Here is a 57,671-nt window from a genome sequence, read left to right as displayed (position 1 = left end):
CAAAGTGATGAATTAATGTCATTGGAATCAATTGTAAAAAAAGTATTTTTCAAATGTTCACTTTAGCAATTAGCAGGTTAATTCCTGAGGAAAATGGGAAAGCGCTTTCGTTGTGGGGTGCTTAATTCTATTGAGGGGGTAGATAGAGGATTAGGCGGCGCTTGTTGTGTTGTTTTTTTTGTTATGCAATTTTATAAGGGAGGTAATCGCCTTAATGTTAAAAAGGATAGGTAAGTACAAGAAATGGTACAGCCTTATGATGGTTGTGATGATGCTGGCCACGATGATTTTGCCTAATGGATTGGTTCAGAAGGCATATGCAGGCGTACCCGAGACTGTAGCAGGGTGGACCTTTTCGTCGACGAACGTGGATACTGCAACTGCCGGTAATGCCAATAATAAAGGCATCGCCAAGCTGACATTAAGCAATAGTAGAACAGCTACTTACTCAGCTACAGGCAACACTATATATAAAGATGGCTGGGCTACTCCTGCAGGAGGGTATTGGCAAGCGCAATTCAGCACGGCTGGATACTCTGGATTAACACTTTCTTCAAAGCAATATGGTACAAATGGCGGTCCGAAGGATTTTCAGCTTCAGTACAGCCTAGATGGTACTAATTTTGTTCCATTTTCAGATGTCTATTCACTTACGACAACGATTGCACAAAAAGATGTAAATCTGCCTAGCGAATTGGACAATCAACCAACTGTTTATATTAGATGGGTCAATACGTCTAATTCTTCGATTAATTCATCAAATGCCGGTACCAATGGAACAGGGACGATCTCTCAAAGTAATGGCAACAGCAGAATCGCTGATATCGTCATCAATGGGACCTCGTTGTCGGGCACCGTTAGTGTAACTGGCGTAACGCTCAATTCGAATACTGTCAATATGACGGTCGGGGATGCTGTGTATGGTCTGGTCGCAACGGTAAGCCCGGCGAATGCGACAAATAATGCAGTGAATTGGAGCACAGATAATGCTGCTGTAGCTACGGTGAACACCAGTGGCGGAGTGACGGCCGTGTCCGCAGGAATGGCGAAGATTACAGCGACCACGGTAGATGGCGGTTTTACGGCAAGCAGCACAGTGACGGTTGCGCCTGCGCCTGTCTCCGGTAAGACGAAAACCCCGGATTCTTCAAAAATCACGTTTTCGGGTTTGAACGCAGTTAGTGGTTTGGCGGGAGCTGTTGGAGCCAGTGTACAAGTAGCCGTATACTGGGACGCTGCATTGACTACGTTAGGTGGAACTGGAATTGCGGCAGCGGATGGGTCGTTTGCAATTTCAAACCTCAATAACGCTCTATCCAAGACGACGGCTTACATTACAGCGCAGGGAACTGGGCAAACGCAGAGCGATCCGATTTCGGTCAATCTTACCGTTACTCAGAGTATCAAACCCGGCGATGTCGTTTTCAGCCAATTGTATGTAAATGGCGGTAACAGCGGAGCCTTTTATAATACGAAGTTTTTCGAGCTGTACAATACAACAAATCAGGATATCAATTTTAATAATCAGTGGGCAATCATTTATGTGTCATCATCAGGTACAAGCTTTGGAGCAGGCACCAAGCTGACCGGCACCATTAAAGCTCATGGATATTATCTTGTATCAGGTAATGTTGGAGCAACGGGTGCAAGTCTTCCCGTAACACCGGACCAAACAAGCACCCTTAATCCCAGCGGGTCTGCAGGGGGGATTCTTGCCATTGCTAATTCAACAACCGGATTAAGCAGTCAAGATGATCCCAAAGCGATTGATATTGTTACTTTCGGCAACGGAACCAACTCCAGTTTTACCACGAAAACCGATCATTGGGGATCGCCCTTCTTTAACACCGGTGTCGGAGGCGGGACTATACTGCGTAAAACAGATGCAGGCTCCGATCCAAGGGTAGCACTTGGCTTGGGCAATGGTTTTTTCTCGAAGGATCCGTCCAAGGATTTTGTTTTGAATGCACCAAGCAGCCCAAGTAATCCTGTAGAAGTTAACATCCGCAACTCGAAGTTCATGGGTTCTCCCAACGCCGCGAAAATCAGCTTCACGAATTCAGGCGGCAATGCAACCGCAACAGGAATCGCAGGTTCTGTTCCTGTTTCGTCGACAGTCAAAGCCTATGTGGTAAATGCCGGCATCGTTTCTTCAGCGGGACAAACCACGGCAGCGGCAGATGGGTCATTTTCACTGAATTTCTCAGATTCGAATAATAATCAAACGGTTTACCTTACTTATACGGATACAACGCAGCCTGTGCCAAAAGAAAGCATCTATGTGCGTGTTGACGCAGCGGGAAACCCGAACGCGATAGTTCCTATTAATCAATTGCGTTACAATGACACCAACGGGCTGCCGCTTCATATCGGATTCTCTACGACCATCGAGGGCGTAGTGACATCGGATAATAACGCGCTTGGAACTGAAAAAGCAAATTTCTACGTACAAGACGCTACAGGTGGAATCGAGGTTATTTCCGGCCAAGCACAATCAGTCACGATCGGACATAAAGTTAAAGTTGCCGGAAAATTCGTATCTACTTCGGGTATGGCACAATTTGTTCCGACCATGATTACGGATGAAGGGTTGGATACGGCGCCTGTTGCGAGCGTGATTACGTTACCTGCTTTAAGCGCTTATGCAACAGCGGAACCGTTGGAAGGGAAATTGGTCTCTGTTAGAGGAAAGGTATCCAATATTCCATCCACTGGTCCGGACTATAACGTGACGATTATTGACGATTCAGGCAATACAGCTATCGTCAAAATATTGGGGTCTACCGGGATTGATATTAACAGTGCAATTGCGCTGGGCGATACGTTAACTTTTACAGGGATCGTGGGTCAATCCAAGTTAGCTTCTCCTTATACGAGCGGATACTATGTTCTGCCAAGGAAAGCTTCTGATATTAAAGGGGATCTGCAGTTCAATCATGTTCCTCTGACGAAATATTATATCGGTTTGGATGTACCTATCAAAGCAACGGCGAAATATGCGGATTCCATTACCCTTTACTATAAGTATTCGGGGGATTCCTCTTTTGCTTTAATCCCATTGCTTACGGCCGCTAATGACAATGTGAATTACAATGCCAAAATACCGGCGGCAACGGCGCCTGGAAAGTTGTCCTACTATATTGTAGCTCAAGGCAACGGACAGACGCTGACTTCCGGAGACTCTAATACTCCAAACAGCGTGGATATCGTAGAAGATACGGACGGCCCGGCGTATTCCAACGAGCTTCCGGCTAATAATGACAATATTGAATCATCCCATCCGGTCGTTTCCGTCAATTTGGACGATCCAAGCGGCGTGGATGTGAATTCTCTGAAGATTTCCATTGACGGCAAAGATTTCACTGCGCAAGCTGAAAAATCGATTAGTCAAATCAAGTTAACTTTAACTTCGAACGATGATATGGCTGTCGGGACTCATACTGTCCAAGTTTCGGCCAAAGATTTGTCTTTACGAGGCAATCTTTCGACATATTCCTGGTCATTCCAGATTGTTCCGAGGTTTACCGGAGGCAACCATTATCGGGGAACAATGCATAATCATACCAGTATCTCACACGATACTGTGAAAGATGCAACAGGCACCCCTGAAATGGCTTTAAAAGCGGCTCTGGCTCATGGTTACGACTACTTTGCTTTCTCCGATCACTCGCATGATATCGATTCTTCGCTTGTTGGTACAGATAGTGTCGATCATAAAGGGATGCCTGAGCGAACAGGCGGATCTGATTGGCAGCTAACGAAAGACCTTGCGAAAGAATATACGAAAAACGGAAGCTTTGTCGTATTCCCGGGATTTGAAATGACTTCAACCACTTGGGGTCACTCTAACGTCTTTGGAACCGAAAACTTCATCGATCGTGTCCAAGATGGAGGGAAATATCAAAATCTTCAAAATTATTACAATTGGACGTTGACTTATGATAATATTGTAGCGCAGTTCAATCACCCGGCGATGTCGGCGAATGCGTTCGACAATTTCATTCCTTATGATAAAAATGTCGACAAGCTCTTCACAATGCTTGAGGTAGGCAATGGGTCAGGACAGTATGCATATGTCAACGCGGAAAACAAATTTTTCAGCGCCCTCGACCTGGGATGGCATGTAGCGCCGACGTACGGTGAAGATAACCATAACGCGACTTGGGGACAAACGAAGAAACGTACGATTATTGTCGCTAATGATCTTTCTACGGATTCTTTGTTTGATGCAATGCGCAAAATGCACGTTTATTTCAGTGAAGATCCGAACTACCAACTGGATGTATTGGCAAACGGATACTACATGGGTGCTACGGTCGACTCCAAGACGCTGAACTTTAATGTTACAGGCAGCGATAAAAGCCCCTCCGATCCGAAATATATTTCTGTACCGGCAAGCGATAATACCAACATTGCTAAAGTCGAGTTGGTTACCAATGGCGGCAGAGTTTACGACAGTTACACGCCAGACGGAAATACGTCGTCGTTTAACTGGAAGCCGTCAGTCAATGTCATAGGAGGACAGCAATGGTTCGTTATTCGTGTCACGCAAAAGGATGGCGATAGAATCTACTCTTCGCCGATCTGGTCGCCGGAAGATCCGTTGTCCGTGAAAGTAAACGATTTAACAGTTGTAGAAGGAGCTGCCATAGCCGGCATGCCTGTCACTTTGAAAGCTGGCGTCGCCAATCTTGGAACGATCAATGTGACAAATCTTACCGCACATTTCTATTATGACAGCATTGATTCGGCTCATTTAATCGGAGATGCTACGATCGCTTCACTTGCTGCTAATAAAAATGCAGATGCCAGCGTCATTTGGTCGAATCCGCCTGCAGGGAGTCACAAGTTGATTGTCGTGCTTGCGGCCGGGGACGGGAATGACCTGGGAGATAATAAATATGAACAAACGATCACTGTGAAACCGCCGCTCGGCATCAAAGTTATGATTGATGCTACGCATAATAATGAAAATACGACGAGCGATACCGGTACGTACGGCGATAACCTTAAAAACTTCACACTCAATTTGAAGCAACAGGGATATACGGTTATTGAAAATAAAACTGCGCTTACCGATCAACTCTTAAGCGACGTCAATGTATTGATGGTAACTCATCCAAGCAGTGCGTATTCTGCAAGTGAAATCACTGTATTAAAAAGTTTCATTGATCGCGGCGGATCGTTATTATTGACCGAAAAGAGCAATTACAACGGAACTCCCCAAAATCTAAACAGTTTATTATCGGGTATTGGTTCAAGTATTTTAATTAACAACGATGGAGTCTTTGACGAAACAACAAGCGGTAATTTCTGGGGGACTCCGTTAACTTCTAATTTTTCAGTGCGGCTCCATTTGAAGCCTGTAAGTAACCGTTTGACTGATTTCGTATCCTTATTGGACTTTTACAGTGGAGCGAGTCTTGCCCAAAACGATGGGGCAGGAAACAAAGTTCCGCTTACGGACAGCAGTTCAGTTACTGTTCTTGCAACGGGGAACGAAACAACGTTTCAAGACTCTCCTCAAGTAAAAACTGATACGGTGAAATATAATGTCCGAACAGCTAATGGCAAAAATGGTCCAGCTTTGACCGATGTAACCGGCGGGTCGGCTATACCGTTAGTAGCTTCGGAGCAGCTTGGAACTGGCAGGATTGTTGTGGCGGGAATGAATATTTTCAACGACAAGCAAATGACACAAAACGACGGCCCGACTAACAATGTTCCATTCGCGTTAAACGTAGTCAATTGGTTAGCGAAGAATGAACAGAAAGTGATTCCGATCGCCGATGCCCGCAAACTGTCGGATGGTACAAATGTGGTTGTCCAAGGGAAGGTAACTGCTCAGGCAGGGATATTCTACGACGCTGCTTACATTCAGGACGATAGCGGCGGAATTATGGCATTTAACGAGGTGCCAAAAGATTCGTTACAACTTGGAGATACGATACGAATATACGGTTATATCGGCACTTTCGACAATGACAAGGAAGTCATGTTTAATGGGTTTGATAAAAGTATCGTTAAAGTAAGCTCAGGACCGCCTGTTCCACCTAAGCTAGTCACAACGGGAGAATCGATTTCCGATCAGTATCAGGGTCAGTTGGTTCAGGTAAAAGGGAAGGTAACTTCCATTCCCGACAGTTTTTCATATGTAATTAACGATGGCAGTGGAGATGTCCTCGTATTCGTAGACGGATATGTTCTCGAAGAAACCGGAGTGGCGATTCCTAAGCTATCCATTGGGGATACGTTATTAGCGACAGGCATGAGCAGCAAATACGCTAACGGCGACCGGATTCGCGTCCGCGATACAAGGGAATTGATGAATGCGACTGAAATAGTCTCAGTTACCGGAGTAGGGCTGAACACGAGCGCAATCAACCTGACGGTGCAGGGGGCTGTATATGGACTGACAGCAACGATCGCACCCGCGAATGCGACGAATCAAGCGGTCACTTGGAAATCAAGCGATACATCGGTTGCGACGGTAGATGCGACAGGAAAAGTTACGGCAATTCGTACAGGAACGGCGACGATAACCGTAACGACTGTTGACGGAAATTATACAGCTTCCGCAGCAGTAAATGTAGCGATTCCAACAACCGGAGGAGAAACCGGGGGCGGAAGCGGAAGTGGAAGTGGAAGTGGAAGTGGAACCGGAAGCGGAAGCGGAACCGGGACAGGCAGTACCCCCCATAATACAAGCGATGGAGATCATTCTTTCATGATTACGGCGGATATGCTCACCGGGAACGGCAAAACAACCGTCGAAGTTCCGGCAAGTACTTGGGAAGTTAAGATTCCATCGAATACGGTCGATCTGATTAAACAAGACAACTTAATGATCAAATCGGATAAAATCGTTATGAACGTACCTTCCGATCTGTTCAAGCAGTTAATAAACAAGCTTTCTACAGCTGAGTCGAAAGACAGTACAATTTCGTTGAAGCTAAATCCTTTGAACGATGCCGAGGCGAAAAATATCGTAGACAAAGGCAGAAACATAAGCAAAACGGACATTAAGCTTTCCGGAGAAGTTTATGAATTACACCTGTCCATTACTACTGCGGATGGCAAAACTGTTGATCTTTCGAAGTTCGACAAACCGATAACGATTAAGTTAAAGGTCGATTCTACCGTGAATCCGAAATTGGCCGGTATTTATTATATTCCTGATGATGGAAAGCTAGAGTACATTGGAGGAAAATATATAGATGGCTACATGGTAGCTCAGATTAGTCACTTCAGTAAATATGCGGTTTTTGAAGTGACAAAATCATTCACTGATATCCCGGAAAAATATTGGGCAGCGAATGTAATCAAAGAGCTGGCGGCGAAGCAAATTGTGAGCGGGACGAGCGCAACAATGTTTGAACCGGAACGCAACGTAACGCGCGCCGAATTTACAGCCATGCTGGTCAGAGCGCTGAATCTGACAGCGAAAGGCGATGTAGCTTTTACTGATGTGAAGGCCGGTGACTGGTATGCCGAAGCTATCTCCATTGCAGTGAAAGCAGGCATCGTACAAGGAAAGAGTACTGAACTTTTCGATGCAAATGCGCAAATTACTCGTGAGGAAATGGTCACGATGCTAATGCGGGCGTACGAAAATCAAAGCGGCAAAGCGTCTGTGAAAGCCAGTACGACGACATTTGTAGACGAATCTCTAGTTTCACCTTGGGCAGCACAATTTGTAAAAACGGCAGCGTCGCTGAACTTGATTCAAGGACGCGCGGCGGGCAAGTTCGATCCGAAGGGGATCACAACCCGTGCTGAAGCCGCTCAAGTCATTTATAACTTATTAAGTAAATAAGCATCTAAGCATTACTTCAATGATAGCAGGATGCCATTCGCAAGAATGGCATCCCTTATCTTTAACAAGGAGGAGAATTATGTTCCGTCTTAATGGTACATTGAGACTTTTCATTTGGCTGATGTCAGTTTTGTTATGCATTCTCCTACCGTTCGATCGGTCAGTATATGCACATGCTTACAGTGCCAGTTATACGACGCTAAATTTAACAAAATCTAACATTGAAATGACCTATTCGCTTGACGAATTATCCGTTATTGAATTAGTCGGCGGAGATGTAAACAATAATTCTATGCTCGAACAGGATGAATTCGATGCAGTGAAAGATAAGCTTAAATCGCTGCTGCAAACAAAAATTTCTTTGAAAATTAACGGTGAGTCGCAGGACTGGAAACAAGTGGACAGTTTTATTCTCGATCGACAGGGGGATGCAACGAAGGTTGTATTGAAGCTCACTTTCCCGCCAGTCACCGCATCGCAGCCGATTTCTTTGGTGGACAATCTATACTTAAATGACGCAATGACCAACTACGTTGATTTGCTTACTATTAATTACGGCAAGCAAAAAAGTACGTCGGCTCTATCCGGGAAAAACCGGGTATGGGCGATGCAAATGACTGAAAATGATTATGCCGGTTTGCAACAGGATGCTCAGCTTCAGCAAAATATCCCCAATAATCAAACAGAAGAACCTCAGAGTGATGGTTCAAGCCAACCGACATCAAGTACAGGCTGGTTCTCTTTCTTTACACTCGGAATGAATCACATTTTAACCGGCTATGACCATCTGTTGTTCTTGTTTTCATTGTTAATCGCAAGGCAAAAATTTAAGCAATATGCGACCATGATCACAGCATTTACGATCGCTCACAGCATTACTTTAACATTGACGGTGCTGGGGATAATTAATGTATCTTCGAGAATTGTTGAGCCTGCGATTGCGCTAAGCATTTGTTTTGTCGCAGTAGAAAATATCGTTCGTAACCGTGTCAGCCACCGCTCGGTACTTACATTTTTATTCGGCTTAATACACGGAATGGGCTTTGCAGATATTTTGAAAGAGATGGATATCCCGAAAAGCGAACTGGCTGCTGATTTGATCAGCTTTAATATTGGGATTGAAACCGTCCAGGTGACGTTAGTCGCAATGCTGCTGCCGCTGCTCATACTATTACACCGTTGGAAATATTCAAGGCGGGCAGTAATTGCAGGTTCCAGCGTAGCGCTTGTGCTGGGCGGAATCTGGCTAACGCAGAGGGTATTCTTCAATTAAACAAAATCAAGAGGGGATATTCATGCAAAATACGGCAGTATCAAAAAAGTCAAACAGGTGGAATAGCAATTTACTCGCTGTCTTTTCTTTGGTGGCCATAGTGATCTTATATTTTTTCTCTACCAAAGCACCCGAGACGATTTTGAATGACCCCAAGCTGCAAATATTTAAAATGATGTTTGTCAGCATCATTATTGAAGCAATGCCCTTTATACTGGTTGGAGTTTTAATTTCAGCGTTGTTGGAAGTTTTCGTTTCAGCGCAGACCATCAGAAGAATGATTCCGAAAAATCCCATTTTGGGTATTGTTGCCGCGAGCGTGATTGGCATTATTTTTCCTATATGTGAATGTGGGATGATTCCGGCTATTCGCAGACTGATTCAAAAAGGAATGCCCCTGCATGTTGCCACGACATTTATTTTGGTCGGGCCGATCATAAATCCGATTGTATTCTGGTCTACGTATACGGCTTTTCGCAACAAACCCGATATTGTTTTTTCGCGTATGGGATTGGCTTTTCTTGTGGCGCTCGTTATTGGGCTTATCGTCTATTACTTCGTAAAAACGGATCAACTAAAGATAGGTCCGCCCATTCAGCAGCATACGACTAAGCACCACGAGCACCATGAGCATAGTAGCAAGAACAAACTGCTGGAAGTAATGGAACATGCAATTAGCGAATTTTTTGAGATGGGTAAATATTTGATCTTTGGTGCATTACTAGTTGGATTGCTTCAAACGTTCGTATCCAAGAGCACTTTGGTGGAACTTGGACACACTCAAGGAAGCGCAAACTTGCTGATGATGGGCCTCGGATTTCTACTTTCGCTTTGTTCAACCTCGGATGCATTTGTCGCGCAATCGTTTGTCACGACATTTTCGAAAAGCTCGCTTGTCGCATTTATGGTTTTCGGTCCCATGCTTAACTTGAAAGGGATTTTGATGATGTCGGCAGTTTTTAAAACCAGATATGTAGTATTATACAGTTCACTAGTTATCGTTTGCGTCTATACAAGCACTTTGATTCTCGAAAGGTTCATATTGAAATGAGCAGGGAGAACAATTTAATGAAAAACTCGTATGTTGTGCATCATTTTTTGAGATTGACGATTTTACTGGGCTTCTCAGTACTCTTAGCATATTTAACGTTGTCGGGGGAAATTCTTCTTTTTATTGCACCGCAGCTTGTGAAATATGTAGATATTGCTGCAGGAGGATTATTTATCTTTGCAGTTTTCCAACTCTACATCTCAATTCGTTCGTTCAAACAGCCGGCAGCTTTTTGTGCTTGCGGCGGGCACGATCACAGTCATGAACCTTCACGGTCTTTATGGAAAAACGCGATCATTTATGGATTGTTTATATTACCGCTGTTATTTGGAATATTCCTTCCTAACCAGTCCTTTGCGAGTTCGCTAGCCAAAAATAAAGGGGTGAATTTGGGAGGAACGTCTGCCTATAACAATGGTGTTCCTGCCGATTTGGCTCAGTTGGCAGGAAATGAAGACCCAGCGGCGAAAGAAATGTTTAAAACAGACAAATACAACCGAGACTATGCAAAGTTAGGGATGTTATTATATAAGCAAGATCTGATAGAAATGAAAGATGAATGGTTTATCGAAAAGCTGCAGGCTCTCAATACATTCGCCTCTAATTTTGAAGGCAAGCAAATTAAGGTTAAAGGATTCATTTATAGAGAAAATGACTTGGCCGGAAATCAATTTATTATCGGCAGAATGGCGATGACCCATTGTATAGCAGATATATCTCCTTATGGAATGATTGCCGAGGCTCAAAATGCAAGCAGTTATGCGAACGACTCATGGGTAACTATTACGGGTACCATTGCAACAACAACCTATCTTAACCAGACAGTAATTAAAATCGTTGTTCAAAATGTAGAACCTGCTGCCGCTCCAACCATTCCTTACGTTTATCCGGATTGGGACTTTGCTAAAAAACTGTAATGAGACTGCAATATTTAAACGAGCAAAGATGGAGTGATGGTTGTTATGCTGCTTAACATAGGAAGTTTCATACTAATTGTTCTGATCACAGGCTATCATATTTTTTATATGGTTCAAAGAAAAGCCATGTTGACTAGAACTGCCGGACTGACCGCAAGTTCTGCTTTTGCCTTGTTATCAAGTTTTGCATTTGGTGTTGTCGCGGCACAGACGTTGGATTTTAAATTGAGCTTAATTGTGACGATTACGATATTGTTTGCTATCATCACCGGTTTTCCCGGCGGTATACCATTCGGCGTTCAATCAGCCATAAATGGAGTATTGGCCGGTTCGATGGGGGCGATGCTTGGAGCTATCATAGGCAGTCTGTTTTTCAGATCGAATCTGGTTGTCATGGTTGCAGATATTGTGTTCGTTTCGGCTGTATTTTTCGTTCAGAAAACTATGGATTGGCGCCTAAATAAAAACGTTAAAAAAAAGAAATCCAAGAAGCCTTCGCTTCGGAAGCCTGTATACACCAGTACAATTGTACTAATTGTATGCATGACGGTTTCTACAGGGTATTTTTTACTGCAAAAAGATCAAATCCGCATCGGAACCATTGGCCAGCCGCAATCGCAAAAAGCGACGGTCGATGAAGAAAACGATATGCAAATCGCGACAATCGACGTCTCCGCTTCCGGGATTACCCCTAAAAATACGGAATTTAAAGCCGGTTCCATGATTAAAGCCATATTTGATGTGAAAGCGAACGCAGGAACCGATCTAAAGCTTGTTTCAAAGGATTTGAATTTTAGCGCTGATTTAAAACCAGGGAAAAACATGTTTTTATTGAATAATCCGCAGCCGGGAACCTACGAAATTATGATACAATCAAAACCGTATAAGGGCACATTTACAGTCAAAGCGGCAAAATAATTGAATTGGCTGCTGTTAGCGCGCTTAAGACTTCTTACCCTTAGGAGAGACGACTCTTACGAGAGCGGCTCTCTTTTTATTGATATACAGTTGTTGACGATTTTGCTTGTGGGCAAGCCAAAACGATGGATCGAGTGAACAAAATTTCATGTTAAGGCATTGTGTTTTTGACAAAATCTTCGTATAATTAAATATGAAATTATGCTAATCAATACTGAACATAATTTCAATTGAGAGCGTAAGGGCGGAAACGTATGAGCGGAGACAAGCTGGAGAAAATCATTGATGCAGCCAGAATGTACTATCAATTGGACTATAGTCAGCAGGATATTGCCAAAAAGCTGGGGGTATCCCGCCCGACGGTATCGCGGTTTTTGCAGCAGGCCAAAGCGGAAGGCATCGTTCAAATAAAAATTATGGACCCTACTGAAAATAACGGCAATCTGGCTTCCCAACTGGAAGAGAAGTTCCAGCTGCAAAAGGCGATTGTCGTCTCGGTTCCCCAGTACGAAGATCCCGTCGTCAAAAAATATTTGGGCGAAGCGGCCGCGGCATATTTGTATGAAATCGTCAAAGACGGCGATACGATCGCGGTTACGTGGGGCACGACTTTATATGAGGTAGCCGTTCAATTGCAGAACAAGCATGTGAGGGACGTATCGGTCGTCCAGCTTAACGGCGGTGTCAGCTACTCGGAGACGAATACGTACGCCTCGGAAATCGTTCATCTTTTTGGCGGGGCGTTCAATACGAATCCGCATTTTTTGCCGCTGCCCGCGATCGTCGATCACGCTGTCGTCAAGCAGGCGATTGAAGCCGACCGGCATATACGCAAAATATTGGATATGGGCAAGAAAGCCAATTTGGCGGTATTTACGGTTGGCGTGCCGACCGAGGATTCCGTTTTGATCAGAGCGAACTATTTTTCCCCGTCCGATTTGGAGATCATTCACGCCAAGGGCGCCGGAGATATTTGCTCCCGGTTCATCGATCTGGAAGGCAATATTTGCAGCGAAGAGCTCGACCGGCGGACGATCGGGATCGATTTGGCGGAGCTGAGAAACAAGGAAAAGTCGATTTTGGTAGCCGGCGGCGTCAAAAAAGTGGATGCCATCCACGGCGCTATCTGCGGGAAGTATACGAATACGTTAATTACGGATCAATTCACGGCAAAATATTTGCTTGAATACCAGTCTTGATCATACAATTCATAGAGCAGTTGAAAAATAGGAGGAGAACAAAATTGGAAGTAAAGGAATGGATCGAACAAACTGTGCAAAAAGTGTTGGCTGAAGCCGGGAGCCAGCCTGCGAATACGGGAACGGCCGGTTCGCAAGGAAACGAAACAGGGCCGGAGATTGCTGCGCTTATCGATCATACGTTGTTGAAGCCCGATGCCTCCAGGGATGAAATTGTAAAGCTGTGCGGCGAAGCCAAGCAATACGAGTTCGCGACGGTTTGCGTGAATCCGCATTGGGTGCCTTTGGCTGCGGCGGAGCTGGCGGGCTCGAAAGTCGGCATTACGACGGTCATCGGATTTCCTCTGGGCGCGACTACGACTTTTGCCAAAATGGCCGAAGCGCGGGACGCTATCGCAAACGGCGCTACCGAAATAGACATGGTCATGAATATCGGCGCGCTCAAATCCGGCGATCTGGACGCCGTGAAAGCGGATATTGAAGGCGTCGTGCTTGCGGGCCGCGGGCAGGCTGTAGTCAAGGTCATTTTGGAAACGGGCCTGCTGACTGACGAGGAAAAAGTGAAAGCGAGCCTGCTCAGCAAACTGGCCGGGGCCGATTTTGTCAAAACGTCGACCGGCTTCGGACATGGCGGCGCTACGGCGGCAGACATCGCTTTGATGAGAAGGACCGTAGGCCCGGAAATGGGCGTGAAAGCGTCCGGCGGGGTCAGAGATATCGATACGGCCCGGAAAATTATCGCTGCCGGTGCCACCCGCATCGGAGCCAGCTCCAGCATCGCCATCGTTACCGGAGGCAAAGGCGAAGGATATTAAAAAGAAACAGGCCGATTGCTGCAATCGAGCCTGTTTTTTATTTAAGCAGCGCTGCCGAAAGCGGGCGTCAGCCGATCGTAATTTTGCCTTCCGGGTAGCGGTACAGCTCTTTTTTCGTTTTGGGGGTCAACGTGTAGGCCAGCGTGACGGGTCCGAGACGGCCGATAAACATCAGCGCCATGATCAGTATTTTGCCGAAAGTGGTGAGTTTGGGCGTTAAGCCCAGCGACATGCCTGCCGTGCCGTAGGCGGACGTCACCTCGAACAAAATGCCGAGGAAAGGAAAGCTTTCGGTCGTTGACAGCACCATGGAAGCGACGACGATCACGATAAACGAAAGCAGGGCGAACGTAATGGCTTTATAGATGCGGTCTTTGGCCATGCGGTGCCGGAACAGGACGATATCCTCTTTGCCGCGGATCATAGCGATCAGTGCGCCTATAAGAATGGCGAAAGTGGTTACTTTAATGCCTCCGCCTGAAGATCCGGGAGCTGCGCCGATGAACATCATAATGATGACAAAAAATTGCGTCGCCTGCCTGAACATGCTAATGTCGACGGTACTCATCCCGGCGGAGCGGGCGGTCACCGACTGGAACAGCGCGCCGAATATTTTGCCTGTTGCCGATAACGGATTCAGCGTCAGCGGGTTCGTATATTCGAATACGAAAATGACAACCGTTCCGATGGCGATCAATCCGCCCGAGACGGACAGCACGACTTTGCTGTGCAGGGTGAGTTTCTTTGTGCTGCGGTAGCTCAAAAGATCGCCGATAACGATAAATCCGACCCCGCCGAGCACAATCAGGACGATTGACACGATATTTATATAAGGATCGTCTACATAATACATCAAACTGCCGGGTCTGTCCGGCATGCCGCTGAACAAGTCGAACCCCGCATTGTTGAAAATGGAAATGCTGTGAAAAACGCCGTAATATACGGCCTGGCCCGGCGGCATTTCAAAGAGCCAGCGGATCGACAGCAGGACGGCACCCGACAATTCGATGACCAGAGCGTATACAATCACTTTGCGTATGAGCCGGACGATTCCTTCCGTGGAACCGTGGTTCATCGCTTCCTGCAAAATGAGGCGCTCCTGAAAGGAAATCCGCCTGCGGAAGACGAGGGCGATCAAAGTGGCTACCGTCATAAATCCGATCCCGCCGATTTGCACAAGAACGATGATCACCGCTTGACCGAAAATGGAGTAGTGTTCCCCGATATTGACAAGGGAAAGTCCTGTCACGCAAGTGGCCGATGTCGCCAAAAACAATGCGTCGATATAAGCGGTGCTTGTCCCGTCCGCGGAGGCGATGGGCAAAGACAAAAGCAGGGAGCCGATACAAATAATAGTTAAAAAACCGATGGCTAATACTTGCGGCGGATTCAGCCGGATTCGAAACATGAAGTCTACCTCGCTTGAATGAATTGCGTATTTTAAACATCCAACATGCGATCTATTCTAGTATCCCGGGATTGGATTGTAAAGAAAAAAAGCGGTTTTCACAACATCTTCAAACGAGCGTCCTGCGAAAAAGTTCATAAAAGTTAAAAATGTGCACAAGGCAAATCTTCGAAAATAGCATAAACATGTCCCGAAATTCAGTTTCCTTGGCCGTACGCGCTCTGAAATAATCGGAATTGTACGTGAATATGAAGGAAATGGGGGTAACACATGCAAAAAAGAAAGAACAGATTCTTGTCTATGCTCGTCATCATTGCGCTGGTCGCGGGCTTGTTTCCGTTTGTACCGGCCGTGAACGTATCGGCTGCGGCTGCGGCTGCGGATCCTAATTTGAAGCTGTGGTACAAATTCGACGAGACGAGCGGGACGACGGCCGCGGATTCGTCCGGCAACGGCAACGACGGCACGCTCAGCGCAGGCGCGGCATTTACAGGAACGGGCGCCGTGCAATTGAACGGCTCGACCGGCAGCGTGCAGATGCCTAACAATCTGCTCGCCGGAGTAACGGACGTAACGGTTGCGACGAACGTCTGGGTCGATTCCGCCAATGCCAGACCTTCGTGGATTTTCAGCTTCGGCAGTGCGGCGGATGCCGGTTCCGCAAGCGGCACGAAGTATTTGGGCCTCCTGCCCGCCGACAACGGCAGCGGCAACGGAAGCTTCCGCTTCGCCATTACGACGAACCGCTGGACAGCCGAGCAGGGCGCGGGCCGGAGCGGCAATCCTTTGGCCAAGGGCGTATGGAAAAACATCGCCGTCACGATGGCCAAAAACAGTTCGGACGCTTATTATACGGGGATTTTGTATGAGGACGGCGTCGAAATTGCCAGGAACGCGATGATGACGACTACGCCCAAGGATTTGGGCAATACGGCGTACAATTTTATCGGCAAGCCGGCTTACTCCGGAGACAAATGGTTCAAAGGACAAATCGGCGATTTTCGCCTCTATACCCGCGCTTTGAGCGCGACGGAAATCCGGGGCGTCATGATTGAAAATGTAAGCGACAGCCAGGGCGTGCAGATGGCCAAACAGGTTTTGGATTTGGGCGATCTGTCGGCCGTTAAGGCCAATATCGCGCTTCCGGTTGCGATCGATGGCGGGGTTGCCGTTTCTTGGAGCTCCGACCGGCCGGATATCATCGGGAACGACGGTACTGTGCACAGATCTCCGGACGGGGACACTACCGTGCATTTGACGGCCACGATCAGCAAGGGAAGCGCGAGCGACACCAAGACTTTTACGGCAACCGTCCTGCAATTGAAAACGATCGTTTCACTGGATTCCATTTCGTATGCGCTTCCATTCGTCAATGAGACGCACACTACGGTGCTTACGGCTTCCTATCCGGACGGCACGACGGAAGACGTTACTGCCAAAGCGGCGATCGTCTCTTCCGATCCGACAGTCGCGACAGTCGATGCAGCGGGGGTCGTCAAAGGAATCCAACCGGGGACGGCCACGATTACGCTGACGTATCTTGGAAGCGATTACCAGGTTAGCGTGAAAGTGGTACAGGAACCTAATTTGAAGCTTTGGTACAAAATGGATGAGACAAGCGGCACGACAGCTGCGGATTCGTCCGGCAACGGCAACAACGGCACGCTCAGTGCAGGCGCGTCTTGGACGGCCGGCAAAGGAACCTTGGGCGCCGTTTCTTTGAACGGGTCGTCGGGGTCCGTGCAAATGCCGAACAACCTGCTCGCTGGAGTTACCAATGTAACCGTCTCAACGAACGTATTCGTAGACCCGGCCAATGCCCGGCCTTCGTGGATATTCAGCTTTGCAAACGTTGCCGACGCCGGTTCTGCAAGCGGTACCAAGTATTTGGGACTTATTCCCGCGGATAACGGCAGCGGCAACGGAAGCTTCCGTTTCAGCATCACGACAGACCGCTGGTCCGCGGAACAAAGCGCATCGCGCAGCGGGGTGCCGCTGGGCACAGGCGTCTGGAAACATATTGCGCTCACAATGTCCAAAAATAGCTTGGACGCGTTTTACACGGGAATTTTGTACGAAGATGGGACGGAAATCGCCAGAAACACGACGATGACGACCACCTCCAAAGATTTGGGCAATACGCTTTATAACTTTATCGGCCGACCCGCTTATTCCGGAGACAAATGGTTTAAAGGAAAAGTTTCCGATTTCCGTCTGTACGACAGGGCGCTCAGTCCGGCGGAAATTAAAGGGATTGCCGCAGAACTGGCGTATCAGGACGTTCTGACGGATCAAGCCCAACTGACGCTGGGCGATACCGGCGCGGTCAAGGCGAAGCTTACGCTGCCTGAGTCGGGCGCGAACGGCACGGCGATTACGTGGAAATCGGACGACGAGTCTACGGTTAACAGCCAAAGCGGAGCCGTCGTTCGCCCGGTACATGGCGCCGGAGACCGCACGGTTACGTTGACGGCCGCCTTGGAGAAAGCAGGCTTGAAAGAAACGAAAGCGTTCTCAGTCAAAGTGCTGGAGCAGGCCAGCGATGCCGATTCGGTCGCATGGGACGCGGCTGCCCTGACGCTGGGCGGCGATATCGCTGCGCTCAAGCACGATCTAGCGCTGCCGACGGTCGGGGTGGAGGTTTCCGCAATCTCTTGGGCTGCGAGCGATAGCTCGGTCATCAATCCCGCCACAGGCAAGGTGCGCCGCCCGGCCAAAGGATCGCCGAGCGCGATCGTCACGCTGACGGCAACGCTGACCAAAGGCAGCGAGCATGCGCAGAAGACGTTTACCGTGACTGTGCCGGCGCAAGAAGCTTATGCGGGCTTCCTGCTTTCGTATTTTAAAGCGGCCGACGAGTCGCTGTATCAGGCGTACAGCCGCGACGGCCTGCATTGGACGGCTCTGAACAAGGGCAAAAGCGTGCTCAAAGCCGATGTCGGCAACAAGTCCGTCCGCGATCCGGACATTATTCGCGGCCAGGACGGCGTATACCATTTCCTGTCCACGGATTCATGGACGAGCACGAATTTGCTGATCTACGATTCGACGGATCTTGTTCATTGGACGAACGGCCGGACGGTGCCTTTTGCGCCGGGCAACAGCACGGATGCATGGGCGCCGGAAGCGTATTACGACCCTGCCCACAACAACTACGTGGTGATCTGGTCGTCCAAAGTCCCGGGGAATCCGGTATCCGGCGAGCACAGAGTTTATTACAGAACGACGACTGATTTTGTCAATTTTTCAGCTCCCAAGTTGTTTGCCGATCCGGGCCACGATCAAATCGATTCGACGGTAATCGAAGATAACGGCATTTACTACACGTATTACAAGGATGAAAGAGCGAACGATCCCGCGGCGGCGCCAAGCGGCAAAGGGATCAAGATGGCCGTATCGACGACCGGGCTGACCGGAGCTTATGATACGGCAAGCTATCCGAACGCGGTTATTCCTCCGCAGGTGGAGGGTCCTTCCGTCATCAAATCGCCGACATCCGGCAAATGGTATATGTACGTGGACGGATTCAACAACGGAACATATACCGGATACAGCGCCACCGATTTGGCATCGGGGAACTGGACGCTTATGAATGACGCCGATTATCAGCTTCCGACAGGCGTGCGTCACGGCAATATAATGGAAATCACGGAAGAGGAGATTCAAAAGCTTCTCGCCGGTTATGCGACCTTGACGGACATTCCGGCCATCGATCTGACCATCGACGTCGGAGATTCCTTGAATTTGCCGGCGGCCGTGGACGCCACGTTCAGCGACGGAACGGTCAGCCGCGTCAATGTGACCTGGGACGCCGTCGATCCGAGCATGTACCAGACGGCCGGAAGCTTTGAAGCAGCGGGCAAAGTGGCGGATTCGGCCCTCAAGGCGAAAGCCAGAGTGACGGTAGGCGCTCCTGTCATCAAGCGTCCGGCCGGAGTCAGCGTTGCCGCGAACGCGTCGGACTCGATGAGCCTTGTGTGGAATGCCGTTCCGGGAGCAACCGGCTATAACATCTACCGGTCGTCCCAGCTTTACGGGACGTATACACGCGTGAATGCGTCGCCGGTAGCGGCAAACGCTTTTACGGACACAGGCTTGAGCGCAAGCACCACGTATTATTATGCGGTGTCCGCGGTAAGCGCGGCAGGCGAGTCGGCCAAGTCCGACAGCGCCGTCGCCAGAACAGGGCCTGCATCGATCGACAGCGGCACATTCTGGTACGACAACAACGGCAATAAAATCCAGGCCCATGGCGGCGGCATCATCAAAGTGGGCGACACGTATTACTGGTTCGGCGAAGATAAGTCTACGGACCAAGCGCATTTTTACAACATCAAGGTTTACGCGTCCAAAGATTTGAAGAGCTGGACGTTCAGGAACAACGTACTTACGGCGACGTCCAAAGACCGGAACGGCAATCCGGCTGCGGATCTCGCGAACAGCAACATCGAGCGGCCCAAAGTGATTTATAACGAGGCTGCTCGTAAATACGTGCTGTGGATGCACTATGAAAATGCGACGGATTACGGCTTGGCCCGGGTGGCCGTAGCTACCTCCGACACGGTCGACGGGGATTACACGTACATCGCCAGCTTCAGGCCGAATCCCGCCGATCCGGATCATACGGCGCCGTCGGTCGGCAACGATTCGCGGGATATGACCGTATTCAAGGACGATGACGGTTCGGCATACCTGATCTCATCGTCGAGCGTGAATGCCGATATGATTTTGTACCAGCTTACGGACGATTATTTAGGCATTAAAAAGCAGATCGGCAAAATATATACGGGCCCTTACCGGGAAGCCCCGGCCATCGTGAAAAAAGACGGCATCTATTACCTGATCACGTCCGGAGCAAGCGGCTGGTATCCGAATCAGGCGATGTATTCGACCACGACGAACATTCAGGATATCGCTTCCTGGACGCCGCTCGCGAACTTGGGCAATTCCTCCGCTTTTTATTCGCAATCGTCGTATATTGTGACGGTCGAAGGAAGCGAGAAAACGTCGTACATTTTGTACTCGGACAGGTGGGTCCCTTCCAAATTGGGCGATTCCACGTATATTTGGCTGCCTCTGACCTTGAACGGCACCAGTGCGTCCATGGATTATTATGACAGCTTCCTGCTGGACGCGGCGGCGGGCACGATCACGATTCCGCCGTCGAATCCGCTCATTTCGCAAGGGAAGCCGGCAACGGCAAAATCGGCAGCCTCAGGCTATCCGGCGACGAATGCGAATGACGGCAGCTACGGCACAAGCTGGGTATCTTCCGGCAACTATAACTGGCCGCAATGGTGGCGGGTTGACCTTGGCGCCAATTACGACCTGAGCAATATTCAAATATCGTGGTTCATGGTGAAGGGCTCGGAAGCTTATTACAAGTACAAAATCGAAACGAGCACCGACGATGTCAACTACACGGTCGCGCTCGACAGAACGAACAATACGACATACGGATTTACGTCCGACAAGCTTACGGGCAAAGCCAGGTACGTCAGAGTCAATATGGTCGATGCCGTGCTGTGGAACAATCCGAACAACAACTGGTACACGCCGCAATTGGCGGAAGTCAAAGTATTCGGCACCTTGAGCGGCAAGCCGTCCGGACTTGCGGCGGGAACAGTAACTTCGTCATCGGCACAGCTTGGCTGGGATGCGCTTCCTGAAGCGTCGGGCTACAACGTATACCGATCCGCGACTGCGGACGGAACGTACGTGTTGACGAACGCTTCGCCGGTGCAGGGGAACTCCTACACGGACGCCGCTCTGAAGCCTGCGACGACTTACTACTATAAAGTGGCCGCTATTGTCGATGGTGCGGAGATCGGCAAATCGGATGCCGTTTCCGTAACTACCGAAGCTATGGCCGGGCCATCCGCACCGACTGGCCTCAGTGCATCGGCGTTTGGCACGAGCGCGATCCAGCTGTCGTGGAACGCTGTAGCAGGCTCGGATGCGACGGTGACGTACAACGTGTACCGTTCGATGGCTGCAGACGGCGTCTATGTAAAAATCAATGCGTCGGCGCTGCCGGCGAACTCTTATCTCGACACCGGCCTGAGCGCAGGGACGACGTATTACTACAAGGTGACGGCTGTGGGCGTCGCCGGGGAATCGGCGTTGTCGGCCGCTGCCGGAGCAACGACTGAAGCTGTAGTCGTGCCGGGAGCGCCAGCAGCCCCGACAGGCCTGAACGCGACAGCGTTCGGCCCGGGCGCGATTCAGCTGTCGTGGAACGCTGCGGCAGGCTCGGATGCGACGGTGACGTACAACGTGTACCGTTCCGCGACAGCCGACGGTGTCTACGTGAAAGTCAACGCAGTTGCGCTGCCCGCGAATTCTTATCTCGACACGGGCCTGAGCGCAGGGACGGCGTACTTCTACAAGGTGACGGCTGTGAACAGCGCCGGGGAATCGGCATTATCGGCCCTTGCCGGAGCAACGACCGATGCTATAGTCCTGCCGGGAGCGCCGCCGGCCCCGACAGGTCTCAGCGCGACAGCGTTTGGCACGAGCGCGATCCAATTGTCTTGGAACGCTGTGGCAGGCTCGGATGCGACGGTGACGTACAACGTGTACCGTTCCGCGACTGCTGACGGTATTTATTTCAAAGTCAACGCGGTTGCGTTGGCCGCGAACTCTTATCTTGACACGGGCTTGAGCGCAGGGACGGCGTATTATTACAAGGTGACGGCGGTCAATGCATATGGGGAGTCGCTTGTATCGGAGCGCGCTTTGGCTGTGACACAAAGCAGCGGCGACAATGGCGGCAGCGATAGCGGAAGCAGCAATGGAACCGGCAGCGCAAATAGTCAAGGCGGCGATCCAAAAGCGGACCAACCGGGCACCGTAACCGTATCGCCTGATCGGCTGCATCCGGGAACGGACGGCAAAGTCAAGGTAGAAGTAAAGGCTCAAACTTCCGAAGTGAAGCTGCCTGCGAATACCGCGGACCTGCTGACCGGGAACAAGCTGGAGGTAAAAGCGGATGGGCTGTCATTGTCCATACCGTCCGAACTGTTCAAGCAGCTGGCAGGCATGGCTGCCGCAGAGGATAGCCGGAACGGCAGCATCTCGCTGAAGTTCAAATCCTTGCCGGCGCAGGACATTCAACATGCGATAACCAAAGGCCAAACGGCCGGACAGCAGCAAATCAAGCTTGCCGGAGAAGTCTACGAGCTTAGCTTGACCCTTACATCGCCAGACGGCAAAACAGTCAGTTTGACGAAATTCAATCAGCCGATTACCGTCCGCTTCAAAGTGAGTGCGTCCGCAGATCCGAAATTGACCGGCATTTATTACATCGCTGACGACGGAAGCATGGAATATGTCGGCGGAACGTACGATAACGGCGAGATGGTTGCGGAGATTCACCATTTCAGCAAATATGTGCTGCTGGAAGTAACCAAGACGTTTACCGATGTACCCGGTACGCATTGGGCCAGCAAGGTGATCAGGGAGCTGGCGGCGAAACAAATCGTAGGCGGCACCGGACCCGCCGTGTTCGAACCTGAACGCAGCGTGAACCGCGCCGAGTTTACCGCGCTTTTGGTGCGGGCGATGAAGCTGACCGGAGCCGGAGCCGTATCATTCGCCGACGTGCCGGGCAATGCCTGGTACGCGCAGGACCTTGCGGCCGCGGTAAAAGCAGGCGTTGTCAACGGCAAGAGCAGCGAGCTTTTCGCGCCGGACGCTTCGATTACCCGCGAGGAAATGGTCGCGATGATGCTGCGGGCTTACAACGCCGTTCACGGTGAGGCTGCCGCAGGCCAGGCCGGCGCTTCGTTTGCGGATGAATCGAACATTTCATCCTGGGCTGCACCGTATGTGCATACGGCTGCGGCGATGCATCTGATTCAAGGCCGCGAGTCGGGCCAATTCGACCCGCAGGGAATCGCCACCCGGGCGGAAGCGGCGCAAGTTATCTACAACCTGCTGAATCCGTGAGATAAACCTTTATCGAGGTCTTTCGAAGATGAGCGACCGCGGTTAGAGGTAGGTTTATTCGCCAATAAGAATGCTGTTCTACGCGCTTTAGCGCTGTAAGAACTTAAACATTCTTATGTGGTAAAAAAAGTTGGACCGCCCTTCAAGGGCGGTCCAACTTTTTTACGTACCGTCTTCCGACGAGATCCCGGCGGATTGCGTGTGCTGCCGGCGGAAATCGTTCGGCGTGATGCCGTTGTACTTTTTGAACTTTCTGTAAAAGTACGAATCGCTCGTAAATCCGGTCTTTTCCGCGATTTCCGCCACCGAGAGGGAACTGTGCATGAGCAGTTCTTTCGATTTGTTCATCCGCACGTCCTGGATGACATCCGTAAGCGCTACCAGTGTATGCTGTTTATACAGCCTGCTGATGTAAATAGGCGACATATCAAGCTCGTCGGCTATGGAGTTCAGGGACAGGTTCTGATTGGCGTAATCTCTCTCGATGATGTCGTTCATTTTTTTAATCAATTCCACATGCTTCGTGCTTCTTTTTTCATCCAGCTTTTTGTGCAGCTGCTCGAACAAGCGGTAAAACTGCGCGTTGATTTCCTCGATCGTTTCCACTTGATTCAGCGAAGCGATCGTCGTATCGAGATAGAGCGGAATTGACATTGCGTTGTTTTTATTGATCGTATTAAGCACGTTATTAACGGTCAGCGTTAAATGCGATATGGCCAACTGCACGACGGAGTAAGGAAATTCGGCGGTTTCGCGCACGATTTCCGCGTAAATGGCTTCAGCTTCGGCGGAATCCCCGGTCATCAGGCTGTCGACCAGCTGTTTTTCCTTTTGCACGGGGAATTTGTATTCTTTGGACCGGTAGCCCATAACTTCCTCCGAACGGATGATGCAGCCGCGGCCTCTGAACAGCCTGTGGTACGAAGCTTCCAGCAGTTGTTTGTAAAGAAGGATGCACTGGCCGGCATTATCCTGCAACGGGCCGATCGTGATGGAAACCGACAGCTTGAGATAGGCGGCAATGGACGTTTGCATTTTGTGCAGCATATCAGTGAAAGCGTCTTGATCCCAGACGAAGTTGGAATCCTGCGCGGAGAGCAGCAGCAGAATGTGATCGTCTCCCATGTCGATCCCTTCGGCTTCAAAGTTAGCGGAAACTCCAATTTCCGAACATATGTTCATCACCGCATACCGCAGCAGCTTGAACTGATCCTGAAATTTATCGGTATTGTCGGCAAAATGATCGATCTTCACCATAATCAGCAAAGACGGGTGCCCGATGTTGACTTTTGACCCGAAATAACGCAATTTTTCCTGCAGCGCGACGGGATGGTACACTTCTCTGCCCATAATAATATTTCTCAGGAAATCTTGCCGCAATATTTGTAAATTGTCGCGTTTCTCGATTTCCAGCGTTTTCAATTTGCGGATGACTTTATCGATCGGATCGAACAGTCTGCGCGATGTGAAAATAGAAATCAACAGGCCGGCAAGCAGAATCGTTGCGCTGATGTAGATCGTTTTCGTCCTCATGCTCGTAATTTCTTGCGTGATGACCGAATACGGGGTCGTGCGAACGTACCGCCAGCCTAGCGAATCCGGCGCCGTGTAGGTAATGAGCGATTTGACGCCGTCAATGGTGTCGACAACATATCCCGGTGACGATGCGTCGGCTGTAATTTTCGCAATGTAGCTTTTATCCGCATAGCTGGTCAATATCGGGTTGTCGCCATCCGTGGACAGCAGCACGCCGTCTTTGTTAATGATGAACTCTTTGCTGGAGCGGTTGTTCGCCACGCTTTTCAAATATTTATTGAAAAAAGATTCCGAAATGTTAACGATAACGGCGGAATTGAGCGTTTTGTTAATGTTGATGGCGTCGTAGCACAAATAGGAATAAATGCCGACCTTCGGAGCTCCCGGCAGCCCGTTTACTCCCGGATTATACGCCCTGGGTATCGGCAGAAAAGGCGTGTAATCCTGAAAATGGTCCAAAATTTCCACCATGCTTTGATCGCCCAACTGCGATTTGGTTTGGGTTCCGCTCTGAAAATTGTTGGAGCTTACGTAGAAAAGTTCCGATTTGCCGTTATACACGTAGATCGAATCGATGAAAGGCATGGCCAGACGGTAATTGTTCAACTGTTCCATAGCGCTGGTTACATCGTAAATATCAGGCTTGTCATAAAAGAGCAGCTTGGAAACAACGAAATCCCGGTAAATTTGAAACGATAGGGAGGTAGCAGTTTCCGTCACTTTTAAAATTTCCTGACTGGTCTGCATCAGGCTGTTCGAGTCGGATTCATACACCTGCTTGAGCGCGATATTATCGAAATTAACATAAAGAATCGTTGAGGATACAAGCAAGGTAACGACGATGCACAAAATGATGCTGATTAAAATATTGCGGTACACGTTCTTGTTGTCTTGCGTACGCTCTCTCATGTAACCACCCCCCTTACTCGTAGAAAAGTATATCGTACCTATTTTGCTCTTGCAATGGAAATCGGATGGGCCGAAGGGCGGGAATGGCGCCAAAAAGCCGAAAAATCCATGAATGTTTAAAATGTGCATACCCGGAAAAGCCGCCAAATCTGCAAATAATTCATGTTTGGTCGCATATATTCAGTTTCGCTGACGGATTTGTTCCGTATATAATTCGAACATGACCCGCAGATATCGACGCAATTAAATTTTCTTAGTAGGGAGGCTTTTCAGCATGGTGCGAAAGAATGGGTTCTTGTACGAGCTAAACAAAAACAAAATTTTGTTTCTCATGATAGCGCCAACGTTATTGTTTTTCTTCATCAATTCATATGTGCCGATGGTGGGTATTTACTTCGCCTTTACCCGGTTCGATTTCAACGGGGGGCTGTTCGGAAGTCCGTTTGTCGGGCTGGATAATTTCAAATTTCTTTGGAATTCGGGAGCGCTGTGGACACTGACGAGAAATACGGTCGCTTACAATCTTGCTTTCATTGTGTTTGTGAACGTAGCCGCGATTTTCTGTTCCATTATGTTAAGCGAGATGAGAGGCAAGTGGTTTAAGAAAATAACGCAATCCGTCATGTTTTTGCCTTACTTCATTTCGTTCGTATTATTGAATGCGATCGCTTATAACATGTTCAACTACGATACGGGCTTTGTGAATACGACGCTCAAGGGGCTCGGCTCCAATCCGGTCGATATTTACAATACGCCTGTCGCATGGATCTTCTTGCTGGTCGCCTTTTACGTATGGAAAAACTTGGGCTACACGATGGTCATTTATCTCGCTTCCATTACGGGGATCAGCGACGAATACTATGAAGCCGCGAAAATCGACGGCGCGAACATCTTCCAGAGAATCTGGTACATTACGCTGCCGATGCTGAAGCCGACCTTTATTATTTTGCTTCTGTTCGCTTTGGGCAGCATTATGAAAGGCCAGTTCGACCTGTTCTATCAGCTCATCGGCAACAACGGGATTTTGTACAATACGACGGACATTCTGGATACTTACGTATTCCGTTCGCTTAAAGTGACGTTCGACATCGGCATGGCGACTTCGGCCGGATTGTTCCAATCCTTGTTCGGATTTGTTTTGATCATGACGGTAAACTACTTCATTAAAAAATCGAACGAAGAATACGCGCTTTTCTAGGAGGTGGCCGCATTGAAAATCAAGACTATTGATTCTACGTTGTTCAATATCATCGCATATTTGATTATTATCGGCCTTTCGATCATCTGTATCTTTCCGTTTCTTCTGCTGCTGTCGGGGTCGTTCACGGATAACGAATCGATTGTCCGTGACGGCTATCATTTGATCCCGAAGGTGTACTCGCTGGCAGCGTATGATGCCGTACTGACGTTTCCGCAAAAAATATTGAAGGCTTACGGGGTAACGATCTTCGTTACGGTTGTCGGAACAACGCTAGGACTGTTCATGATGACGATGGCCGGATACGTGCTGCAGAGAAAAGATTTCAAATACCGCAACCAGCTGTCCTTCTACATCTATTTTACAACGCTGTTTGGCGGAGGGCTTGTGCCTTGGTACATTATGATAACCAAATATTTGCAGCTGACCGATAGTTTCGCGGCGCTCATCTTCCCGGGGTTGATGACGCCATTCCTGATCATATTAATGAGAAGCTTCATTAAATCGGCGGTTCCCGACGAGCTTACGGAGTCATCGAAGATCGACGGAGCCAACGATTTTACGATCTATTACCGCGTGGTGCTGCCGCTGGCGATGCCAGGTATCGCGACAGTAGGCTTGTTCCTGGCATTGCAATATTGGAACGGCTGGTTCTCGACTTCCCTGTTCATCAACGACCCGAATAAATATGAGCTGCAGTATTTCCTGTACGACATCATTAATACCGCTTCAGCCGTTTCGCAGCTGGGCACAAGCACCGGGGTGTCGTTCGGGCAGGAAATTCCTACGGAATCCACCAAGCTCGCCATGGCGATGATTGTTACCGGTCCGATCCTCTTTTTGTATCCGTTCGTGCAAAGGTTTTTCGTCAAAGGATTAACGATTGGCGCTGTCAAAGGTTAGAACTGAACCGGATTCGATCCGTCAGCTAACATATATCATTCATAATAAAAAGGGAGGATTTGCATGAAAAGCAAAACAAAAAAAATGTACAGCGCATCGCTGGCGCTGGCACTTGCAGGCTCCGTCGTTGCCGGCTGCAGCAGCTCTACCGCACCCGCAGCCAGCCCGGCGGCAGGAGGTCAGGCATCGCCTGCGTCTTCCGCAGCCGCGGGGTCGACAGGACTGGATACTTCGAAGAAAGTCGAATTGCAGTTTTATATGTTAGGCCCTGCTCCTAAGGATCTTCCGGTTATCGAAGAAGAAATCAACAAAATGGCGCTCAAGGACTTGAACGCGACTGTCAAATTTAATTTCACGACGTGGACCGACTGGGATCAAAAATACAAGCTGCTCCTGTCATCCGGCCAGCCGATCGACCTGATTTTCACAGCCGAATGGACACAGTATCAAGCCTATGCGAAAAAAGGAGCGTTCCTGCCGCTGGACGACCTGCTTCCTAAAGCAGCTCCCAAATTGAACAGCTTCGTGCCGAAAGATATGTGGGATGCCGTTAAAATCGACGGAAAAATTTACACCGTTCCCGCCACATACAAAGAGTACGTGACAACAGGCTTTATATGGCGCGAAGATCTCCGTGCGAAATTTAATTTGCCGAAGCCGGACTCGCTGGCCAACTTTGAAGCTTACCTGGACGGCATCAAGAAAAACGTGCCGGACATTACGCCTCTGGCGGCAAACAGCGACGTGAGGCAAAACCTGTCCGATTTGTACAAAAACTTGACGATCGATCCGATCGGAGCGGTTCCTTACGGTCTTCAAATTCCTTATAAAAACCCTATGGAAGTCACTTCTTACTGGGGTTCGCCTGAACACTTGAAAGAGCTGCAAACTTACAAAAGATGGCAAGACAACGGTTACATGACGAAAAACGTCCTGAACGTGAAGGATTCGATGACAGACCTGATCACCAACGGCAAGGCCGCAGCCAACTTGGGCGACAATCCGAGCCGTTATAACGATCAGAAGATTAAAATCGCTGCCGCCCATCCGGATTGGCAAATCGAATACTACCCGGCTCCTCTGATCAAAGGACATGCAGAGCCGGTGCATCCGATCCACAACGGTTTTGCGATTCCGAAAAGTAGCAAAAATCCGGAGAGAGCGCTTGCTTTCTACGAAAAATTGGTTACTGATAAATCGTACAATCTGTTGACGCAGTATGGTATTGAAAACAAGAACTACAAGGTCGAAAACGGTTACTACACGATGATCGGCGATGCGAACAGCAACGGCTTCCCAAGAGAAGGCATGCAAAGCTGGGCTTGGAGAAATCCGGAGTACATGTTGTTTGACAAAGGCTACGACGGCGTTAAAAAGATTTTCCAAGAGTTGGACAAAATCCAGTCTCCTGACAAGTTTACCGGCTTTGCCGAAGACTACACCAGCTATCAGGCGGAGAAAGCCGCTTTGGAGCAAGTTGAGAAGCAATACCTGTATCCTTTGGAAGCGGGCCTTGTAGCGGATGTAGAAGGCGGACTCAAAACATTTATGGAAAAAGCGAAAGCGGCCGGCTTGGATAAAATCCAGGCGGAATACAAAAAACAATGGCTGGAATACGTGAAAAACCAAGGAATTAAATAGTTCGGAACGCTTAGGGGCGCGCAGCCGATTGTCATCCTGTATGACAGTTGCTTGCGCGCCTCTGTCATTTTTTTCTGCATAAGTCTACAAAAAACAAAGGAATTTGACACCGCTGAATGGAAATAGTACATCAGAACTAAGATGCAGGGGTAAGCAGTGATGAAAAGATTTCATTTTTTTGCGGTCATTCTCATATTCGTCGTTTTAATTTTTTGTATCGAAAATGTGCTTAAAGACTACCAGTCTTCTTTGATGCACGAATTGCAAATTTCCGAGCAGTCGCAGTTGAACACCCGGGCCAATGCGCTGAAGTCGGCTATAGACCGGAATGTGAACTTGATGGGGGCGCTGGAGGCTTACGTCAAATCGGGCTATTTGCAAAATAGGAACGATAGCGAGGTACAATATTTTTTATCTTCCCTTTACGGCGAGGTGAAAAGCTCGGCCCTAAATTTAATTATCGCCCCGGATGGAATTGCCAGGTATGTGTATCCTGTGAGCGGAAATGAAAGTTTTGTTAATTGGAGTTTGCTGAAAGATCCGCGCGAGAACGTCCAGATGCAAATCAAGCGGGCTCTGCAAACGAAAAAAATGACGCTGGACGGACCGTTCAAGCTTGTACAGGGAAATAACGGTCTGATTGCGCGGGAAGCGATCTTTCGGGACGGAGTTTTTTGGGGACTGGTGTCCGTTGGCCTGGACGTGGACAACATGCTGCAGGAAGCTGGAATCGGCGGCGGGAAAAACGGAGATATGGAAATAGCTATTCGCAGTAACGGATTTCTTGCGTTTTATGGCGACGACCAAATTTTTCAGAAGCAGCCGATGGTTGCGACAATCGTGTTTTCCGACAATGTATGGGAGCTTGGAGCGCTGCCTCAGGCAAGCGGCACGCATCGCATCGCCGAACAAATTACGCTCATTCGCGCCGCTTATTTGAGCATTTTGCTGATGGGCTTGCTGTTCTATTTATACATTGCGAGGCAGCGCAGCAAGCTCAGCGGCATGGTAGAGGTGCGTACGCAGGAGCTGCGGCATGCCAATGAAAATTTGACGGCCGTGAACGAGGAATTGCTGGCCGGGGAACAGGAGCTTCAGCAGTACACCAGCCTGCTTCAGGAATCCGAGCAGCAGCTGACGTATTTGGCTTATCATGACGTGCTGACGGGCCTCTCGAACAGAACGTATTTTCAGTCGATCCTGAAGGAAATGATCGAACGCGCCGAAAAGGATGATGCCTCGGTCAGCATCCTGTTTTTCGATCTCGACAACTTTAAAATCGTAAATGACTCCCACGGCCATCTTACGGGGGATGTGCTTCTGCAGCAATTGGTAAACCGCATTTTAAAAGAAGAGCTGCCCTATCGCTCATTCGCACGGTTCGGCGGGGACGAGTTCGCGATGCTGTTTTCCGAGCCGTATCAGGAGCAGGAGCTGCAGCGTCTTAGCGAGCATCTGCTGGAATTGCTCAAAGCGCCTTTTCACATATCCGACAAAATGTTCTTCGTCAATACGAGCATCGGCATCGCGCAATATCCGAGTGGCGGCACGACGAGCGAAGAGCTGCTGAAAAACGCCGACAGCGCCATGTATATGGCAAAAAAAGAGAGCGGAAGCACCTACCGGTTTTTCAACAGGCAGATGGAAACGAATTCGCTGTTCAAGCTGGAGATGGGGAACCATCTGCGGGAGGCGATGGAACGGGGGGAGCTGGAAGTCGTCTACCAGCCGCAAGTGGACTGCCTGAAAGGGGAAATCAGCGGAGTGGAAGCGCTGCTCCGCTGGAACCATACGACCAAAGGCGGCATATCTCCGGCGCAATTTATTCCGCTGGCCGAAGAGACCGGCCTGATCGTGCCTATCGGCGAATGGGTGCTGCGGGAAGCTTGCGCGCAAATGAAAGCATGGCACCGGATATTCGAGCGGCCGCTATCGATTTCGGTCAACCTGTCGGTGCGTCAGCTGCATGACGACAAGCTGGTCGATAAAGTGCGCCGGATTTTACGGGAAACGGGCCTGGATGCGCAGTATTTGGAAATGGAAATTACCGAAAATGTGGCCATGCAGGACGAACAGCTTGACGTGCTGCGCGAGCTGCGCAATTTGGGCGTAGCTATCTCGGTCGACGATTTTGGGACGCAGTACTCGTCGCTCAGCTACTTGAAGCGGTTTCCGGTGACCAAAATCAAGCTGGATCAATCATTTGTCCGCGGCGTTCATTCGGACAACAAAGACCAGGCGATGATCAGGGCGATCATCTCCGTCGCCAGATCTTTCGAACTGGAAATTATCGCCGAAGGCGTAGAAACCGAAGAGCAAGCAAGTTTCCTTGTAGCCAGCGGCTGCAGCCAGATTCAAGGGTATTACTTTTTCCGCCCCATGAAGGCGGAGCAGGCCGTGCAAGTGCTGCAGGACAGCTTGCAGGCCAAGCTGTCCTTCCTCGAAGCGCCCGCCGCCAGGCCGGACGGGCCGCAAGAGTAAAAACCGTCCGTAAGTACGGACGGTTTTTTTGGCCGGCGGCTGCACGCGCGCCGCAGCCGAGGGCGGAGCTGCAGCATGCGAGCAGCCGCCGCGACCGAGGGCGGAGCTGCAGCATGCGAGCAGCCGCCGCAGCTGAGGGCGGAGCTGCAGCATGCGAGCTGCCGCCGCGGCTGAAGGCGGAGCTGCAGCATGCGAGCAGCCGGCGCGACCGAGGGCGCAACTGCAGCATGCGAGCAGCCGCCGCGGCTGAAGGCGGAGCTGCAGCATGCGAGCAGCCGCCGCGGCTGAGGGCGGAGCTGCAGCATGCGAGCAGCCGCCGCGGCTGAAGGCGCAGCTGCAGCATGCGAGCAGCCGCCGCGACCGAGGGCGGAGCTGCAGCATGCGAGCAGCCGCCGCGGCTGAAGGCGCAGCTGCTCTGCACGCTTGCTGGGCGGCAAACCCGCCCGGCCGCTTCGCAAGCGCCGCGGGACAGCACCGCGCGCAAAAACCTGCAAAAGTACATCTTTTTGCACCTAAAACCGCTTGCCGGGAAAAATTCCTGCAAATTTGCAGTTTTTTTCGCCCAAATTCAATCTCAACCCCACCAAGAGCGGATTCCTGCACAAATGCAGGCTTTTCCTTCAAACGAACCGTTTCCGGCGCAAAAGCCTGCACTTTTGCAGTTTTGCGGGCACCCGGCCGCTTCGCAAGCACGCCCGCGGGACGGCATCATGCGCAAAAACCTGCAAAAGTACATCTTTTTGCACCTAAAATCGCTTGCCGGGAAAAATTCCTGCAAATCTGCAGTTTTTTTCGCCTAAATTCAATCTCAACCCCGCTAAGAGCGGAAATTCCTGCACAAATGCAGGCTTTTCCTTCAAACGAACCGTTTCCGGCGCAAAAGCCTGCAAATTTGCAGTTTTGCGGCACCCGGCCGCCTCGCAAACGTCTGCGCTTGTGCCGTCTTGAAATCTTTTCTCCCCAACTATACGCGATAAAATCACTAGTTGCTACCGAAGAGGCGAAGCCTGTACTCCTGCTATACCGGAATGTTGTACTTGTTATGGAAATGTCCGATTATTTGTCTTAGTTTGAGATCGAGTTTAAGCATTACTTCCGATATCATATCATGCGGTATTTTCTTGTAGTAGGCATGCGCAATGCCGCCGGTAATGCACGCTATCGTGTCGCTGTCCCCGCCGATGGATATAGCTTTTCTGATCGCATCTTCAAAGTCGACCGATTCCAAAAAAGCAATTATCGCTTGCGGGACAGAGCCCTGACAGCTTGGATCAAAAGAGTAGTGAGGCCGGATGTCGTCCAGCTTTTGTTCCAAATTGTATTTGAATCTACGTTGGATGGACGATTGAATTTCACTTTTCGATTTGTTGTTTTTCGCCAAAAATACGGCACAGGCCGCTGCTTGAGCGCCAATGATACCGTGTCTGTGATTGTGGGTTACAATGGCTGAGCGCCTGGACTCGATCAATGCTTCTTCCAGTGTGCTCGAAGCAAATCCAATCGGACTCACCCTCATTGCCGACCCGTTTCCATAGCTTCCGTACGGTTTGGAACGGTTGCTTGCAGACCACTCTTCAAACTTTTGACCATACCCGACATGAGGATACCATCTTGCGTACTGCCGCAGTTTATTTGCATACAGCTTTTTGCTTGCCCAATAATCTACAAGCTTAACTGGATGCTTTTTCCTGCTAAGGACAGCGTCGGCTATGGCTACTGTTAAAACAGTATCATCGGTAAATCTCGTAAACCTGTCATATAGTTTAAAGTCCGTAGTTTTGGTGTTATGCCATTCAAAAACAGATCCAATTACATCTCCGATTACCGCACCTAACATAACTCACCTCAACCAAAGTCCAACTCAATCCACCACGGCACATACTTGGAAATGGACAAGCCCGTCTTCATCTAAAACAGCCAAGCAACCTGAACTTGCATTACCGGATTAGGGCTGCCCCAAATGGGGGGGAATGCCGCCATGCAGCGCAGCAACGCAAGCGCGGGATTCGCACGCTTTTGGAGCCAGCCTCGCGCCCGCAGGGCCGCCACCCAGCTTGCTGCGGAACCGCCGCTTGCCGAGATACCTCCACGCCCCTGGCCGCGTCGACCCTGCTTGCTAAGGTACCGCTAGGCCCCTGCCGCAGTGCCGTCCGGCTTGCCGCGCCCGAGCCGCGCCCGGGCAGCCCCGCCGCCCCGCACGCCGTGTAACCGCCTCACCCAGGCCCCGCCGCGCCCGGACGGCCCCGCATGCCGCGTAACCGCCGTGCCTTGGACGCCCCGCCGCACGCCGCATGTCGCGTAACCACCGTCGCCCCGCTGCGCTCCGTCATGCCGCCTCGCCGCCTGGCTTGCCGCACGCCGCACGCCGCGTAACCGCCCCGCGGGATGCGGCAAATAGCAATCGCCCTCTACCTGGCCCAAAAGACCACAATAGAGGGCGATTTTCGCCCGCGAAGCGCGAGGCAGGCTTTTGCCAGAGGTAAGCCTTTGCCATCCATGCTTTCGCAAATGGCTACAACTGAACGACCTGCTTCTGCTGCTCTTTAAAATATACCCAATGTTTAAAGCCGATTTCCTTCAGCTTGGCTTGCACGAGCTCCCACTCATCGCCGACGCGGCTCGGGATGTGGGCATCGGAGCCGAACGTTACTTCGACGCCGTAATGGAGCGCACGTTCGAGGATTTCGTCGGACGGGTACCAGCCGCCTACGTCTTTGGTTTTGCCTGACGTGTTGATCTCAATCGCAACGCCGCATTCGCCGATCACTTGCAGCGTTTCATTGACTTTAGGCGTCGCAATGTCGGAAAAAGCGGGATAGAATCCCTTCATCGCATCGATATGTCCGAGAATGTGGAACATTCCGGCGCGGGCGGATTCCTGAATGAGGCGGTAGTATTCCTCTTTGTGCTCGATTTTCTTCTGTTCGTTCAATCCTTTCCAGCGGTTGCGGTTGAAGATGCTCACCCCGCCGGACAAATGCACGGATCCGATAATGTAATCGAACGAATATTTCGCATACTCTTTCTTGTACGTTTCGGCATGTTCGGGAAAGAAGTCCGATTCCACGCCGAGCAGGACATCGATTCGTCCGGCATATTCCTGTTTCAACTGCAGCACTTCCTCGATATAGCGGGGGAATTCGCTTTTGGCCATAGCGATTTGCGGCTGTGCATGATCTTCCGGACTGCCGAAATAGGGAGAATGGTCGGAAATTCCGATCACCGACAACCCTCCTGCGATGGCCGCTTCAATATAATCCCGAATTTCACCCTGCGCATGACCGCAGCGATCGTGGTGCGTATGTAGATCAAATTTCATGGGGCTCCCCCTCCTCATAAGCGTAATCCTTATTCCGAGCCGAGAAACTGCGTTTCCGGCATGCCTTTCAAATCCCGTAAAAACTGCTGCATGGCAGAGCTTAAATAACGACCTGATTTATATACTACACCTACGGGGTGCGTAATATCCAGTTCATTGACCTTGAGCATTTTCAATGTGCCGTGGCGAAGCTCGTCGGTGACCGAAAGCTTGGAGATGATCGCGACGCCGAGGTTCAATTCGACCATTCGTTTCACTTCCTCGCTGCTGGACAGCTCCATTACAATATGGGGAGAAACGTCGTACGATTTGAAAACCTGATCGACAAACCGGCGTCCGGCCGTTTCCGGCGAAAGCATGATAAACGGAATGTTGCGCAGCTTTTCGATCGATAAATGAGAGAAACGGCTGAGCGGGTGCTGGGAAGAAACGATCAGCTCGAACGTGTCATAGTAAAGCACGGACGTCTCCAAAGACTGATTTTTTTCAAACAAATAAGTGATCCCGATATCAATCTGGCCATTTTCCACGCTGTTCATAATTTGCGAAGAAGTCGTGGAATGAATCGTCGTTTTGATGAGCGGAAACTGATCCTGGAAGTAAGACAGTACCCGGGGAAGAATTTGCATGGCGATCGAAGTCGTTGTGCCGATATGAATATGGCCTTGAGGGGTCTGGTTGAGGTCGGCCAAGCGCTGCTTCAGGTCGCCTGCGATCCGCAATATTTTTTCGGCGTGTTCAAGGAACAGTTTGCCGCTGTCGGTCAAGGTTACAGGCTGGTTGCGATCGATCAACACGGTGCCGAATTCATCTTCAAGGCTTTTGATCTGTGCGGATACGGCAGGTTGCGTCAAGTTAAGAATTTCTCCGGCTTTCCGAAAGCTCATCGTTTTGGAGATAGTGAGCAGCGTTTCCAACTGGTTCATATTCATGCGCACACCTCCTTCTTCATGTTAGGATACAAATAAAATTTATCGAAATTGTAAAGGGAATAAAAACCTTTTCTAACCTCATTATAAGTCATGAGCGATGTGTCGGCAATGCTTCTGTATCCGATAGGGGAATATTGGGAAATGGGACAATGCTAAGAGCGGGTAATTTTCATTGCAAAATACTCAAATTTGAATATAATAATTTATATATAAAATGACGTACATGAGATAAACCTCTACCGAGGTCTTTTCGAAGATGAGCGACCGCGTTCAGAGGTAGGTTTATTCGCCAATAAGAATGCTGTTCTACGCGCTTTAGCGCTGTAAAGAACTTAAACATTCTTATGTGGTAAAGAAGGAGCTGTAAGCATGTCAGAACGCAAGTCGAATACTACCTGGGTCGTCGTGGGGCTGCTGCTGGGACTGTTGCTGGCTTCCCTCGACCAGACGATCGTTTCAACGGCCATGCCTACCATCGTTTCGAAGCTGGGCGGCTTCGAGCAATTCGTATGGGTATTTTCAGCCTATTTGATCGCCAACGTAGCAGCCATGCCGATCTTTGGCAAATTGTCCGATATGTACGGGCGCAAATTGTTTTTCCTCATCGGAATCGTCGTGTTTATGATCGGCTCCGCGCTTTGTGGAACTTCCGCTTCGATGACTCAATTGATCGTATATCGCGCCATTCAGGGAATCGGCGGCGGGGCGCTGATGCCGATCGCGTTTGCGATTATTTTCGATATTTTTCCGCCCGAGAAGCGCGGGAAAATGCAGGGGCTGTTCGGCGCCGTATTCGGCATCTCCAGCGTGCTGGGGCCGGTTATAGGCGCTTATTTTACGGATTACGTGACGTGGCAGTGGATCTTTTATATCAATTTGCCGCTTGGCGTTATTTCGCTGCTGCTCATTATTTTCTCGTACCACGAGTCGGTGGAACACAGCAAGCCGAAAATCGATTGGGGCGGCACTATTTTGCTGACCGCGGCCATACTTTCGCTGATGTTCGCTCTGGAACTCGGCGGCAAAGAATACGCTTGGGGCTCCTGGCAAATCGTAAGCCTTTTTGCAGGCTTTGCCGTTTTACTATTACTGTTTATCGCAGTGGAAAAAGCCGCTTCGGAGCCGATTGTGCCGCTCGATTTGTTTAAAAACCGGCTGTTCACCTCCAGTATGGGAGCCAGCTTTGCTTACGGGGCTATTCTGATCTCCGCAGGCACTTATATTCCGATTTTCATCCAAGGCGTCTTTGAAGGCTCGGCTACAAGCTCAGGCTCCGTATTGACGCCGATGATGCTGGGAGTTGTCGCCAGCAGCGCCTTGGGCGGCCGCTTTATCGGCAACTTTTCATACCGCAACGTCCTGCTGGTTTCCATCGCCGTAGTCATCGTCGCCACGTCGCTTTTGGGCGGGATTTCCATCGAATCCAAGCGCTGGACGCTGACGATTTATATGGTGCTGCTCGGACTTGGTCTGGGCGCCAATTTTCCGGTCATATCGATGTCCGCTCTGCACAAAATCGACTTCCGCCGCCGGGGCTCCGTCACATCGCTGGTCGGTTTTTTCCGCTCGGTCGGTTCGGCCATCGGGGTAGCGGTGTTCGGAAGCGTGCAGGTGAATTCGCTAACGGAGAAAATCAAGGCAGCCGTGCCGAATCCGGCCATGGCCGATCAATTCCACGATGCCAGAGCGCTGCTGCAGCCGCAGGTGAGATCGCAAATTCCTCCGGACGTTTTGCACAAATTGCTTGCCGCGCTTGCCGATTCTATCGCCACCGTGTTCCAAATTACGATCATTTTGGCTGTGCTCGGGCTTATTTTTATTTTGCTAATGGGCAGCGCCAAACTTGAAGTGGGCAAAGCTCCGGTTAAAGGCAGCGTGCCTTCCGGCCACTAGGAGGTGATTGCCATGTCGATAAAGCTTGTCATTCTCGGTTTGCTGATGGAGAAGGACCGCCACCCTTACGAAATCAGGCAGACGATGAAAGAAAGAGGCATGAACAATTATATGAAGCTGCAGGACGGATCGCTGTACTATGCCATCGACCAGCTCAAGAAGGACAGGCATGTCGAGGCTCTGAAAGTAGTGCGGGATACGAATCGTCCCGAAAAGACGATCTACCGGATCACCGAGTCGGGGAAAAGTTTTTTTCAAAAGCTGCTGCTGGAGCAGTTCCACGAGGAGATTCGTTTCGACCATCCGCTGTATATCGCTCTGCCTTTTTCCGTCTATGGCAATCAGGATAAAATCGCCGAAATTTTGGAGTACAAAATATTGGATCAAAAAGCGCTCATGCTGAAGATGAAAAGCTTGTATGAGGAGCACATTTCCATCGTTCCGCGCGTCGTACTGCATATGATGATTGGCGGCTACAGTCGGGCCCAGACCGAGCTGAAATGGCTGCAGCGGCTGCAGGCCGACGCGAAGGCAGGCCGCTTGCAGGAAATGGGAAGCCCGCTGAATATAGAGTGGGAAACGATCGATTGAACGGGCCCAAACTGGGCCGTCCTAACTTAAAGAAAGGACCTCATTCTCCACTTGGCAGTGGAATTTGAGGTCCTTTCGTGTTCCCGTAGCCCCGCGCAGCTCCCAGTATGCGTTGCTGCACTGCATGACGGCGGTCGGCCGACCACTGTGCGAACGCGCTTGGATCAGCGCTGGCAAGGCACAAGCCTGCGCAGCCATTCGCCAAGCGGGCTGGCAGATGGATGGCAACCCGCAAAAAGCAGCATGCCGGTCTGCCAAACCTTGCCCCGGCAGATGGCAACTCTGCAAAAAGTAGCATGCCGATCCGCAAACCCAGCCCCGGCAGATGGCAACCCTGCAAAAAGTAGCATGCCGGTCTGCAACCCCTGCCCTGGCAGAAGGCAACCCGCAAAAAGCAGCATGCCGGTCTGCAAACCCCTGCCCTGGCAGAAGGCAACCCGCAAAAAGCAGCATGCCGGTCTGCAAACCCCTGCCCTGGCAGAAGGCAACCCGCAAAAAGCAGCATGCCGGTCTGCAAACCCTTGCCCTGGCAGAAGGCAACCCGCAAAAAGCAGCATACCGGTCCATAAAACCTGCAAAAGTGCAGTTTTTTGCTCGTTGATTCGCTGGTAACGAGATATTCCTGCAAAAGTGCAGGTTTTTCAGCTCAAACATGAGCTTAGGCTCATTTTAATGGAAAATTCCTGCACAATCGCAGGCTTTTCCGCCAAACAAACTGCTTCCCGCAAAAAAGCCTGCACTTTTGCAGGTTTTCAGCTCGCCATGCCGCTTTAAGATGGCTGGCCCCCAATTAGGGCGCCCCACTGAGAGCTGCCCTAACAACAGAGCATCGTGTCTTTCCCGGACAGTCTGACTTCTGCAAGCAGCGTTGCTGTCAATGCGCCGGCTCCAGCCAGCGAGCCGTTCGGCCGTTCCCCGCACCGCGCAGGGAGCGGCCGAACGCTGTCTCGCCGGGCGCGCCCGGGCCTGCAATGACCGCGCGGGAAGCCCCGGTGCGCGATTCAATCGCGTGCTATCGCGGAGCTTCCGCCGGATGGTCCCGCAGCAAAATCTGCCTCCGCACTGCCGGCGATAACGCTCAGCGCGAAGGCGCGCAGATCTTCGCAGACGAGGTCCGGCGTGACGCCCGCCAGCGCCAGCTGCTCCTGCACGTTGCCGGCGTTGGCGACGCCGGTCAGCACGAGAGCCGTGCGGCATCCGGCCACCGCTCCGCCACGGATGTCGGTCGCCGCATTGTCGCCGATGACCCACACGTCGCCTGCCGGCAGCCCCAACCGCGCGATGGCGTACGCCATAATGATCGGCGAAGGCTTGCCGATCACGGTCGGCTCCGCGCCGGACGCGGTGCGAATCGCCGCCGCCAGCGAGCCGGCGCCGGGCATCAACCCTCCGTCCGACGGCAGCAGGTGGTCGGGATTGGTCAATACGTACGCCGCGCCTCTGCTCAGGTGGCGTACCGCTTCCGTCAGCTTCGCGTAGCTGAAGCTGCGGTCAATGCCCTGGACGACGTAGTCCGGCGTCTCCGCGTCCAGGATGAAGCCGGCCGCCTCCAGGGCTGTGCGCAGCCCGGTTTCGCCGATCATATGGACGCGCCGCCCGGCCCGGCGCTCCGCCATATACTGCGCCGCCGCCTGCGAGGACGTGTAGACGGCTTCCGCCGGCACTTCGATGCCGAACTCCCGCAAATGATCGGCCACCTGCTGCGGCGTGCGGGAGGAATTGTTCGTGACTAGCAAATAAGGCAGTCCTTTGCTTTGAAGCAGCCCGATAAAAGCTTGAGCATGAGGAATCGGCTCATGCCCCCGGTATAAAGTTCCGTCCAAATCGATCAAAAATCCGTTCATGCTGCAAATGCGCTCCCTTCCGTCAGCCGACGCTTGCCTGCGCCGGAAATGCATCGTCTTGCATGGAAGGCAGGGTGATTTCCACCGTCGTTCCTTCCCCAAGCTTGCTGCGTATTTTCATTGTACCTCCATGCGCCTCGATAATGCGATAGCAAACCATGAGCCCGAGCCCGGTCCCTTTTTCTTTCGTGCTGTAAAAAGGTTCCCCCAGCTTGGGCAGCCGTTCCGGAGCAATGCCGCAGCCGTGGTCGATAAAACGGATGCACAGCGTTTTGCGGTCATCCGCCGGAAACGCCTGTATGCGCATCGTGCCCCCAAGCGACATCGCTTCGAGCGCATTTTTTAAAATATTGATGAACACCTGCTTCAACTGATGCTCGTCGCACGAAACGAGCGGCAAGCCGGACGACAGGTCCGCTTCAATCTGAATATTATTGAGCAGCGCCTGCGGCTGCAGCAGTTCGATCGTGCTCAGCACGATGGAATCGAGGCCGCGGGCTTCGAATTGGATCGCTTGAGGCTTGGAAACAAAAAGAAATTCGTTGACGATAAACTCGATGCGCTGCAGCTCTTTTTGCATAATTTCAATGTAATATTTTTCCTTGGGGTTGTCCGTTTTCATCAGCTGCAAAAAGCCCTTCAATGCCGTGAGCGGGTTGCGGATTTCGTGCGCGACGCCTGCGGCCAGCTGTCCGACCGCCGAGAGCTTGTCGGATTTGAAAAGAAGCTCCTCGGTTTTCTTTTGCTCGGTAACGTCTTTAAATGTTATGACCGTCCCAAGCAGCTGCCCGTCCCCTTCGAGAATCGGACTGCACATATATTCGACAGGGAAACCCGACCCGTCCTTGCGCCAGAACTGCTCCTCCTTCACTACGCTGACCTCCTGATTCAAAAGCGAGCAGAGCAAAGAAGATTCCTCGTCCGAACCGGAGGTATTGTCGGAGGAGGGCCTGGGCCGCATTACGTTCTGGATTTTGCGCCCGAGCATTTCATCGACTCTCCAGCCTGTCATCGCTTCTGCGGCTTTATTCCAAAATATCGTTCGCCCGCCCGTATCGACACCGTAAATGCCTTCCGAGACGGAGTTCAGAATGAGCTGGTTTTGCCGGTGCAGCTTGTCGATTTCTTTTTTCTGTTCCTTGACTTCCGTCAAATCTTTAAGAATCGCGTAAACCCCTGTGATCTTGCCGTCCACCTTGGTAGGAACGAACGTGACGTTCGACTGGACCGGATATCCCTTTTGATGGATAAAAGCGGCTTCGAAATGCTGGGGCATTCCGGCGGAAGCTACTTGAAAGTGATGCAGCGCCTTGAGCAGATCCGGCGGGTTGATCATAGGAATGAAGGAGGTGCGGCGCGCACTGCCGGTATCATGGCCAATCAAGCTTTCGAGTCCGTGATTGACGGAGAGCACTTCGCCGTCCAGGCTAAAGGAAATGATCGAATCGGGGTGGTTGTCGTACAGGGACTTGTACCTCTGGGCTTGTTCTTTCATGATGCGGTCTTCCGACTTCAAATGCATGAGACAATAATACGCGAGACCGGCGATCAGGCATATGAAAAATATGTCAATGGCGATTCCCGCAAAGCGGAAATCCTGCAAATAGGGGATGCGATGCAGGAAAAACAAGTCTACAAGCAGAAGGAAAAAAGCGGCCAGATGATATACGAGAGCTATTCGGAATAAAGTCCAATGCTGATTCGGCCCATTCTGGTTAGCGGTCATAGACTCTCATCTCCTTGAGGGATTTTCTACCATAATTGTATCAGGATTCGACAGAAAATCATACATTTTGCCAACATTTTCTGAAGCTTGCACCTTGTCGGCCGCTCGCCCGGTGCGTTTTGAATTTCAGCCTTTTCGCAACTTTCAACGAACCTCTAGCGTCTAGTAAAATGAGGTGAAAATAACCATAAATGGGATAAGGAGGATTTTGAGATGCACAGTGAAATACATGCGGACATAGCGGTTATTGGCGGTGGCGTAGGCGGCTGTGCGGCGGCTCTGGCCGCTTGCAGCATGGGGAAGAGAGTATGTCTGACAGAGGAATACAATTGGATCGGCGGTCAGTTGACGAGCCAGGCCGTGCCGCCCGATGAGCATAAGTGGATCGAGCAGTTCGGGTGCACCCGAAGCTATCGCTTGTTCCGGGAGCATGTGAGGAGCTATTATCGACAATATTTTCCGCTATCCGATTATGGCCGTTCGGCCGTGTATCTGAACCCCGGCAACGGAGGGGTGAGCCGGCTTTGCGCCGAGCCCCGCGTCATGCTGGCGGTGTTGCAGCTGATGTTAATTCCTTACATTAACAGTGGCTTGCTGACCATTCAAACGCGCTCGAAAATCGTCAAAGCCGAAACCGATTCCGATCAAATCCGCGCGGTCACTGTCAAAAACGACTGCGGCGACAAGCTGACGATCCACGCCTCGTATTTCCTTGATGCGACGGAATGCGGAGATGTGCTTCCGCTTGCCGGAGTGGAATATGTCACGGGAGCGGAGTCCAAAAGCCAGACGGGAGAACCTCACGCACTGGACGGAGAGGCCGATCCGCACGATATTCAAGCGTTTACCTATTGCTTTGCGATGGATTATTTCGAAGGCGAGAACCATACGATTGACAAGCCCAAGGACTATAACTTCTGGCGATCGTTCCGGGCCGACTTTTGGCCGAACCCTCAGCTTAACTGGGTATCGCCCGATCCTAAAACCTTGGAGCCGACGGAGGAAACGTTATTCCCGGGCACGGACAAATACCCGCTGTTCATCTACCGCCGAATAACGGATAAAAACAATTTTGTTCCGGGAACTTACCTGTCGGATATCACTTTGGTGAACTGGGCGCAGAACGATTACTTCCTGGGCAACATCTATGACGTTTCGAAGGAGAAGAAAAAGAAGCATCTTGAGGAAGCGAAGCAGCTCAGCTATTCGCTGCTGTACTGGCTGCAGACCGAAGCGCCGCGTCCGGACGGCAAAGCCGGTTATCCCGGATTGAGGCTGCGTCCCGATGTGGTCGGCACCGAAGACGGGATGGCGCAGGCTCCGTACATCCGCGAATCGCGGCGGATTAAAGCGGAGTTCACGGTGCTGGAGCAGCACGTGAGCACGGCGGTTCGCGGCGAGCTTGGCGCCGTGCCGTTCGACGACAGCGTCGGGATCGGCTGCTACCGGATCGATCTGCATCCGAGCATGAGCGGACGCAACTTCCTCGATATTTCGTCCGTCCCGTTCCAAATTCCGCTCGGCAGTCTCATTCCTAGAAGGGTGAACAATTTGCTGGCCGCATGCAAAAACATCGGCACGACGCATATTACGAACGGATGCTACAGGCTTCATCCCATGGAGTGGAATATAGGCGAATCGGCCGGATATACGGCTGCCTACTGCCTGGATAACGGCTATACGCCCAGTCAAGTCCGCAGTGACAAAACGAAGCTGGAAGGGCTGCAGTCGCTGCTGACAGCCAGAGGGATCGAACTGGCCTGGCCCAAAATCGGACCGGTATAACCGCAGGATCGGGACCGTCCCGTCCCATACGCTGCGCTTGATAGCGAGTGAAACCGGGACGGGCGGAACGGATGCACGGCGCACCGAAATTGGCGAAAGAACGCACGAGCCTGGCCTCCGGCCAGGCTTCAGGCCGTTGAGCAAGCGGAAAGCGATGAACGGCTCCGGGAGAATGGTCGGCATGCGGTCGTAAGCAATTTGCACTATTTTGTGAACAAAAGCAGTATACTTGTCCTAAAAATTTAGGTATAATGTAGAAAAACGTCGAGGGATCATGTTCACGAAGGAGACCGGAGCAGATGAAGGCTGAGTATATTACCCCCTTTTTAGAATCGGCTAGAATCGTCATCGAGCAAGTTGCCAACATTCGTCCTACAACAGGGCAGCTCGGCGTCAAAGACGTCAAATTTGTGGAAAATTACATTTGGATTCAGATCGGTATGACCGGGCAAATGGAGGGCGACATCGTATTCGGGATTGCCGAAGAAGTCGCGCTCAAGATGGTTTCCGCCATGATGGGCGGGTTCGTCATTACCGAAATGGACGAAATGGGCAAGAGCGCCATATCGGAGCTGGGCAATATGATCAGCGGCAACGCCAGCACGATGCTGTTCAACCAGGGAGTTCGCGTCGACATTACCCCGCCGAAGCTCATTCAATCCGTAACCGCAGCAGGCTTTGTGCCCAAAAAAGCGTTAACGATTCCTCTTATCATGGAGAGCATCGGCGAGCTGGATATTCAAGTCCTCATTACATAAGGAACGGCAAGCAGTTTTGCAGGAACATATGATACAATGAAATGGAGTGCTGCATGCCGCGGTTCTCCATTTTTTTATTATTTTACAAATAAGGAGCAAGCGCCTTTGAACATTGCGAACAAAATCGTTCTTATTACCGGAGCGTCCAGCGGGATCGGCGAGGTCATGGCGCAGCAGTTTTCCGCCAAAGGAGCTATCCCGGTTCTGACGGCCCGAAGCAGGGACAAACTCGAACGGATTGCCGCCGGCCTGCCGGGGGAGAGCGCGGTCTACCCGCTCGATGTGACGGATACGCAGCAAGTGAACGAAACGGTCCGGGACATCATCGGCAAGTTCGGGCGGATTGATATATTGATCAACAACGCGGGATACGGCCTTTTCGAGACGTTTGCGGACGCGCCGTTGGAGCATTTCGAAGACATGATGAACGTGAATTATTTAGGCATCGTGCGCTGTACCAAGGCTGTTTTGCCTCATATGCTGCAGACGCGCTCGGGCCATATTGTAAATATCGCATCGATGGCGGGCAAAGTCGGCACGGCCAAATCCACCGGCTATTCGGCGACGAAGCATGCGGTGATCGGCTTTTCCAACAGCCTTCGCCAGGAGCTGGCAGGCAGCGGCGTATCGCTGACGACGATCAATCCAGGCCCTATCGCTACGCCATTTTTTGACAGAGCCGATCCGACCGGCAATTATGTGAAAAATGTGTCCTGGTTCATGCTGAAGCCGGAAAAAGTCGTGCACGAGCTGATACGCGCCATCGAGAAAAACATACCGGAAAAAAATTTGCCGTTCGTCGCGGGAGTCGGCGTCAAGCTGTTCAACCTGTTCCCCCGCGCGTTCGACAAAATTGCAGCCTCGCTGCTGAACAAAAAATAGACGCGCTTCAGGTTTGCCCGCTGCCAAGCCCTTGAAGCGACCGGATGCGTCCCTATTTTGAACCCTCGCCGTTCGGTCCGGCTGCTTTCAGCGCCTGGTTCAGGCTGCGAATCTCCTCGAAAATGCCGCGCATCGCCGTCTTGCTTTCCGGGTGGGTTTGGTTCCAGTGCGAGGTCAGCGCCGGAAGCGATTTGTGGATGTGGCTGTACATCGCCCAAATTTTTATTTTGGCGATCATTTCCGGGGACGTATCGCCTGTCAGGAGCTCGGCCGCTTTTTCCATCAATGCGTCAAATTCCTTTTCCAATTGTGTATTCATACGTTTTAGCCTTTCGGTGGATGATAAATATTAAGATCGATTCAGTTTAAGTCTAGCGCAACCCCGCACTACTGTCAAAAATAGGAGGGCCATCATGTCCATATCGGAAACCGCGGTTCGCGACGGCCAACTGCTGGAGAGGCAGGAGCTTCGCTGTCATGCCAAACAAGTGAAGCTGTACTTGATTACGTACGGCAGCCAAGGGCTCAAAGTCAAGGGCTATTTGGCCGTGCCGGAAGGCGAAGGGCCCAGACCGGCCGTTATTTACTGCCGCGGCGGCATCAGACGGGTCGGCATGGTCCGCAAAAGAAGAATCGTTTCCATGGCGCAGCGGGGGTACGTCGTTTTCGCCCCTTTTTATAGAGGGAATGAAGGAGGGGAAGGGCGGGAGGATTTCGGCGGCGAAGACCGGTTTGACCTGTTTCATGCCATCCCCCTAGTGCAATCCTTGGCTGAAATAAAGCCGGGGCCCGTGCCTTTGATCGGTTTTTCCAGAGGCGCGTTGATGGCGCTGCGGGCGGCCAAAGAATGCGACGGCGTTGGACCGGTCGTCGTATGGGGAGGCGTGAGCGACTTGTTTCAAACGTATGAGGAGCGGGTGGATTTGCGCAGAATGCTGAAACGGGTGGTCGGGCATCCGGTCAAGAACCCGGAAGCATACCGGGAGCGCTCGCCCGTTCATTGGACGGAGCAGGTGCGGACGCCCGTTTTTATTTTGCACGGCACCGAAGACAAGCAGGTTAGCGTGGACCAGGCGAGAAAACTCGCGACAGCCCTTGAGCAGGCAGGCAAAACATATACGATGGAGCTTTACGACGGACTGGAGCACCGCTTTCCGCGGGACCGCGAGGAGCAGGCGCTGCATGCGGTATTTGCCTGGCTGAATAAGAAGCTGGCGGAGGCGGAGGCCGCGAAATGAGCCCTAAATCTTTGACAACAATGCAACAAAAGGAAGTATATTCCACTTTTTTTATGTTTAATATTGTTTACTATCTGTTTATGCCCTAATATAAATAGGAAGAGAGGATGTCGAGGGTCGGGTCATGCTGGGAGGCTTTTATGTCGAAGTATTTGAAGCTGATTTTCACTAGTGATTTTTATACTTTGGATAAGGGCATACAGGAGCAAGTCTATCAAGAATTTTATATGCTGGTCTATCCGATGATTTATTTTATTATGCGCGATCATTCAAGCGTTGAAGACATTATCCAGGAATCTTTTTTACGGGCTGTGCGCAAATCGCCGACCTTGAAAGAGCGGGATAAGTACGAGAGCTGGCTGAGGAAGCTGGCCCGCAACGTGACGCTTAACCATGTGAAAAGGCATAAGCGCAATCGCGAGGAGCTTGAGGCCGAACTCATCATTGCCGGCAAGGAAGCGGCTCCGGGAGCCGAACCGACCGTTCCGCTCGAGAAGGAAGTCGAGCTGAGATTTATGAGGGAAGCGATTATTACGTACATCAATCAACTGAGTCCTTCCTATAGGCAAATTATTGCGATGAAATGGATACATAACTTGTCGTACAAGGATATGGCTGAGGAGCTTGGCGTAACCGAAGGCGTTGTCCGCCAGCGGTTATTCAGGGCGAGGGAAGCTATCCGGCAAAAGCTGGCCGAAGACTGGGGCACTCCGAACGAGTAAAAGCCCGGGAGCCCGGCCGGCTTGAGCGCGCACTTTTTTTAAACCACATAAGAATGTTTAAAGTTCTTTACAGCGCTAAAGGGCGTAGAACAGCATTCTTATTGGCGAATAAACCTACCTCTGAACGCGGTCCTCACATCTTCGAAAAGATCTCGATAGAAGTTTATCTCATTTGTATCCGTTTGAAGGGTCGCTTATAATTGGTGAAAAGGTGAAGGAAATGAGGAATTGATGTGACTACAAGCTTTGATGGCCTGCAAATCGGGCAATCTTACGTACATAAATTGGCGGAGATGGGGATCAAACAGCCGACTTCGATCCAGGAGGAAGCGATCCCCGTGCTCTCGCAAGGAAAAGATGCGATCATCCAGTCGCAGACCGGCACAGGCAAAACGCTGGCTTATTTGCTGCCGGCGCTTCAGCGGATCGATGTCCGGGTCAAGCAGCTGCAGGTGCTCGTTGTCGTGCCGACCCGCGAGCTTGGCATGCAGATCGTCCAGTGGATCGAGAAGCTGACCGACGGGGAACCGATCCGCTCGCAGTCGTTGATCGGCGGAGCCGCGTTAGCCCGGCAAGTGGAGAAGCTGAAGCTTCATCCGCACATTGCGGTAGGTACGCCCGGGCGTATTCTTGAGCTTGTCAAAATGCGCAAGCTGAGCTTGCACCATGTGCAGTTGGCCATTGTCGACGAAGTGGACCAAGTATTCGAATTGGGCGCGATGAACGAAGTGGAAGCGATTTTGAAAGGGATGCTGCGGACGAGCCAAACCGTATTCGTATCGGCGACGATACCGGACAGCATCATGGACGCCGCCGGCAAGTGGATGAAGGAACCGGCCGTTCTCAAAATAAATCCGGGGCAGCGCACGGCGGAAACGCTGGAGCATCTTTATTTCGTATGCGAGGAAAGGGACAAAATCGATACGCTCCGCAGGCTGGTGCGGCTCATTAATCCGCCTTCAGCGATCGTTTTTGTCAACGCGACTGCCGATATCGCCGAAGTGGTGCAGAAGCTGCAGTATGTCGGGCTTTCGATCGAAGCTTTGTACGGCGAAGCAAGCAAACAGGAACGTGCGAAAACGATGCACGCTTTTCGCGACCGCAAGTTTCAGCTGCTGCTTGCTACGGACATCGCGGCGCGGGGCCTTGACATCGAAGGCGTCACGCACGTCTTCCATCTGGACCCGGCGACCAATGCGGAGTATTACCTGCACCGGGTCGGCCGGACAGGCCGGATGGGCCGCAAGGGAACGGCCATTTCGATCGTGACGCCGAAGGAGCAGTTCATCCTCGGCAAGTTTGAAAAGCAGCTCGGCATCGATATCGTGCCGAAGGCGATGTACGAGGGCCGGATCGTCGACCCGGCCCAAGACCGCAGCGCGGCTGCCATGCGCAGCCGCAGGCAGGCCGCGCGCCCGGCGGGCGGCGCAGCAACCGCGCGCGACAAAGCCGCAGGCGCGCGGGAAGGCGCTGCGCCTGCGGGCGCACCGCGCATTAGCGCCGCGCAGCCGGGCATCCGCGGCGAGCGACCCGCGGCCGCCGGCGGCAAGGCCGCGGGCCCGGCCGCTCGCAAGGCGGAGCGCGAGCGGGACCGCAAGAGCAAGGGCGCGCCGCGCTGGCTCAAGGCGAAGCAGCAGGGCAAGGAGTAGCGCCCGCGTGTTGCTCTGGGAGTCTGGCGGACGAACTCCGTCCGCCAGACTCTCAGAGCCGGGGCCATGAAGCTGATGAAAAAGCTGCTTATTTTCGTCTGTACAGTCCTTGTCATATTCGCCGCCTTGGCGGGGACCGTGATCTGGTACGTAAAGCCGACCGAAGCGCTCGACCTGAACTACCGCGAGGTGCCGATCGGCGGCAAAATCGTCGACATGATCAAAAACCGCAAATTCGAGATGCTCATCACGGAAGCGGAACTCAATGATTTGGTCAAAAAACAGTTGGCCGCTCATCGGGAACTGCCTCATGATATTCGCATCGAAGGAGCCGCACTGCAGTTGCGGGGCAACGAGCTCCAGGCGGATGTCAACCTGCTGTGGCGAGGGCAAATCCCCGTCGGTGCCAAATTGTTTTTTAATGTGGAGTGGAACAGCCCGAACATCGAGATTGTACATACAAGTACGCAGATCAAAGAAGCGAGCCTGCCGAGCAGTCTGCTCCAACTGCCGCCGCTCCGGATCTCGCTGGAAGAGCATCTGCCGAAGCTCGTGGGTGTAAGGAACGTCAGCTTCGAGGAAAACGGGATACGCATCGGCTTCAAGCTCGGGCAATCGGCTTCGTAAAGATGATGCGGGTACCCAGGCCGCCCGAGCAAGTCGCGACACTCTGTGAGGGCTAGGGGTACGAGTGTGACTAATTTGGGGGGACAGCCGTTTTTTCTGGACGCGCGACTCTCCCGGTGTAGGTCCTGGAAATGCGCAATTGGGCAAGAAGCAGCTTGTGAGGGGGAAACCTGCAATTGTCAGGCTGCCCGAGCAAGTCGCGACACTCTGCGAAGGCTGGGGGTACGAGTGTGACTAATTTGGGGGGACAGCCGTTTTTTCTGGACGCGCGACTCTCCCGGTGTAGGTCCTGGAACTGCACAACTGGGTGGAAATCAGTTTGCTAGGGAGAAAGCCTGCGAAAGTGCAGTTTTTTTCTCCGAAATTGGCTTATTTTGGCGAAAAACCTGCAAAAGTGCAGGAATTTTCGCTGAAAGTGAACCTGAGCCCATGTCCCCGCTGAAAAGCCTGCACAATTGCAGGAATTGTTCGTGGACAGCGATTAAGGACGCAAATTCATGTATTTTTGCAGGTTTTTTTCGTGCGGCCAGGCAGAATGTGGCTTTCGCCTCTGACACGGGTGTTTTTTGGGCAGCCTGCACTTTTGCAGGCTTCGCCGACCGGCTGGTCCGGTGAGTGAGGCCGCTTCGCGAGAGCGGCAGCGCCTTAATAAAAAAAGATGGGCTCCCAGCAATAGTTCGGGGGCCCATCTTTTTTATTATCCCTGTTCAGTGACGGATACCGGTTCGGGTACGGTTCCGGTCCCGGCTTTCCATCTGTAAGAAAAAAGCACGATCAAAAGCACGATCAGCATGCCGGCGGCTACGGAACCTACGGTTACGCTGACATGGAAGCGGTCCAGGCTCCAGCCTGCGGCCAGCGGTAGGACGGCGCCGCCCAATCCTCCGGAGGCGATAAGCAGGCTCGTCGTTTGCTCCGTGCGCCCCGGGATCAGCTGATTGGCATAAACGATCGCCACGGCGAACATGCCGGACATGAACAGGCCGAGCAGCAGCACGATGGCGAAGCCGCTCCACAAGGAGGAGTTGAACACCCAGACCAGGATGATCAGGAAGCCGGCGGCGTACGATACGGCCAGAAAGCGAAAATACGTCATTTTCTCGGCGATGACTCCTGCAAACACGCGGCCGACGACCATGGCGAACCAATAGGCCGTTACGGTTAAAGAGGAGAACGAGCCCGGCAACTGCATCTGCTCCTTAAAAATGGATGATAAAAAATTGACGATCGTGTTCTCCATCCCGACGTAAACGAAAAATGTGAGCATGAACATAATGAGGACAACCAGCGAGCTTTTGCTCAACGCCGGAGGCCGCTTGACCCCTTGCTCGCGGTCCGCTTTGTGAGCCAGCAGCTCGTCATGCTCTCCCAGCGAAATCCTGGACCAGACGAGAGCCATCGCCACCGCGCTGAGACCAAGCAGCAGGAACGAATATTTCCATACGCCGCCGGCGATAAGCAGGCTGGACACAAGCGGCATGACCAGCGCTCCGACGCCGAAGGCGACTTCCAGCTGGCTGAAAGCGATCGCCTGCTGATCTTTGGCCGCCAGCAGCACGAATGTGCTGATGCTGGATTCTACAAGGCCGAAGGCCAAACCGGCGATAAAGGTGAAGCAGACGGCGATCGGCCATGGGAGCAGCAGTACGGTCGCGACCATCGCCGCGAAAAGCAGCGTAAAGGCGATCATGATCGTGCTTCTGCGGCTGATGCGGCGAGCCAGGTAAGGCGCGCCGAGCACGCCGAGCAAAAAGCCGGCAAATTCCATGAATACAAGCACACCGCCGTCTTGGTAGCTGCGTCCGTAATATGTCAAAAGTTCAGTCAGTACAGCGCCGAAAATAACGTGAGTGGAGCCCGTCAATAAATATGACGCGCACCCCATGGTCAGCAGTCTTTTCATAGCGCGGTACTTTCTTTGCCTGAAAAGCTTCGATTGTAAGCATGCACATGTTCAAGGACATCGGCTACGGAGTGCGCCTGGTAAGCGGCCGCCTGCCGGACATCGGCGTGCGCCTTGATCATAGCGAAGCTGTGCGGAGTAATTCCGAACATCGACACGTCGTTGAAAGAGTCCCCGCAGCAGGCGATTTCATCCGGCCGAAGTCCGAGCCGGTCGAGCAGAACGAGCAGGGAACTGCCTTTGGAGACGCCCAGAGGCATCACATCCAGACAATCGTGGTCGGACAAAAATATTTCCAACTGCCCGCCAAGCTGTTCCTCCAGCCGTCTTTTCACCTCAAGCAGGACGTCCAGATGTGCAAAAAACGAAAACTTGCTCGCCGATATATCGCCCGTCAGCGCCGCTTCCGCATCTTCTCTAACAAAAAGAGGGCTGAACATTCTGGACTGGATATCGGCTTCAGCAGGAGTCATGACCGCGCTGTAGTTTCCTTCGACCGAACAAATCAGCTTGACCATATCAAAGTTTTTGGCGATTCGATACACCTCGCAAGCAAGCTCCGGCGCAAAAACCTTGGCGTGCAGCAGCGCGCCGCCGCGCAAATAAATAAAAGCCCCGTTTTGCGATACGGAATGCGCCTCGTATTCGATCTCGTTCATCACCTGCTGCATGTCCGCATGCGCTCTTCCCGATGCCAGGCACAATTCGATGCCTGCGGCCTTGGCCTGCTTCAGCGCGGCGCGCTCCCGCTCGCTTACTTTTTTGCTGTGATCGAGCAAAGTTCCGTCCAAATCGCTGACTATCATTTTAATCATGCTGATGTTCTCCTCCCGCTAATACGATTTCCACTTCAGAGGCAATCAATTTCTCTTTGATTTCCTGCCCCATTTCCTGATCGGTAACAAGAATGTCGATGCTTTCCAAGCCAACGACGCGATAAAACAGACGTTTGCCGAATTTGGAATGGTCCGCCAGTACGATTACCTGATCCGCATGCTGGATCATAGCTTTGACAAGATAGCTGTCCTCTTCGTTCGGGGCCGACAACCCTTCCTCGGTAATGCCGCAAGTGCCGATAAACAGCTTGTCGACATGATAATCTTTGAGCATTTCTATCGCCTTGGCGCCGTATACGCTGTGGTGCTTGTTATCGAGCACGCCGCCGAGCATATGAATCGTGATGCCGCCTTTGCGCGCAAGCGCAGCCGCCGTTTCAATCGAGCTGGTCACGGCGACGTTGTTTCTGGAAGCTATGGCCGAAGCCGCATGCAGGACGGTCGTCGAAGCATCCATCATAATGTAGTCGCCATCCTGAATAAGGGCGGCGGCCGCTTTGCCGATCGTCAGCTTGGAAGAGGGCTCGGCCTGCAAACGCTGCTCGTAATTTCCGACGTCCTTCGATAATGTCGGCAAAATCGCTCCGCCGCGCGTCCTGACGATGCGTCCCTGTTCCTCCAGCTTGACCATGTCCCGCCGCGCCGTATCCCGCGATACTTCGTACAGCTCGCAAATTTGATCGACCGTAATGCGCTTATTTAATTTTAAGTAATCAACAATCGCGATAAGTCTTTCTTCCTGGAACAAGTCAAAAACCACCTCTTTACTTAAGTTTATATAAGTAATTATAAGCGCAAAGCTTATTATACACTTTTTTTTCAAAGCTTCAATACGTAAAAAGCCTCCGAATGCCCGCCCGGTTATCCCCAAACGCGCCAAAAAACCGCACAAGCTCCGAATCTCAGAGCTGCAGCGCGGTCCTGGCTTTACTTGCCTGTAGTTTTCTTTTTCGTTTGGACATAGCTGGGATATGTAATTTCGCCGGTATCCAGCTTTTTGATTTCGTCGTCCGTCCAACCGGCGATTTTGTTGGTCCCGGTGACGCCGGTCAGCGTGATATGATATTTGCTTGCCAAATATTGATGAAGCTTATCCATATCTTCCTGCTTGATTTCGCTCAGCTTCTGTTTGCCGTGAATTTGCCCGAGAATGACGCCGATGGATTCGGCCGCAAGGCTTGTATTCGGCTGAATTCTCGTGCTGCCGTAGGCGATGGCCGACGAGCCGACGTTTTTTCCCGCGGCGATGACATTGTCGTAATTTTTCAGCAAAAAGCTGCGGAGCGGCATGCCGTATTTGTCCGGTCTGCCCATTTCAATGCCCCATTTGTTGGCGCTGGTGCCCTGCAGATCGAGAGGATAGCCGCCGATGCTGACGTTGTCCGAGAACATTTTGCCTGACAGCAGGTCCGAAGGCTTGAGCACATAATCCATTTCGTAATGATTGTATTCGCGAATGTAAGGATACGTCGGCAAATCGCCCAGTTCCGCCGATCCCCAGCCCGGCAGCGTTTTGCGGAAATGCTCCAAAATGAGCGGCGTCTCCTTATTGCCGAGAGCAACGGCTTCCTGCACCGATTGGGCGTTGGAAGGGTCGACCGTGTAGACAAGCAGCGCGTTGATCAATACGTCCCCGTCTCTTTGATTGACCGCATTCAATCCGCGAAGAAAAACGCGATCATTGGTAGGATGATAAGCTTTCGTAACTCCACTCAAACCGATGGCAAAGCTTTCGTTGACGCTTCCGCCGCCGAACCGCTTGCTGCGTTCTTCCGGTTTCAGCTTGTTGAACTCCGCATTGAACGTCTTCCAGTCGACATGCTTGAACTTCATCATCATGCCGGCGCTCATGTATTCGATATTTTTTTGCCCGTAAAAGCTCTCCAGCCCCGGCAGCCGGTTCACATCCAGCTTGCTGAGCAGTGCGGCGTTATCGGTATTGTCCACCCAGTAGGAGGCCGATATGCTTTTCTTAACCTGCTGCCGGTCGGTATAGGTGAGCGAGGTTATATCATGCAAATGCGCGGGAGTGTCCGCCGTTTGTATATCATTGATCTGAACGCCCGATTCGATGGTGATTTGGTCTACAAGCTTTTTCATATAATCCGTAAATTCGGGCAGCTTGCGGATTTTGCCGTTTCGAAAACCGTCAAACAATTCCTTCGCCCGCCCCTGAACGAGCGACTTGCCTTTGTCATCCCGGGTTTCGTCCAGAAACAGCATTTGCGCCTGCAGCACTTGTCCGCCGAATTCGGCTTTCGGATCGATAATTTTCACGCGCAAGCCTTCGTCGGCCGCGGCTCTTGCCAAATAAAGACCTTCGAGCTCGGTGCCGACTACGACGACATCAAACTTTTCGGAAGGTACTTGATCCGTCTGTCCGGCGTGAAGATTTTGCTGCGAGTTGTTCGCTTCTTTCGTTGCGGTTTGCTCGACACCCGGACCGGCCGTCCCGGCAGGACCGCGGGAAGAAGATTGAAACAAAGATCTGCTGACAGTAAAAGCACTTGCCGTAATTAGCACTGCCACTGCAATGAAAATAATCAAACCTCGTTTGCTTTGAAAACGCATGCTTTTGCTCCTTTGGCGATTCTTTTTCTAACAGCTTGATTTTATCACGACGGGCGGCGCATTTGATAGTTTTGCCTGTTAATTTTGACCAGACCCCCCAAAAAAATAGCCGGGCAGCGAACATTTGTAGCATATCCAGGAACCCTTCGCGAAGGTTCATCTTATGCTTCATAACTACTTGGGAAAAGGGAGAGGTAACTTGATGAAAAAGCAGTTAATGAAAAAAGTGGTGGCAACGAGTCTTGCCTGCGTGATGGTTGTAGGAGGAGGCACTGCCGCATTTGCAAAAGATAACGATCACAACCGTGGCAATCGGGAACACAACCAAGGCAACGGAAGAAATTACAATTACAGCCAAGGAAACTACAAAGGTTCCATCGATATTCGCATCAATTTCAACGATATGAAAACCGCGCAATGGGCAATGCGCTATATAGCAAGCCTCGCTTCCAAACGCGTGTTTGAAGGCTATGAAGACGGCTCTTTTAAACCTGACAACACCGTGTCCCGCATCGAAGCGATTACGGCCGCCGTTCGTTTGATGGGACTGCGCGACCAAGCCGAATCCACTACTGAAATGCAAACAAAGCTTAACTTTAAAGATGCCGATAAAGTTCCTTCCTGGGCTGTCGGATACGTCGCTGTAGCGCTTGAAAACGACCTGTTCACAGAGAGCGACGACAGCGTGAAGCCGAATGAAGCGGCTGACCGTCTGTGGGCAACTACGCTTTTGGTTAAAGCGTTGAAATACGATGCCGAAGCCAAAGCCAAAATGAACACCGCTCTGCCGTTCAAAGACGCCAAGCAAATTCCTGCCGGATCGGTCGGCTATGTGGCCGTAGCTATTGAAAAAGGTTTGATTGACGGCTTTGAGGACAACACGTTCAGACCGAACCAATCCGTAACTCGCGCCCAATTGGCCGCTTTGCTGGACCGCACGGGCAGCCAATTGCCGGGACAAGATCAAAATGCGAATACAGGCACTGTCAGCACGGCAGTCACTAACAATGTATTGACATTGACTAAATCCGGCACGACAACCCAATACACGCTTCATCCTGACGTATTCGTACTGCGCAACGGGGTAAAAGTAGCCGCTTCCGCGCTGCAAGTAGGCGACGAAGTGAAAATCGACACGTACAATAATCAGGCTGTGTATATCGAAGTTACGAAACTTGCACAAACTTCTGTTACTACCGATAGCGGTACTGTAAGCGCGGCTGTGTCCAACAACGTTCTGACTCTTACCAAATCGGGAACTGCTTACCAGTTTACCCTGAATCCGAACGTTTATGTATACCGGAACGGAGCTCAAGTAAGCGCCTCTGCTTTACAAGTAGGCGATGAAGTGAACATCCGCACATCCGACAATCAAGTCGTTTACATTGAAGTGACCAAGCTGGCTCTGACCGATTTTGACGTGATTGGTACGCTTAACAGTACTACTCTGAATACCCAAGGCGTCATTTCTACCATCTCGATCACTCAAAACGTATATAATGGCTCCCAAACGGTCATTTATAACGTATCTCCAAGCGTAACTATTACAGGCAACCTTTCCCTGCTTACTGCCGGACATCCGGTAGAGCTCAAAGGAAAAGGCCAACTGGTTACTTCCATCGACATTAAGTAATTATCGTTATACCATCATATATTTAGATTAAATATGAAAAAGGTTTGGAATCCACGCAACGGCTCCCTGCTGCAAGACGGCAAGGGGCTGTTGCTTTTTTACGCGCAATTTGCATATTCGTGCAGGCTGCGAAGCAAACTACGTCGAACCGGAAGGAGAGATGCTGCATGCAGGAAACGCTAATTCAAACTTTTAAAAGATACTATGCCGATTACCGAGCGGCCGCAGACGTGGATCAGAGCTTTGCAGACGCCTATCAAGCGGTTGCTTTTTACGTGATCGAGCAAACCGGCCGGCTTGCCCGGGAAGGCGAGCTTGAGGCGATCCGGAACATTGTGCGCGAGTTTACGGAGATCCGCCATTCCGTGGGCGGCAGCAACGATTCCGTCAAGGAGCGGTTTGAGCAGGAGCTTGTGGAGACAATGCTGAGCAGGACAAGCACATAAACCGGTAACAACCGGCAGCCTGAAATGAATGTAAAAAAGGGTGTTGCATTCTCGCTGCCAGCGTGCTATATTAATGTTCCGGCCAAAACGAGGGCAAACAAATGAAAAATAATGCTTGCAATCGCCCAGGCGGATATGATATATTAGAACTCCTGTTGTTGAAAAACAGCAGGTGAACGAAAGAAATTGCTCTTTGAAAACTGAACAACGAGTGAAGAAGCAAGGTTGAGCAATCAACCAAAACAAGAGATTGCAAAATCTCGTCAGCTTTGAAATTGAGCTATTCAGCTTTCAATAAAGG

General features: G+C 51.2%; 39 protein-coding genes. 25 read left to right on the top strand and 14 right to left on the bottom strand.

Annotated elements, in window-relative coordinates:
* The first annotated feature begins 214 nt into the window (after positions 1–214).
* The 7 genes from AC3G2T_RS32570 (at position 215) to deoC (ending at position 13,989) form a co-directional block, all read left to right on the top strand.
* Positions 215–7,816 (top strand): S-layer homology domain-containing protein, encoded by a 7,602-nt coding sequence (locus AC3G2T_RS32570; RefSeq protein ID WP_488438102.1) that lies wholly within the window; start codon positions 215–217, stop codon positions 7,814–7,816.
* Between the two features lie 79 nt (positions 7,817–7,895).
* Entirely contained in the window at positions 7,896–9,089 is a 1,194-nt protein-coding gene (locus AC3G2T_RS32565; protein ID WP_474686063.1) for a HupE/UreJ family protein, read from the top strand.
* A gap of 22 nt (positions 9,090–9,111) precedes the next feature.
* On the top strand, positions 9,112–10,140 hold the full coding sequence (locus tag AC3G2T_RS32560; protein ID WP_474686065.1) for a permease: 1,029 nt from the start codon (positions 9,112–9,114) through the stop codon (positions 10,138–10,140).
* A 17-nt stretch (positions 10,141–10,157) separates the two neighbouring features.
* Entirely contained in the window at positions 10,158–11,057 is a 900-nt protein-coding gene (locus tag AC3G2T_RS32555; RefSeq protein WP_488438101.1) for a TIGR03943 family putative permease subunit, read from the top strand.
* Between the two features lie 45 nt (positions 11,058–11,102).
* Positions 11,103–11,975 carry a cupredoxin domain-containing protein gene (locus tag AC3G2T_RS32550; RefSeq protein WP_488438100.1) on the top strand — a complete coding sequence of 291 codons (873 nt, stop codon included), beginning with the start codon at positions 11,103–11,105 and terminating at the stop codon, positions 11,973–11,975.
* A 254-nt stretch (positions 11,976–12,229) separates the two neighbouring features.
* Positions 12,230–13,174, top strand: coding sequence for a DNA-binding transcriptional repressor DeoR (gene deoR, locus AC3G2T_RS32545; protein WP_474686071.1), 945 nt, complete (start codon positions 12,230–12,232; stop codon positions 13,172–13,174).
* 158 nt (positions 13,175–13,332) lie between these two features.
* A complete protein-coding gene (gene deoC / locus AC3G2T_RS32540; RefSeq protein WP_488438113.1) occupies positions 13,333–13,989 on the top strand; it encodes a deoxyribose-phosphate aldolase in 657 nt (218 codons plus the stop codon).
* A gap of 67 nt (positions 13,990–14,056) precedes the next feature.
* Here deoC and AC3G2T_RS32535 read toward each other — a convergent pair whose 3' ends face one another.
* A complete protein-coding gene (locus AC3G2T_RS32535) occupies positions 14,057–15,397 on the bottom strand; it encodes a TrkH family potassium uptake protein (RefSeq protein ID WP_474686073.1) in 1,341 nt (446 codons plus the stop codon).
* 270 nt (positions 15,398–15,667) lie between these two features.
* Between AC3G2T_RS32535 and AC3G2T_RS32530 the strand changes: the two genes are divergently transcribed.
* Complete coding sequence (locus AC3G2T_RS32530; RefSeq protein WP_488438099.1) at positions 15,668–23,347, top strand: immunoglobulin-like domain-containing protein; 7,680 nt, start codon at positions 15,668–15,670, stop codon at positions 23,345–23,347.
* Positions 23,348–23,509: 162 nt separating this feature from the next.
* On the opposite strand, the gene AC3G2T_RS32525 is transcribed toward AC3G2T_RS32530, so the two are convergent.
* Positions 23,510–25,792, bottom strand: coding sequence for a helix-turn-helix domain-containing protein (locus tag AC3G2T_RS32525; protein WP_488438098.1), 2,283 nt, complete (start codon positions 25,790–25,792; stop codon positions 23,510–23,512).
* Positions 25,793–26,066: 274 nt separating this feature from the next.
* Between AC3G2T_RS32525 and AC3G2T_RS32520 the strand changes: the two genes are divergently transcribed.
* The 6 genes from AC3G2T_RS32520 (at position 26,067) to AC3G2T_RS32495 (ending at position 33,084) form a co-directional block, all read left to right on the top strand.
* Positions 26,067–26,990 carry an ABC transporter permease gene (locus AC3G2T_RS32520; protein WP_474686079.1) on the top strand — a complete coding sequence of 308 codons (924 nt, stop codon included), beginning with the start codon at positions 26,067–26,069 and terminating at the stop codon, positions 26,988–26,990.
* A gap of 12 nt (positions 26,991–27,002) precedes the next feature.
* The gene (locus AC3G2T_RS32515) at positions 27,003–27,893 is read left to right on the top strand and encodes a carbohydrate ABC transporter permease (RefSeq protein WP_474686081.1); all 891 of its coding nucleotides are present in this window, start codon (positions 27,003–27,005) and stop codon (positions 27,891–27,893) included.
* Between the two features lie 63 nt (positions 27,894–27,956).
* Entirely contained in the window at positions 27,957–29,534 is a 1,578-nt protein-coding gene (locus AC3G2T_RS32510; protein WP_488438097.1) for an extracellular solute-binding protein, read from the top strand.
* A 159-nt stretch (positions 29,535–29,693) separates the two neighbouring features.
* The gene (locus AC3G2T_RS32505) at positions 29,694–32,015 is read left to right on the top strand and encodes a bifunctional diguanylate cyclase/phosphodiesterase (RefSeq protein WP_488438096.1); all 2,322 of its coding nucleotides are present in this window, start codon (positions 29,694–29,696) and stop codon (positions 32,013–32,015) included.
* A 113-nt stretch (positions 32,016–32,128) separates the two neighbouring features.
* Complete coding sequence (locus AC3G2T_RS32500) at positions 32,129–32,341, top strand: hypothetical protein (RefSeq protein ID WP_488438095.1); 213 nt, start codon at positions 32,129–32,131, stop codon at positions 32,339–32,341.
* Between the two features lie 53 nt (positions 32,342–32,394).
* Complete coding sequence (locus AC3G2T_RS32495; protein WP_488438094.1) at positions 32,395–33,084, top strand: hypothetical protein; 690 nt, start codon at positions 32,395–32,397, stop codon at positions 33,082–33,084.
* Here the strand turns inward: AC3G2T_RS32495 and AC3G2T_RS32490 are convergent.
* From AC3G2T_RS32490 to AC3G2T_RS32475, 4 genes are all read right to left on the bottom strand, one after another.
* A complete protein-coding gene (locus AC3G2T_RS32490; protein WP_488438093.1) occupies positions 33,034–33,852 on the bottom strand; it encodes an ADP-ribosylglycohydrolase family protein in 819 nt (272 codons plus the stop codon). The genes AC3G2T_RS32495 and AC3G2T_RS32490 overlap by 51 nt on opposite strands.
* Before the next feature lie 290 nt (positions 33,853–34,142).
* Entirely contained in the window at positions 34,143–34,523 is a 381-nt protein-coding gene (locus AC3G2T_RS32485; protein WP_488438092.1) for a hypothetical protein, read from the bottom strand.
* Positions 34,524–34,527: 4 nt separating this feature from the next.
* Positions 34,528–35,334 (bottom strand): histidinol-phosphatase, encoded by an 807-nt coding sequence (locus AC3G2T_RS32480; RefSeq protein WP_488438091.1) that lies wholly within the window; start codon positions 35,332–35,334, stop codon positions 34,528–34,530.
* A gap of 29 nt (positions 35,335–35,363) precedes the next feature.
* The gene (locus AC3G2T_RS32475) at positions 35,364–36,266 is read right to left on the bottom strand and encodes a LysR family transcriptional regulator (protein WP_474686092.1); all 903 of its coding nucleotides are present in this window, start codon (positions 36,264–36,266) and stop codon (positions 35,364–35,366) included.
* 369 nt (positions 36,267–36,635) lie between these two features.
* Between AC3G2T_RS32475 and AC3G2T_RS32470 the strand changes: the two genes are divergently transcribed.
* Both AC3G2T_RS32470 and AC3G2T_RS32465 read left to right on the top strand, forming a co-directional pair.
* Entirely contained in the window at positions 36,636–38,159 is a 1,524-nt protein-coding gene (locus tag AC3G2T_RS32470; protein WP_474686094.1) for an MDR family MFS transporter, read from the top strand.
* A gap of 12 nt (positions 38,160–38,171) precedes the next feature.
* A complete protein-coding gene (locus tag AC3G2T_RS32465) occupies positions 38,172–38,750 on the top strand; it encodes a PadR family transcriptional regulator (protein WP_488438090.1) in 579 nt (192 codons plus the stop codon).
* A gap of 1,001 nt (positions 38,751–39,751) precedes the next feature.
* Here the strand turns inward: AC3G2T_RS32465 and AC3G2T_RS32460 are convergent.
* A complete protein-coding gene (locus tag AC3G2T_RS32460; protein WP_488438089.1) occupies positions 39,752–40,594 on the bottom strand; it encodes a TIGR01457 family HAD-type hydrolase in 843 nt (280 codons plus the stop codon).
* Positions 40,595–40,616: 22 nt separating this feature from the next.
* The gene (locus AC3G2T_RS32455; RefSeq protein WP_474686103.1) at positions 40,617–42,320 is read right to left on the bottom strand and encodes a PAS domain-containing sensor histidine kinase; all 1,704 of its coding nucleotides are present in this window, start codon (positions 42,318–42,320) and stop codon (positions 40,617–40,619) included.
* 213 nt (positions 42,321–42,533) lie between these two features.
* Here AC3G2T_RS32455 and AC3G2T_RS32450 point away from each other — a divergent pair, with 213 nt between their 5' ends.
* The 3 genes from AC3G2T_RS32450 to AC3G2T_RS32440 all read left to right on the top strand — a co-directional run bounded on the left by AC3G2T_RS32450 (position 42,534) and on the right by AC3G2T_RS32440 (position 45,745).
* Entirely contained in the window at positions 42,534–44,105 is a 1,572-nt protein-coding gene (locus tag AC3G2T_RS32450) for an FAD-dependent oxidoreductase (protein WP_488438088.1), read from the top strand.
* A 299-nt stretch (positions 44,106–44,404) separates the two neighbouring features.
* A complete protein-coding gene (locus tag AC3G2T_RS32445; protein ID WP_474686107.1) occupies positions 44,405–44,863 on the top strand; it encodes a chemotaxis protein CheX in 459 nt (152 codons plus the stop codon).
* A 105-nt stretch (positions 44,864–44,968) separates the two neighbouring features.
* The gene (locus tag AC3G2T_RS32440; protein WP_488438087.1) at positions 44,969–45,745 is read left to right on the top strand and encodes an SDR family NAD(P)-dependent oxidoreductase; all 777 of its coding nucleotides are present in this window, start codon (positions 44,969–44,971) and stop codon (positions 45,743–45,745) included.
* A 52-nt stretch (positions 45,746–45,797) separates the two neighbouring features.
* Here the strand turns inward: AC3G2T_RS32440 and AC3G2T_RS32435 are convergent, their stop codons facing one another.
* Positions 45,798–46,064, bottom strand: a complete 267-nt coding sequence (locus AC3G2T_RS32435; RefSeq protein ID WP_488438086.1) for a DUF2573 family protein — start codon at positions 46,062–46,064, stop codon at positions 45,798–45,800.
* 94 nt (positions 46,065–46,158) lie between these two features.
* Here AC3G2T_RS32435 and AC3G2T_RS32430 point away from each other — a divergent pair, with 94 nt between their 5' ends.
* From AC3G2T_RS32430 to AC3G2T_RS32415, 4 genes are all read left to right on the top strand, one after another.
* A complete protein-coding gene (locus AC3G2T_RS32430; protein WP_488438085.1) occupies positions 46,159–46,983 on the top strand; it encodes an alpha/beta hydrolase family protein in 825 nt (274 codons plus the stop codon).
* 140 nt (positions 46,984–47,123) lie between these two features.
* A complete protein-coding gene (locus AC3G2T_RS32425) occupies positions 47,124–47,705 on the top strand; it encodes an RNA polymerase sigma factor (RefSeq protein WP_474686115.1) in 582 nt (193 codons plus the stop codon).
* Between the two features lie 233 nt (positions 47,706–47,938).
* Positions 47,939–49,354: a DEAD/DEAH box helicase gene (locus AC3G2T_RS32420; protein ID WP_488438084.1), complete on the top strand. Its 1,416-nt coding sequence runs from the start codon at positions 47,939–47,941 to the stop codon at positions 49,352–49,354.
* 66 nt (positions 49,355–49,420) lie between these two features.
* Positions 49,421–49,981: a hypothetical protein gene (locus AC3G2T_RS32415; RefSeq protein WP_474686119.1), complete on the top strand. Its 561-nt coding sequence runs from the start codon at positions 49,421–49,423 to the stop codon at positions 49,979–49,981.
* 314 nt (positions 49,982–50,295) lie between these two features.
* Here AC3G2T_RS32415 and AC3G2T_RS32410 read toward each other — a convergent pair whose 3' ends face one another.
* The 5 genes from AC3G2T_RS32410 to AC3G2T_RS32390 form a co-directional block, all read right to left on the bottom strand.
* A complete protein-coding gene (locus AC3G2T_RS32410) occupies positions 50,296–50,670 on the bottom strand; it encodes a hypothetical protein (protein WP_488438083.1) in 375 nt (124 codons plus the stop codon).
* A gap of 8 nt (positions 50,671–50,678) precedes the next feature.
* Positions 50,679–51,884 (bottom strand): MFS transporter, encoded by a 1,206-nt coding sequence (locus tag AC3G2T_RS32405; protein ID WP_488438082.1) that lies wholly within the window; start codon positions 51,882–51,884, stop codon positions 50,679–50,681.
* Positions 51,881–52,699 (bottom strand): HAD family hydrolase, encoded by an 819-nt coding sequence (locus tag AC3G2T_RS32400; protein WP_488438081.1) that lies wholly within the window; start codon positions 52,697–52,699, stop codon positions 51,881–51,883. Before AC3G2T_RS32400 ends, AC3G2T_RS32405 begins: the two co-directional genes overlap by 4 nt.
* Complete coding sequence (locus AC3G2T_RS32395; protein ID WP_474686127.1) at positions 52,692–53,468, bottom strand: DeoR/GlpR family DNA-binding transcription regulator; 777 nt, start codon at positions 53,466–53,468, stop codon at positions 52,692–52,694. Before AC3G2T_RS32395 ends, AC3G2T_RS32400 begins: the two co-directional genes overlap by 8 nt.
* Before the next feature lie 179 nt (positions 53,469–53,647).
* Positions 53,648–55,291: an FAD-dependent oxidoreductase gene (locus AC3G2T_RS32390; RefSeq protein WP_488438080.1), complete on the bottom strand. Its 1,644-nt coding sequence runs from the start codon at positions 55,289–55,291 to the stop codon at positions 53,648–53,650.
* A gap of 202 nt (positions 55,292–55,493) precedes the next feature.
* On the opposite strand from AC3G2T_RS32390, the gene AC3G2T_RS32385 reads away from it, so the two are divergent.
* Both AC3G2T_RS32385 and AC3G2T_RS32380 read left to right on the top strand, forming a co-directional pair.
* The gene (locus AC3G2T_RS32385; RefSeq protein ID WP_488438079.1) at positions 55,494–56,924 is read left to right on the top strand and encodes an S-layer homology domain-containing protein; all 1,431 of its coding nucleotides are present in this window, start codon (positions 55,494–55,496) and stop codon (positions 56,922–56,924) included.
* 167 nt (positions 56,925–57,091) lie between these two features.
* Entirely contained in the window at positions 57,092–57,370 is a 279-nt protein-coding gene (locus AC3G2T_RS32380; RefSeq protein ID WP_474686133.1) for a hypothetical protein, read from the top strand.
* Positions 57,371–57,671 lie beyond the last annotated feature (301 nt).

Source organism: Paenibacillus sp. sgz302191 (assembly GCF_057749925.1).
This window is presented reverse-complemented; position numbering and strand designations above follow the sequence as displayed.

Excerpts from the sequence above, each read along its gene's own strand:
- AC3G2T_RS32490 (WP_488438093.1), bottom strand. The coding sequence starts at position 33,852 with ATGTTAGGTGCGGTAATCGGAGATGTAATTGGATCTGTTTTTGAATGG.
- AC3G2T_RS32450 (WP_488438088.1), top strand. The coding sequence starts at position 42,534 with ATGCACAGTGAAATACATGCGGACATAGCGGTTATTGGCGGTGGCGTA.
- AC3G2T_RS32570 (WP_488438102.1), top strand. The coding sequence starts at position 215 with ATGTTAAAAAGGATAGGTAAGTACAAGAAATGGTACAGCCTTATGATG.
- AC3G2T_RS32470 (WP_474686094.1), top strand. The coding sequence starts at position 36,636 with ATGTCAGAACGCAAGTCGAATACTACCTGGGTCGTCGTGGGGCTGCTG.
- AC3G2T_RS32460 (WP_488438089.1), bottom strand. The coding sequence starts at position 40,594 with ATGAACGGATTTTTGATCGATTTGGACGGAACTTTATACCGGGGGCAT.
- AC3G2T_RS32555 (WP_488438101.1), top strand. The coding sequence starts at position 10,158 with ATGAAAAACTCGTATGTTGTGCATCATTTTTTGAGATTGACGATTTTA.
- AC3G2T_RS32525 (WP_488438098.1), bottom strand. The coding sequence starts at position 25,792 with ATGAGAGAGCGTACGCAAGACAACAAGAACGTGTACCGCAATATTTTA.
- AC3G2T_RS32445 (WP_474686107.1), top strand. The coding sequence starts at position 44,405 with ATGAAGGCTGAGTATATTACCCCCTTTTTAGAATCGGCTAGAATCGTC.
- AC3G2T_RS32500 (WP_488438095.1), top strand. The coding sequence starts at position 32,129 with ATGCGAGCAGCCGCCGCAGCTGAGGGCGGAGCTGCAGCATGCGAGCTG.
- AC3G2T_RS32465 (WP_488438090.1), top strand. The coding sequence starts at position 38,172 with ATGTCGATAAAGCTTGTCATTCTCGGTTTGCTGATGGAGAAGGACCGC.
- AC3G2T_RS32430 (WP_488438085.1), top strand. The coding sequence starts at position 46,159 with ATGTCCATATCGGAAACCGCGGTTCGCGACGGCCAACTGCTGGAGAGG.
- AC3G2T_RS32385 (WP_488438079.1), top strand. The coding sequence starts at position 55,494 with ATGAAAAAGCAGTTAATGAAAAAAGTGGTGGCAACGAGTCTTGCCTGC.
- AC3G2T_RS32390 (WP_488438080.1), bottom strand. The coding sequence starts at position 55,291 with ATGCGTTTTCAAAGCAAACGAGGTTTGATTATTTTCATTGCAGTGGCA.
- AC3G2T_RS32435 (WP_488438086.1), bottom strand. The coding sequence starts at position 46,064 with ATGAATACACAATTGGAAAAGGAATTTGACGCATTGATGGAAAAAGCG.
- AC3G2T_RS32510 (WP_488438097.1), top strand. The coding sequence starts at position 27,957 with ATGAAAAGCAAAACAAAAAAAATGTACAGCGCATCGCTGGCGCTGGCA.
- AC3G2T_RS32530 (WP_488438099.1), top strand. The coding sequence starts at position 15,668 with ATGCAAAAAAGAAAGAACAGATTCTTGTCTATGCTCGTCATCATTGCG.
- AC3G2T_RS32475 (WP_474686092.1), bottom strand. The coding sequence starts at position 36,266 with ATGAATATGAACCAGTTGGAAACGCTGCTCACTATCTCCAAAACGATG.
- AC3G2T_RS32405 (WP_488438082.1), bottom strand. The coding sequence starts at position 51,884 with ATGAAAAGACTGCTGACCATGGGGTGCGCGTCATATTTATTGACGGGC.
- AC3G2T_RS32415 (WP_474686119.1), top strand. The coding sequence starts at position 49,421 with ATGAAGCTGATGAAAAAGCTGCTTATTTTCGTCTGTACAGTCCTTGTC.
- deoR (WP_474686071.1), top strand. The coding sequence starts at position 12,230 with ATGAGCGGAGACAAGCTGGAGAAAATCATTGATGCAGCCAGAATGTAC.
- AC3G2T_RS32520 (WP_474686079.1), top strand. The coding sequence starts at position 26,067 with ATGGTGCGAAAGAATGGGTTCTTGTACGAGCTAAACAAAAACAAAATT.
- AC3G2T_RS32380 (WP_474686133.1), top strand. The coding sequence starts at position 57,092 with ATGCAGGAAACGCTAATTCAAACTTTTAAAAGATACTATGCCGATTAC.
- AC3G2T_RS32535 (WP_474686073.1), bottom strand. The coding sequence starts at position 15,397 with ATGTTTCGAATCCGGCTGAATCCGCCGCAAGTATTAGCCATCGGTTTT.
- AC3G2T_RS32495 (WP_488438094.1), top strand. The coding sequence starts at position 32,395 with ATGCGAGCAGCCGCCGCGGCTGAAGGCGCAGCTGCTCTGCACGCTTGC.
- AC3G2T_RS32425 (WP_474686115.1), top strand. The coding sequence starts at position 47,124 with ATGTCGAAGTATTTGAAGCTGATTTTCACTAGTGATTTTTATACTTTG.
- AC3G2T_RS32400 (WP_488438081.1), bottom strand. The coding sequence starts at position 52,699 with ATGATTAAAATGATAGTCAGCGATTTGGACGGAACTTTGCTCGATCAC.
- AC3G2T_RS32565 (WP_474686063.1), top strand. The coding sequence starts at position 7,896 with ATGTTCCGTCTTAATGGTACATTGAGACTTTTCATTTGGCTGATGTCA.
- AC3G2T_RS32410 (WP_488438083.1), bottom strand. The coding sequence starts at position 50,670 with ATGGGCCCCCGAACTATTGCTGGGAGCCCATCTTTTTTTATTAAGGCG.
- AC3G2T_RS32505 (WP_488438096.1), top strand. The coding sequence starts at position 29,694 with ATGAAAAGATTTCATTTTTTTGCGGTCATTCTCATATTCGTCGTTTTA.
- AC3G2T_RS32550 (WP_488438100.1), top strand. The coding sequence starts at position 11,103 with ATGCTGCTTAACATAGGAAGTTTCATACTAATTGTTCTGATCACAGGC.
- AC3G2T_RS32455 (WP_474686103.1), bottom strand. The coding sequence starts at position 42,320 with ATGACCGCTAACCAGAATGGGCCGAATCAGCATTGGACTTTATTCCGA.
- AC3G2T_RS32560 (WP_474686065.1), top strand. The coding sequence starts at position 9,112 with ATGCAAAATACGGCAGTATCAAAAAAGTCAAACAGGTGGAATAGCAAT.
- AC3G2T_RS32480 (WP_488438091.1), bottom strand. The coding sequence starts at position 35,334 with ATGAAATTTGATCTACATACGCACCACGATCGCTGCGGTCATGCGCAG.